Genomic DNA, 56,684 nt, shown 5'->3' on the forward strand with positions numbered 1-56,684 from the left:
ATGCCTGCGTCACACTCGGACGGGGATCCGAGTCGAAGGAGAGACGGCATGAGCATTCTGGACGGTATTCTGAAGAACATCGGCGGCGCGCCGGACGATGTGGTGAACCTTGCCAAGCAGGTCGGGCTGGATCCGGCGATGGTAGAAAAGGCGATCGCGACGCTCGGCCATACGCATCAGCTGGAGGGCGATACAATCGAGCTGGCGGCGGAAAAGACCGGCCTCAGCACTGATGCCCTCGGTCAGATCGTCGCAGCGATCGGCGGCGAAGGCTCGCTCGCCAACTTCGCGAACATCCTTGACCGTGATGGTGACGGCAACCCGATCGACGACATCATGGACATGGCCAAGGGGTTGTTCGGCAAGAGCTGAGCAGTCTCAATTCACTGTGCCGGAAAGCTCGGCGCCCTCGTCCTCTTCGGGCAGGTTGCTGACGTCGACAATCGTGCCATCGGCGACATCGCTGACCATTGCGATCAGTCGTTTGGCGCGGCTGGCCGCAGGGCTGCCGTGGGGATCGGCGGCCAGCGGAGCAAGGAACTGACGCGCGCGGGCGTTCTCGCCCTCCGCGATTATCATCATTCCGGTGTCAATCTGATATTGTTGGTCGAACGGGGCTAGCTGCGCGGCATAGCTAAGCGCGGCGCGGACATCCTTTGGTGGCTTGATGCCACGCTCGGCAAAGCTGCGATAATAGTAATACAGCGGTAACGGATGTTCGGGTTCGATCGCGTTGAGGGCCTCGAATGGCCGCATCGCCGCGGCAAAGGCGGCCTCGCGGTCGTCCGCGTCCTTCGCCTGGCGGAACAACGCAAAGCCCTTCTGCACATAGGCGTTGACCTGACGCGGATCGAGCGCGAGCGCCTTGTCGGCGGCGGCGATCGCTTCGGCATCATTGCCCGCATCATATTCCGCTTCAGCCAGGGCTGCGAGCACCGCGGCGTCATCCGGGAAACGGGCTGCAACAGCGCGGGCGCCAGTCAGGATGTCAGCCGCCTGGGCTTCATCGACGCCGCGCTTGGAGCGGATCCGGAGCGGCATGATTTCGGCTTCACCTTCTGTCAGCCTGCGCAATTGCACCGGGCTTCCGGTCGACAGCTTGTCGGCACCAAGGATGGCGACGTTCAGGCGCTTGTTCTTGTATGAGCGTAGCTCCTTTTCGAGCGCATCGAGATCGCCGAACGCCGTCTCTGCCGCCGCGAGCGGTGCCATGCCCTCGAGCAGATTGCGCTGATACTGGCTCAACTGCCCGGCACGTTCGCTGGAGAAGGTGAGGTAGTGATAGGTCAGCCAGCTCTTGCCGTAGAAGGCATCATAGCCGCTGCCCTTCTGCTTCTCGTAGAGTTCCGGATCGAACAGCTCGCGCAGCGGTACCGGTTCGGCAAAGGCAAGTTCGCTCGACCGGTGCTGCGCCACTTGCCCGACGTAAAGGCTGCCGTCGTCATTGAAGGTCGTTGCCGCGAAAAACTCCGCCGCACCTTCGTTCATCCACCGCGGCATGGGCATGCGCGAGGAAGAGATCAGGAAATGGTGGGCATATTCATGCAGCAGCACGATCGTGGAAAAATGGGGATAGCCCTTCTGGTTCTGGATCTCCTGCACGAAGGCGACGCTGCCACCGGCGCGCGGAATGTAGAAGCCGGCCACGAAGCGGTTGTCGCCGCCCATCAGCTTTTGAATGTCCCGCTCGCTTCCGACGACATAGATGGTGACCCGGTTCGACGGACTGGGCTTTTCGATCTTGCGCTGGGTCAGGAACGCCATCGCGCTGTGATAGCGTTCCAGGCTTTCGGCAAAGCGGATGATATCGCGATCGGAGTCCCTGGCGTAGATCACGAAGTGATCGGTCGAGGCCTCGTACCATTCGGCCTGCGCGGGAAGCGCGGCCAGCAGCAAAGCGCAAACGCCGAAGACGGCGCGAACAAGATTACCCAGCATCATCATGGCCCCTTGCCCTGCCTGCGATTGCAGGATGCAAGCCCCGAGAATAGGACGCATTCTCCCTGATGCAAAAGATTTTTCGGGATGATTCCGGGCATGACCGGGCGGGCCGATTACGCCTCTGCGGCACGCATATCCTCGAGATATTGCCAGATCCGGCTGACCACCACCGATCCTTCCCCCACCGCGCTTGCCACGCGCTTGACCGATCCGGCACGCACATCGCCGACCCCGAAAATGCCCGGCGCGGTGGTTGCAAAATCGTCCGCCTGCCCTGCTGCGGCGCCAGTCAGCACGAAGCCCTTGTCATCGGTCGCCGCCAATCCTGACAGCCAGTCGGTATTGGGCGCGGCACCGATCATGATGAACAGCGCGCGGGTATCGATCCGGCGCTCGGTGTCCTTCGTCTTGAGCGTGATTGCTTCCAGCCACTTGTCGCCGTGCAACGCGGTCACTTCGCTGTGATAGTGGATGGTGATGCGCGGATCGGCCTCCAGCCGCTGCGACAGATAGCTCGACATCGAGGCGGCGAGGCTGCCCGAACGCACCACCAGATGGACGTGGGCTGCGGCGCGGCTGAGGAACATGGCTGCCTGACCTGCCGAATTGCCGCCGCCGATCACCACGGCTTCGGTCTGGTTGCAGAAGCGCGCCTCCATCTCGGTCGCCGAATAGAACACGCCCGCACCTTCCAGCGCCTCCAGATGGTCAAGCGGCAGGCGGCGATACTGCACCCCCGTTGCCACCAGCACCGCGCGGGCGCAGAGTTCATCCCCGTCATCGAGCGTGGCGCAATAGGAGCCGTCCGCGCGCCTCGCCATGGCCTCGACCCGGCGTGGCATCACGAAGCGGGTGCCGAACTTCATCGCCTGCACCTGCCCGCGCCATGTGAGATCGGTGCCGGAAATGCCGGTGGGAAAGCCCATGTAGTTCTCGATCCGGCTCGATGTGCCGGCCTGCCCGCCGACGGCGGTATCCTCGATCACCAGTGCCTCGATCCCCTCGCTGCCCGCATAGACCGCCGCCGCGACCCCTGCCGGGCCGCCGCCGACGATAAGCAGGTCGTAGGTATGCTGCGCGCAGATATCGAGATCGAGTCCGAGATATTGCGCGACCTTGCGCGGGGTGGGATCATCCAGCCGGGTGTCGGTGCCGAGGATCACCGAAGGCTCGTGCCCGATCAGGCTGCACACCTCCACGGTCTCCGGATCGGCCCCGTCCATGTCGAAGCTCTGGAACGGAATGCGGTTCCTCGACAGGAAGCGTTCGACCGCCTGCACCTGCGGATCGCGGTCCGCGCCGACCACCTTGACCGCGCTGTTCTTCAATTCGAACTGCTTGCGCCGCCGCGCGGCGAAGACGGTCAGGACATGATCGGAAAGCTCCGGCACCTGGCTCATCAACGCGAGCATGTCTTCACGCGGGGCCTCGATCACGCGGGTGTCGACCGCTGCGCGCATTTTCAGGTAGTTGGTGCTGCGGTTGAGAAAGCCGATCTCGCCTGCGAACTGCGTGGGGCCGAGGCCGGAAGGCAGCAGCCGCTTGCCGGTATAGGGATCGACCACCTCGATCTCCCCTTCGAGAACGTAGACGAAGCGGTCGAGCGGCTCGCCGATATCCATCACGATGCTGCCCGCCGGGTAGCTGACTTCGCGCCCGATCGCGCAGATGGCATCGACATGCGACGGTGCCAGCGGCACCCGGCGCATGGTTTCAAGGTCTTGTCCCAGTGTTTCCATGCGACCCTCCGGCTGTCGTCCGCACGGAAGCGATGCCCGCCGGAGGTTGCAAGATGGGGTCAGGCCTTCGCCTTGGCAATATAGCGGCTTACGGTGTTGGCCACGACATTGAGCGGCGCATTGCCGCCGAGGATCACCGCGGTGTTGAAGGCCTTGAAGTCATAGGCGCTGCCAAGCTCGGCCTGCGCGCGGGCGCGCTGGCGCACGATTTCCGAGTGGCCGATCTTGTAGCCGCAGGCCTGCCCCGGCCAGCTGCAATAGCGATCGACCTCGGACGCGACTTCCTCGGCCTTGGAGCCGTTGCGCTCGACGAAGAACTGGCGACCTTGCTCGCGCGTCCAGCGCTTGGAGTGGAGGCCCGTGTCGACCACCAACCGGCAGGCGCGGAAGGCGAGGGATTGCAGGTAGCCCAATCGCCCGACCTTGAATTCGTCATAGGCGCCCAGCTCGTCGGCCAGCTGTTCGGCATAGAGCGCCCAGCCTTCGCTGAAAGCGTTGAAGGCCAGGATCGAGCGGATCAGCGGCAGGCGGTTGGAGAATTCGCCCTCCCACACATGGCCCGGAATGCTCTCGTGGAAGGTGAGATCGGCGAGATCATATTTGCGGTGCAGGTCGGTGGTGCGCAAGTTGATCCAGAAGCGCCCGGGGATCGAGCCGTCCTTGCTCCCCGCGCCGCCATAGGCCCCCGGCGCGCCCGGTTCCTCGGCGAGCGGCAGGCGGCGGACTTCCAGCGGCGGATCGACCAGCCGGTTGAAAGCGCGCGGCATCTGCGCCTTGATCCAGTCGACCCGGTCATTGATGAAATCGAAGATCTCCTTGCGACCCGGATCCCCCTCGGCAAACCGGTAGCGCGGGTCGGCGCTGAGCGCCTGCATCCGCTCGCCCACGCTTCCCTTGGTGTAGCCGATGTCTTTCAGGATCGGGTCCATCCGCGCGTGCAGTTCATCCAGTTCGGCAAGGCCCTGACGGTGGATCTCGTCGGGTGTCAGCGTGGTGGTGGTCGAAGCGCCCACCGCCCAGCCGTAATATTCCTCGCCCATCGGCTGGGCCCACATTCCGGCATTGTCCTTTGCCTCGGCACGCTGGCGCCTGAGCTCGGCAAGCTGGCGTTCGAGCGCCGGCAGGATCCCTCCTGCAATGATCCGTTCGGCCTGCGCAGCCGCGCCGGCGGCACCGGAGATCCCGCTCGCGGCGAGCGGGCCGGCATAGCTGTCGCTTGCCTGGGCAAGGCTGGCCTCCATCTGGGCGATCGCCTTGTCGAGCAGGAAGGCGGGCGGCACGAGCCCCATGCCACGCGCGGAGCGGATCCGGTCGCGCTCGCCATCGAGGATCGCGGGCACCTCGGCCAGGCGATCCATGTAGGGGCCGACATCCTCGCTCGTCTTCAGGGGTTGGGTCGAACCGAAGAAGCGCGGCAGATCAAGATAGCCGCCGACATTCTGGATCACCACGTAGGGCGCGTTGCGCCAGCTGCCGACGGCCACATCGCCATAGGGCATGGCCATGCCTTCAAGCGCCTTGGAAAAGGCGGTGTCGACCACTTCAAAGCCGATCTGCTGGTCGCTGGTCAGACCTTCCTTGGGGAAGGCGCGGGCTTCGGCCACGAGATCCTTGAGGGTCGTCGCATAATCGCTGCGCCCTTCCTCGCCCGGCGTGCCGAAGGTTGCGCGCCATGCGGCATATTCGCCGGTATCGACGCCCAGCCCGGTCGCGCGACCCGGTTCATGGGCAAGCATCCGGTAGGCGATCGCATCGAGCGCGGCGTCGGCATCGAGCCCGGCAATCGCGCTGCTGCCGGGCCTGGCCTGGCTGCGCGCGCAGGCTGGCAGGAGGGCGAGGGCGGAGACACCGCCAAGCCCGGCAAGGGCCTGGCGGCGGGTGAAATCGGCAAATCTCTCTCTCATGGCGACTTGGCTTACCGCCAGGTCGATGCGAGTCAATCGCCGGGACTGCAATCAGTCCTTGAGAATGCCCGTCACCTTGCCGCCTTCGAGCGCCAGCAGATTGAGCACGGCATGATGCAGCGCGATGTTCTGCTCGGCGGTGCCTTCGTAATCGGTCATGCCTAGTTCGCCGGCCAGTTCCTTGCGGTTCCCGTAGCTTGGATCAATCCCGACCATCTTCATCAGATCCACGATCGAGGTCTTCCAGTTGTACTTGTCGGCGTCGGGCATGGCGGCGATGCGGGCCATCATCTCTTCTTCGCTGATCGCTGCAGCGGGAACCGTCGGCTCGGCTGCAGCAGGCGCTGGTGCCGCGGCCTTCTTCTCCTCCTTGCCAGAGCCAAAGATCGCATTCTTGATTGAACTGAAAATACCCATCATAGCCTCCCTTGCGCCGTCCCCTTGCTGCCCGGGCCAGCAATAGAGCCGGATTGTTCCGGCCCGATTACAACCCCGCTCGCAAAGGCTAGCTTGCTGGAGCCCCTTTCACAATGACCGATATCGTCCTCTCGATCGTGATGCTCGCCGCCCTTGCTCTGCTGGCAGGGGCCTTTGTCCTGTGGCGACGCACCGGGCAGGTCAAGCAGCCTGCGCTGATGGTGCTGCTGGCCGTAATCGCGGTGATCAACGTGCTGATCTGGACGGTTCCGACCAAGGACGGCGCTGCACCGGTCGAGCAGATCAAGGCCGCCGGCGAGGGCTAGGCCTCACCGGCGGCCGCGGTTCATGTCATTTGGGGATCTGCCAGTTCACCGTGTTGCTGTAGCTGCCCGCGACCGGCTTGCCGGTGCCATCGCGCGCGGCAACGAAACGGGCGCGCTTGCTCACGAGTTCGCAGGTCGCCTCGTCGAGCGCCTTGTGGCCGGTCGAACGGGTGATGGTGCAGCCCGTCACCTTGCCCGCCGCATCGATGGCGAGCGTGAAGCCGGCCTTCCCGCTCAACCCCTCGCGGATCCAGCGGCTGCGATAGTCGCTGTCGGTCACCCAGCGCCCCGGATTGCCGCGAGGGCTGGCCGCCACCGGATCGAAGGGCGATGCTGAGGGTGCCGGGCCGGGGATGCCGAAATCCACCGGGACGCTGATTGGACCGGTCAGCTCGCCTGCGCCGGGCAGGGTCTGGATCGGGGTGTTGCTGCCCAGATCGACGGGGATGGTGTCGGGCCGGGTGATGGTGGTGGTCGTGCTCGTCTGCGGCTGCTGGTTGGTGGTGGTGACCGGTTCGACCGGATCGGGCGGGGGCGGGGGGATCGGGATCGGCTTGACGGTAAAGCCCGTGAGCGGCTTCGGCTTGTCCTCGATCACGACCGTGACCGCGAGGCCGACCACCAGCAGCGCGGCGACGGCGGCGGGGATGCCGATCGCTCCGGCGAGCGCTGCGGGATTGGGACGGCGGCTCTGGGAAGCATAGGTCATAGGGGGGGCTCCTCTCTCCATTGTCATGGGAGCGGTCGCCGGAGCGCCTGTCACAAGCAGAAACCCTCCGGCCCCGCTCGGGAGCGAAGGTACTATGACTTTTGCTAGGGACGAAGAACTATCGCGTTGCGTTTCAGGATGGTTTTGTGTGCTGCCCGCCCGCAGGCGCCCGGAGCGTAGCGGCGGAATAGCGCCGGGGACGCACCCGCGCAGGCGGGTGCGCCAACGAGAATCACTTGATCGGGCAATCCGGCGAGAGGCGGAAGTCGAGGTAATTGTCGACAGAGGCCATCAGCTCTTCAAGTTCGTTCTCGAAGAAGTGGTTGGCGCGCGGAATTTCCTCGTGGTGGATGGTGATGTGCTTCTGCGTGCGCAGCTTGTCGACCAGCTTCTGCACCGCACCCGGCTGCACCACGGTATCGGCCGCGCCCTGCACGAAGATGCCGGAGGCAGGGCAGGGGGCGAGGAATGAAAAGTCGTACATGTTCGCAGGCGGCGCGACCGAGATGAACCCGCGCACCTCTGGGCGGCGCATCAGCAATTGCATCCCGATCAGCGCACCGAAGGAATAGCCCGCAATCCAGGTGCTCTGCGCTTCGGGGTGGATCGACTGCACCCAGTCCAGCGCGCTCGCCGCGTCGGACAATTCGCCCACGCCGGAATCGAAGCTCCCCTGCGAACGCCCCACGCCGCGGAAGTTGAAGCGCAAGGTGGCAAAGCCGCGGTCGGCAAAGGTCTTGTAGAGCCGCTGCACGATCCGGTCGTTCATCGTGCCGCCGCCTTCGGGGTGCGGGTGCAGGATCATCGCCACCGGCGCACGCGGGCGCGGGGGCGGGGAGAAACGGCCTTCAAGACGGCCTTCGGGGCCGGGAAAGATGACTGAGGGCATCGGTAAGCCTTGAAATCGAGGAGTGTAAACGGGAAGCCGCGCCGGGTGGCGCTTGCCATTGCGCGCTCTATATAGGCGCGAACGCGCAAATCGCAATTTTTTGTGAGGATCCCAGCCATTCCCGAACGGGTCTATCTCGATCATGCCGCCACATCGCCGCTGCGCCCCGAAGCCAAGGCTGCGATGGAAGAGGGATTTGCCATCTGGGCGAACCCCTCCAGCCCCCACGCCGAAGGCCGCCGGGCACGCGCCGCGCTGGAGGACGCGCGCGAGCGGATCAGGCGGGCGCTGGGGTGGGAGGGCGAGCTGATCTTCACCTCCGGCGCGAGCGAGGCGCTGTGGATTGCGCTCAACCGGGCGAAGGCGAAGCGGCGGATCGTCAGCGCTGTCGAACATGACGCGGTGTTCCGGGCCGCGCCCGATGCGACCGTGTTCACCGGCGAAGAAGTTCTTGATGCGCAAACGCTGGTCTCCATCCAGCACGTCAATTCGGAAACCGGCACGATCAATCCGGTGAGCGACACCGCGGCGACCCTTGGCGATAGCGGGGCGGTCCTGCTGTCCGATTGCGCGCAATCCGCCGGTAAGCTGGCGCTACCCGATGCCCACATGATCGTGGTCAGCGCCCACAAGCTCGGCGGGCCGATCGGGGTGGGCGCCCTGCTAGTGCGGGACTTCAATCTGCTCGAACCCTCGGGCGGGCATGAACGCGGCTACCGGCAGGGAACGGAGAACCTGCCGGGCGCAATGGGCATGGCAGCGGCATTGGAGGCGGGTGAATGGAGCACCACGTCCGCCCAGCGCGCGCTATTCGCCGAGAGCGTCGCAGCGCACCGCCTGACTATCGGCGAGCAGGTCGATTACATTTTTGCCCTGGCCCACCCTTCGATCAGCGCGCAGGCGCTGCTGATCCGATTGGACGGACAAGGCTTTGCGGTTTCGGCAGGCAGCGCGTGTTCTTCGGGGACCTTGAAGAAAAGCCGGGTGCTCGATGCTTTCGGCGTCCCCGACGATGTCGCCGCACGAACCATCCGGGTGAGCATCGGCTGGAACACCACGCCGCAGGAGCTGGAGCGTTTCAGCGAGGCCTGGAGATCGCTCGCATGATCTACCTCGACTATCAGGCCACAACCCCGCTTGCGCCCGAAGCGCGCGAGGCGATGCTGCGCTGGCTCGGCGGGCCTGACAGCGACACCTTCGGCAATCCCCATTCGCCGCACCGGATGGGCCGGATGGCGGCAGCGGCGGTCGAGGCGGCGCGCGAGCAGGTCGCCGGGCTGATGCCCGCAGGCGGACAGGTGGTGTTCACCTCCGGCGCGACCGAGGCGCTCAACATGGTGCTGCTGGGCACCCCCGGCGATGTCATCACCTTCGCCACCGAACATGCCGCCGTGCTTGATTGCGCCCGCGCCATCGAGGCTCAAGGGCGGCGCTTTACCGTACTTCCCGTTCTGCCCGATGGGCGCGCGGATCTGGACGCGCTCGGGGCCGCGATCACGCCGAATACGGGGCTGGTCGCGATCATGGCGGTCAATAACGAGATCGGGGTCATCCATCCGCTCGCCGAGGCCATTGCTATTGCCCGTGCAGCGGGCGCAAAGGTGCTGGTCGACGCGGTCCAGGCCTTCGGTAGACTGCCCTTGACCCCCTTCAGCCCCGACTTCATCGCCGTCTCGGCCCACAAGATCCACGGTCCCAAGGGCGTTGGCGCCTTGTGGATCGGCCCCGATGCGCCAGCGCCGCGGCCGCTGCTGTGGGGCGGCGGACAGGAGGCCCGCCTGCGCTCTGGCACCCTTTCAGCCGCCCTTTGCGCCGGGTTCGGGGCGGCTTCGCGGCTCGTCACGGGGGGGCTGGAGGAGCAGATGTTTCACGTGAAACATTTGCGGAACATCGCCCGGGGACTGTTCGACGGCTGGACCGTCAACGGCTCCATCGAACACCGCTGGCACGGCAATCTCAACATCCGGCGCGATGGCCTGGACGTTGCCCGGCTGATGAGCGATTGTCGCAATGTCATGTTCTCGGCCGGCTCGGCCTGCGCCAGCGGATCGGGACGGCCCAGCCATGTCCTCAAGGCGATCGGGCTGACCGACCCGCAAGCAAAGTCCTCTATCCGGCTCGGCTTCGGACGCTATACGACCCCCGAGGATATCGAAACCGCCGCCGCCGCGATTCTCGCCGCCGCGAAGGAGCAGGGCCTGTGAGCATCACCATCACCTTCATCGACCCCCACGGCAAGCCGGTGACAGCAAGCGCCGAGGCGGGCGACAGCCTGCTGCGCGTCGGCCAGGCGGCAGGCCTGCCGCTGGAGGGCACATGCGAGGGGCAGATGGCCTGTTCGACCTGCCACGTGATCGTCGCTGCCGACTGGTTCGACCGCCTGCCGCCCGCTTCGGAGGAAGAAGAGGACATGCTCGATTTCGCGGCCGGTGCGCGGCGCACGAGCCGCCTGTCGTGCCAGATCGAACTGACCGGCGAAATAGATGGGCTGACCGTCCGCGTGCCTTCCGAAAGCAATGACCTCAGGCGCATGTAATAGGCTCAACCCTGTGGAAAGCCCTCTCCCTCGCGCGGGCGGTGATTGCTAGACGGGGGGCATGTCCGTTTCCGATACCACCGAGCCTGACGACAGCTTCGATGCCATCGTCGATGCCCCGTTCGATGCCGCTCTGTCCGAGCGTTATCTCGTCTATGCGCTGTCGACCATCACCGCGCGTTCGTTGCCCGATCTGCGCGACGGGCTGAAGCCCGTCCACCGTCGCCTCTTGTGGGCGATGCGGCAATTGAAGCTCGACCCATCCAGCGCCTTCAAGAAGTCGGCCCGCGTGGTCGGTGATGTGATCGGCAAGTATCACCCGCATGGGGATGCGAGCGTTTATGACGCGATGGTGCGCTTGGCGCAGGATTTCGCGCTGCGTTACCCGCTGGTCGAAGGGCAGGGGAACTTCGGCAATGTCGATGGCGATAACGCCGCGGCCTACCGCTATACCGAAGCGCGCCTGACCAAAACCGCCTTGGAACTGATGGCGGGGCTCGATGAAGGCACGGTCGATTTTATCCCGACCTATAATGGCGAGGAGATCGAGCCCGAGATCTTTCCGGGCCTGTTCCCCAACCTGCTGGCCAATGGCGCGAGCGGGATTGCGGTGGGCATGGCGACGAGCATTCCCAGCCACAATGTCGCAGAGATCATCGACGCGACGCTCGAACTGATCGACAATCCCCACGTCACCCACGAACGCCTGATGGAGCTGTTCCACGGCCCCGATTTCGCCACCGGCGGCCAGGTGGTCGATAGCCCTGCGGCCATCGCCGAGGCCTATCGCACCGGGCGCGGCAGCTTCCGGCTGCGCGGGCGCTTCCATGCCCCCGAGGCGAAAGACCCCGCCGATATCGAGGCCGGGGTCGAGCGGCTGGGCGGCGGGCAATGGCAGCTTGTCATCTCGGAAATTCCCTATCAGGTGCCCAAGGGCAAGCTGATCGAGCAGATCGCCCAGGCAATCGTCGACAAGAAGCTCCCCATCCTCGAGGACGTGCGCGACGAAAGCGACGAGGCAATCCGCATCATCCTGGTGCCCAAGAGCCGCAATGTCGATCCGGATCTGCTCAAGGAAAGCCTGTTCAAGCTGACCGATCTGGAGACCCGCTTCGGACTCAATCTGAACGTGCTCGATGCGACCCGCACGCCGATGGTGATGGGGCTGAAGGAGTTGCTCGACCACTGGACGGTGTCGCAGATCGACATCCTCCAGCGCCGCGCGCGGCACCGGCTCGACCAGATCGAAAAGCGGCTGGAGCTGGTCCGCGGCTATATCATTGCCTTCCTCAATCTCGACCGGGTGATCGAGATCATCCGCACCGAGGACGAGCCCAAGCCGGTGATGATGGCCGAATTCGACCTCACCGACCGGCAGGCCGAGGCGATCCTCAACATGCGGCTGCGGTCTTTGCGCAAGCTGGAGGAAATGCAGCTTCGCAAGGAGCAGGACGAACTGCTGGCCGAGCAGGACGAGCTCGAGAAGCTGCTCGAAAGCCCGGCCCGCCAGCGCACGCGGCTCAAGCGCGACCTCAAGGCCCTGCGCAAGGATTATGCCGAGGATACGGCGCTGGGCCGTCGCCGGACGCTGATTGCCGAGGCCGCGCCCACAGTCGAATTCAGCATGGACGCGATGATCGAGAAGGCGCCGGTGACCGTGATCCTCAGCCAGAAGGGCTGGATCCGTGCGGCCAGCGGGCACGTGCCCCTCGATCAGGAATTCAAGTACAAGGAAGGCGACGGGCTCGCCTTCATCGCTCATGCGCAGACCACCGACAAGCTGCTGCTGGCGGCATCGGACGGGCGCTTTTTCACGCTCGGCTGCGACAAGCTGCCCGGCGCGCGCGGTTTCGGCGAGCCGGTGCGCACCATGATCGACCTCGAAAGCGAGGCCACGGTCGTCGCGATGCTGGTGCATCGCCCGGGCGGAAAGCTGCTGCTCGCCTCGAGCCTTGGCAAGGGTTTTGTCGCTGAGACAAACGAACTGCTCGCGGAAACCCGGAAAGGCCGGCAGGTGGTGAACCTGAAGGATGGTGCAAGGCTGACGGTGATCCGTCCGATTGCAGAGGGCCACGATCATGTCGCCTGCGTCGGCGACAACCGTAAGCTGGTGGTGTTCAACCTCGAGGAACTGCCTGTCATGGCGCGCGGGCAGGGGGTGCAATTGCAACGCTATCGTGACGGCGGGCTGTCGGATGCGACCACCTTTGTCCTTGCCGACGGGTTGAGCTGGCAGATGGGCGGTTCGGGCGAACGCACCCGCACCGAAACCGAGATCCGCATGTGGAAGGTTGCCCGCGGCGCGGCCGGACGTATGCCGCCGACCGGCTTTCCCAAGTCGAACCGCTTCGACTGAGGGGCCAGCCTGCCCCTACGAGAAAGGCCGCGGCCGCCCTTGGGGGGTGACCGCGGCCCTGTGCCTCGCGCGATGCGAAACTGAATTACATGCTGGCGCCGCTCGCGCCCTCGCCGTCGCCGGAAGAGGCCATTTCGGCTTGCTTGGCGCGGGCCTGGGCGGGAGTGAGGATTTCCGCGCCTTCGGGAACGGCCACAGTGTTGGCGGTAAGCTGCTGCGCCGAATAGAGCGCCATCAGCGCGCCTTCGGGACTCACGGCAAAGCTTTCACGGGTGAGGGTAACGATGCCCCCGTCGTTCTGCACAATCACCGTGTCTTCGGCATCGATGGTGTAGACCTTGCCTGCGGGCATGCCGTCCGCGCTGACCACGGCGGCACCTTCGACCAGCGCGGCATCGCGCTTGGCATTGGCCTCGGCCACCTGCGCATCCATCATCCCGTCGATCTGTTCCTTGGTGGCGTTGATGCTCGGGCCGGTCTCACCGGTGCCGATCAGGTCGGCGGGGATCGGGGCCTTGTGCTTGCCGGTATCGATCGTGACGATACCATTGGCGACGCTTTCGACCGTGCCGATCGGATTGCCGTCATTACCGTAGACGGTCGCGCCGACATCCTGCGCGTAGGCAACGGCCGGAGCAGCGGCAAGGAGGGTGGCGATCAGCGCCAGCTTCACGGATTTCATCGATGTTTTCTCCATCTTTGCACTTCATCGTGGGCACTGCCGGGAGGTGGCAGCGGCGGCGGGACACGCGGGATGCCGGATGGCCCGGAAGGCCGCGGCGATGACCAGCACAAGGAGGCCGGGTTCAAGAGGAGCGCGCATGCAATAAATGCACGAAACCCGCTTCGGTTTCCTAGCGGGCCAAAACAGCCGATGGCAACCGCGTCGGCGGCGCTATCCCAACCGTTTATCGCCCCTTAGACGCGGTTCACCCCGCTTTGGGCTGCTGCGCAAGGGCTTCGGTCAGCAATTGCTCGACCCGGGCGGCATCGGGAAAACCTTCAGCGACCCAGCGCTGTTCGACCGTCTGCAGGATCCGCGCAACCGCGGGGCCGGCGGTCACCCCGCGCGCGACAATGGCCCCGCCCTTGAGCGGGAAGACCGGGGCTGTCCACTGGGCCAAGGCCCGCGCATCAGCGCCCAGCAGCAGCAGCCGGTCGATCGCCGAAGGCTGGCCGATGCGATAGGCAAGACCATGAAGGCTTTCTGCGTCGCTTGCCGTCCGCTCGGCCGCCATCACCAGACGGGTGCGCTGGGCCTTCGACAGGCGCAGCCGCGCTGCCACCGTTTCAGCCACGTCCGGAGAGGGCGGCAGCAGGGCGGCAAGGCGCCGAACCGGATCAAGTGCGAAGCCCTGAGCCTGTTCTGCCGCGATCAGCCTGCCAAGCGCGGCAAGCTGCGCTGCGCAGGCTTCGGGCAGGATCACGCCGAGCACGCCGTTCACCCGCATCCGCTCCAGCGTCGCATGGGGATCGGGCAGGGCGAGCAGCGCGAGCAATTCGGTCGCAATCCGCTCCCGGCTGAGGCCTTTCAGCGTATGCGCCAGTTCGCTGCACGCTTCTTCGGCTTGCGGGTCGAGCGCTGCCCCGAACCGCGCCTGAAACCGGAAATACCGCAGAATCCGCAAGTGATCCTCGGCAATTCTCTCGCGCGGGTCACCGATGAACCGCACCCGCCGTGCCTCGAGATCGGCCAGTCCGCCGAAGTAGTCGCTGATCTTCAGCGTGACCGGATCGGCATAGAGCGCGTTGATGGTGAAATCCCGACGCGCGGCGTCCTCGCGCCAGTCGCTGGCAAAGGCGATTGTGGCCCGCCTGCCATCGGTAGCGACATCGCGGCGCAAGGTCGTGATTTCCACCGGGCCATCCTTGAGGGTCGCGGTGACGGTACCGTGGTCGATCCCCGTCGGCACGGTGCGGATGCCCGCCGCGCGGCAGCGATGGATCACCTTGTCGGGGGTGAGAAGGGTGGCACAATCCACGTCATGGACCTCGGCGCCCAAGAGGCTGTCACGCACAGCGCCGCCCACCCAACGGATATTCTCGGCCCCGAGCGCCGCCGTCAGTGCGGCCAGCCCTGCGCGGTGGGGCCATTCGGCAAGGGCAAGATCACGCAGCATCGCGAAGCCCTTCGACCGAAATCCGTCGCGACAGGTTGGCGATGATCGCCGCGGTTACCCCCCAGATCCGGAAACCCTGCCAGTCCATTTCGAGATAGCGCCGTGTGGCACCGCGCCAGAATGTCTCGTTGGTCGTCCAGCAGGCCGGATCAAGCAGCACCGAAAGCGGCGCCTCGAACCAGTCGGCAACCTCGACCGGATCGGGTTTCAGGTCGAGATCCGGCGGCACCAGGCCGACGACGGGCGTGACGATGAAGCCGGTGCCGGTGTGATAGAGATCGCTTGTGCCGATCACCCTGACGGCCTCTCGCGGGAGCGCCAGTTCCTCCTCTGCCTCGCGCAGGGCCGCAGTGACCGCGTCCTCGCCGGGATCGATCTTGCCGCCGGGAAAGGCGACCTGCCCGGGATGATCGCGCATCGAGCGGGGGCGCTGGGTGAGGATCACCTGCGGATCGTCGGGCACATCGGTTATCGCGATCAGCACCGCGGCCGGTGTGGCCCGGCCCTCGCGTGCGAATTGCGCGTCGGTCAGCAGGTCGGGGATCGCGCGCGCATGGCCTTCGGCGAACAGGCGCGAAAGCGGCTCGTAGAGGCTGGGGCGGGCGGAAGGTGCGGTCATGGCAACAACGGGAAGGTTGCACCCTTGCTGGCGATCTGCCAGCCGTTTTCATCTGCCCCCTCGGCCAGCGCGATCTCGGCGAGCTGCGCCCAGGTGGAGCGGTTCAGGCGCGCCTCGCAGCCGCGACGGACATGGAGATAGAGCGCCGGTGTCTCGGCATCGCCTGCTGCGCGCAAGGGGTGATCCGGCCCGGCGATCACCAGATCATCGGTGTTGAGGCGGAACACCAGCGCATCATCGGCCCGCGCGCAATCGACCGCGATGAAGGCCGCGTCCTCGACCTCGATGGTCAATTTCTCGAAGGGGGTGACGAGCCAGTATTGCCCGTCCTCGTCGCGTTTCAGCAACCCCGCAAAGGCGCGCACCATCGCCTCGCGCCGGATCGGGTCGCCCTCGTGGTACCAGGTGCCGTCGGCGGCAATCCGCATCTTGCTGTCGCCGGCCTTCTGCGGTGCCCAGCCTTCCACCGCCGGCAATTTGCGCTGCGCGACGAGATCGGCGATTTCCGCCAGCGTCAGTTCGGCGAGATAGGGGGGCGGTTCGTAAGGCATTGATCGCGGGATGGCAGACGGAGCGGCGAAGGTGAAGGGGGTAGCTAATGCTTATCCCTCCCAAGGTCCCAGCATGCCTTCCGCCGGCATCGCCGCCAGCGCCGCGCCGCGGGCCAGCAGGCGGTCTGGCTCATACGGGCCGGGGCAGCGCCAGCCGCCGGTCATCGCAGCGGAAAAGCCCCAGCGCCCATAGTAGTCCGCATCCCCGATCAGCACCTGCGCAAGCGCGCCTCTTGCGCCCGCTGCCAGTCGCGCATCGGCTTCCAGCATGGCGCTCATGAGGCCGACACCGAAGCCTTCGCCCTGACGCTCCGGCACCACCGCCACCGGCCCCACCATCACCAGCGGCACCTGACCCTGCTTCGTCTGCAACGCGATGGGCCAGCACTGGATCGTGCCGACCAGCAATTCATCGGTGTCGAGCACCGCAAAGCTGAGCGCGGGCAACCATGGCATGCCTTCGCGGATGCGATAGGCGGTGCGCGCGTGGCGGTCCGGCCCGAAGGCACGATCAAGCACCGCTTCGAGCATGGCGGGGTCGACCGCCTCGAGCGGGATCAGTGTGGCAGTGTCGGCAGGGGTCATCGCCCCGGTCACTTCGCCGTGAGCTTGAGCACCTGGCCGTCCTTGCCGTCCTGTGCGATCCAGATCGCACCGTCCGGCCCCTGTTCCACCGAGCGCAGGCGCGCATCGAACTCGTAGCGCGTCACCTCGCGAGCCGTCTCGCCATCAATGGCGACACGCACCAAGGCCTGGCTACCGAGGCCGGTGATCAGCGCCTCGCCCTTCCAGGCGCCGAACATGTCGGCCGAATAGAAGATCATGTCGCCCGGCGCGATCACCGGAGTCCAGCTGACGGCAGGCTTCGCAAAGCCGTCATCTGCTGCATGGTCGGGGATCGGATCGCCGTTGTAGTGCTCGCCATTGGAGCGCAGCGGCCAGCCGTAATTGGCACCCGCCTTGACGAGATTGAGTTCGTCTCCGCCCGCAGGGCCATGCTCGACATCCCAAAGCCGTCCGCTTGCGTCCCAGTCGAGGCCAAGGATGTTGCGGTGGCCGTAAGACCAGATCTCCGCCGTGACCCCGCCTTTGTCGGCCATCGGATTGCCCGCAGCCGGTGTGCCGTCGAGATTGAGGCGCACGATGGAGCCGAGGTTGTTGGTCGTGTCCTGCGCCGGCTGCATCTTCTGCCGTTCGCCGCTGGCGATGTAGAGATAATGTCCGTCGGGCGAGATGCTGATGCGGTGCGAATAATGGCCGCGGCCTGTCACCTTGGGGCTCTGCCGCCATATCACGGCAAGGCCTTCGATCGAGCAGCTTTCCGGCTCGCCGCAGACCAGCGTGCCCTTGCCGACCACCGCACCGCGCGTATCGCCATCACCCGCCTTGGCCCAGCTCAGGTAGATCGTGCGACGGTCGAGAACGTCCGAGGCTTCTGAGGCCAGAAAAGCAATGTCGCCCAGCCCGCCCTGTCCGCCATACGCGACATGAGGGAGTCCGCTGACGGTGCCGGTCTTGCCGGTGGTTGTATCGAGGAATTTCATGCTGCCCGATTTCTCGGTCACGAACAGCACCGGTGTTCCCGGCGCGAATTCGATCGCCCAGGGCTCATCGAAGCTCCCCATCTCCTCGACCGTGAAGGGCATTTCGCCATTGTCGCTGGCGGCGGTTTCCCCGGTTTGTGCATTCGCGCAGCTTGCCAGCGCCAGCGCGGAGAAGGACAGTGCGGACATCAGGCGGAAAGAAGGGATCATGCTAGGGGTCACTCCGGGTTTTGCGATCGACGGGGAAACGCTGGTCGTCGGTGTTGACGAGGCGGGCCGCGGACCGCTGGCCGGGCCGGTGGTGGCCGCGGCAGTTGTGCTTGGCCGCGAGATACCTGCGGGGCTCGATGATTCCAAGCGGCTTTCCGCAAAGCGCCGCGCAGTGCTTGACGAAGCGATCCGGGCAGGCTGCTGCTGGTCCGTGGCGGTAGTGCAGCCGGAAGAGATCGACAGGGTCAATATCTTCCAGGCGACGATGCTCGGCATGACCCGGGCAGTTGCCAGCCTGTCCGCTGCGATGGGTGCTCCGTCCTGCGAGGTGCTGATCGATGGCAACATGACACCGGCAGGCCGCTGCGGAGAATGGAACTGGCCCGCGCGCGCCATCGTCGGCGGCGACGGGGTCGAGCCGTGTATTTCTGCCGCCTCGATCATCGCCAAGGAGTGGCGCGACCGGCTGATGCTGGAGGCGGCGCGGGCTTTCCCGCACTACGGCTGGGAGCGCAACAAGGGCTATGGCACGCCTGAACATATGGAGGCGTTGCGCGTCCACGGGCCCAGCCCGCTTCACCGCCGCAGCTTTGCCCCTGTGGCGCAACTCAGTCTCATCTGATCGGATTTTTTCACCGATGATTGCGCGCAGGTGAGTCCTGCGCGCCACACCGCTGCATATCGAGTCTCTTGATGGGAGGGGGACTCAACATCTTGTGCCGGTCCTGCTTCGTTCCGCCGGCGGCACAGCCGATTTACCAAGCGTTAACCATGATTGCCGCAAAATTAGGTGCTTGACGCGGACTCCTCAGGGACTCATGCCTGTGGATAAGTTTCAGGCAGAACAAGCGGGGCAAGTCCGGTGAGTGTGACAGAAAAGGTGAAGTCGCGGGCTAAAAGCGTTGGAAAAACGCAGGAAAGCGCGCGCGCGCCGGATCTTCCGCTGGGTCGCATCCTGCCTGGCGATTGTATCGCCGCGATGCGTTCGCTGCCTTCGGCGAGCGTCGATCTGGTCTTCGCGGATCCTCCGTACAACCTCCAGCTTGGCGGAGATCTCAACCGGCCCGACGGCAGCCATGTCGATGCCGTGACCGATCACTGGGACCAGTTCGATTCCATGGCAGCCTATGACAAGTTCACCCGCGAATGGCTGACCGAGGCGCGCCGGGTGCTCAAGCCCGATGGCGCGCTGTGGGTTATTGGGAGCTATCACAACATCTTTCGTGTCGGCGCGATCCTGCAGGATCTGGGCTTCTGGATCCTCAACGACATCGTCTGGCGCAAGACCAACCCCATGCCCAATTTCAAGGGCACACGTTTTACCAATGCGCATGAAACCCTGATCTGGGCGAGCATGGGCGAGAAGTCGCGGTATCACTTCAATTACCGCGCGATGAAGACCCTCAATGACGAACTCCAGATGCGGTCTGACTGGGTGCTGCCGATCTGCGCCGGAAACGAGCGCCTCAAGGAAAACGGCAAGAAGGCCCATCCCACCCAGAAGCCCGAGGCTCTGCTTTACCGTGTTTTGCTGGCCACGACCGAGAAGGGCGATGTGGTGCTCGATCCCTTTTTCGGCACTGGCACCACCGGTGCGGTCGCCAAGCGTCTGGGCCGCCAGTGGATCGGCTGCGAGCGCGAAGATTTCTATCGCAGCGTCGCGGAAAAGCGCATCGCCAAGGAACTGCCGCTGGATGAAAGCGCGCTGACGACGATGCAGAGCCCGCGCGCCGCGCCCAAGGTGGCATTTGGTGCGGTGGTGGAGAATGGTCTTATCCCGCCGGGCTCCACGCTGTTCGACAGGAAGCGCCGCTGGATCGCCACGGTGCGCGCCGACGGCAGCCTCGAATGCGGCGGCAAGACCGGCTCGATCCATGGCCTCGGCAAGGAACTGCAGGGCGCGCCATCGTGCAACGGCTGGGCGTTCTGGCACTACGAAACCGGCGGTGACATCCAGCCGATCGACGCCGCGCGCCAGCTCTACCTGCTCGCCGCCGAGGATTGACGCTTCGCTGTGGCTGATAGCGTCTATCTCCACCCGCTGACACTCGTTTCCGGACCGCAGGCCGCCGACGGCGATGCGGTGCGGCTGGGCGGGTCGATGGCCTACGCCCGCGAATTTGCGCTGGTGCTGCGGCGCGAGCGTGCGGTGGCCGAGCGGATCGTCACCACCCCGGCCGGGCTGCCCGATACAATCGCCCGCCTGCCCGTTGCCGAAGCGCGCGAGGCCGAACGGCAATTCGCCAATCTGAAGAAGGTCCACGCCCCGCTGCAACTGGGCAGCCGTACCATCCGGCTCGATCAGCCCCAGGTGATGGGTATTCTCAACGTCACGCCCGACAGTTTTTCCGACGGCGGGCAGCATGACGAGGCCGAGGCGGGACGCGCCCATGCTGCCGCGATGCTCGAAGCAGGCGCAGCGATCATCGATATTGGCGGGGAGAGCACCCGCCCGGGTGCCTCGGCGACCTTCGAGGATGAGGAAATCCGCCGGGTCGTGCCTGCGGTCGAATATTGTGCCGCGATGGGCGCCGCGATCAGCGTCGATACCCGGCGCGCGGGCGTGCTGTCCGCCGCGCTTGGCGCCGGGGCGCATATGGCCAATGATGTTTCGGCCCTGCGCTATGACCCGCGCAGTATCGAGGTGGTGGCAGAGCGCGCCTGCCCGGTGGTGCTGATGCACGCGCCGGGGGCGGGCGAGGATCTGCACGCGGGCGCAAAATATGCCGACGTCGTCAGCGAGGTGTTCGACTTCCTCAAATCGGCGCGCGAACGCGCGCTTGCAGGCGGCGTGGCCGAGGACCGCATCATCCTTGATCCCGGCATCGGCTTCGGCAAGTCGCTGGGCGAAAATCTTTCGCTTATCAATGCTCTGCCGCTATTCCACGCGCTCGGCAGCCCGCTGATGCTGGGAGCCAGCCGCAAGCGGATGATCGGTGCGCTGTCGAACGAGGAAGAGGCTGACCGCCGCCTCGCCGGGTCGATCGCGCTGGCGATGAAGGGCATGGAGGCAGGCGTCCACCTGCTGCGGGTCCATGATGTCGCCGAGACGGTGCAGGCGCGAAACGTGTGGCGGGGCTTGCGCGATGCGGCGCTGACCGATTTCAGCCAGTTGCCCCCGCTCTGACGGGTTCTTCCGTCACGGTCGCGGCTGTGTCATGGAGCGCGACCACAAGTCCTATCACCCGAATCCCTCCAAGGAGCCTTTCCATGCGCCCGACGCTGCTTGCCGCCACTGCCCTTGCCGCCCTCGGCCTCGCCGCCGTGCCGCTGATGGCGGAGGATCATGCGCAGCGCGAGGATACGCCGGTCGCGGTAAGCCTTGCGCCCGACCAGCTGCTGGCGCCCTATTATGCCGAGCTGCGCAAGAAGGTCGTCATGCCCGAGGCCGGTCCGACCCCCGCGCTTTCGCCCGCCACCACCTTGACCCGTATCGCCTTCGGCAGCTGCAACCACCAGTCGGCGCCGCAGCACATGTGGGCGCAGATTGCCGCCCAGAACCCGCAGCTGTTCCTGATGATCGGCGACAATGTTTACGGCGACAACGGCTGGGATGCCGACGCCGGGCTTGAATCCCTTCGCCGGTCCTATGCGCTCCAGGCCTCGCATCCCGAATTCTCCGGCTTCCGCGCAAAGTTCCCGATGATGGCGACCTGGGATGACCATGATTTCGGCCTCAATGATGCGGGCGGCAGCTTCCCGATGCGGCGCTGGGGCGAGGAATTGTTCGAGACCTTCTGGGGCTCCTCCGACGCGGTGCGCTCGCGCCCCGGCGTCTATGACAGCACCATCACCGGCCTGGAAGGCAAACGCGTGCAGGTGATCCTGCTCGACACCCGCTTTTTCCGTTCCGATCTCAAGCGCATGGAATGGAGCCGCGAGCGTCCGCCGCTCGGCAGCTACCTTCCCGACAGCGATCCGGCCAAGACCATGCTCGGCTCCGAACAATGGGCGTGGCTCAAGGCTGAACTGGCCAAGCCTGCGGATTTGCGCATTCTCGTCTCCTCGGTGCAGGTCATTACCGACGCACACCAGTTCGAAGGCTGGACCAATATGCCGGCCGAGCGCGCGAAGCTTTATGACCTGCTGGCGGACCGCGAGGACAGCGGCCTCGTTATCCTGTCAGGCGATCGCCACGCGGGCGGGATCTACAAGGCCGAGCATAGGGGTGAGACCCTGTGGGAGCTGACCAGCTCCTCGCTCAATCTCGCCTTCGGCAATGATAATGACCGCAGCACCGCGCGCGAGCCCGATCCGGCGCGCACGACCAAGTTCTTCTCGGTCGAGAATTACGGGCTGGTCGATATCGACTGGAAGACGAAGCAGCTGACCATGACGCTGAAGGGCAATGACAGCGGCACGCTGGCGCAGCAGGCGTTCACGTGGTGATGTTCTTTAAATGTTTCACGTGAAACATTTCAAGCACTTATGTTGGATTGGCTTTGGGCAAATCCTGCAAGCTAGAGCGTAAATCCACCGTCAGAGACCATCACATGGCCGGTGATGTTGGCCGCGGCATCGCTCAGCAGGTAGAGAATGCTGTCGGCCATTTCCTCCGACGAGGCAAACCGGCCCAGTGGCGTGGTCTTGGCCATCGCCTTGAGCGTAGCCTCGCGGCCGATGGCGGCGACCGAGCGCTGGAAGTCTTCGCCCGATTCCCAGATCGCGGTATCCACCCCGCCGGGAGCTATCGCGTTGACGCGTATGCCTTTTCTTGCGTTCTCTACCGCCGCAATGCGGGCCATGTGCGCCACTGCTGCCTTGGAAACACCATAGGGGCCGATGCCGGGGAGCGGCTTTATACCCGTGGTCGAGGCCACCACCACCGCGCTGCCGCCTTTTGCTTCCATTGCCCGCAGCGATGAAGCCAGCGTCATGAATGCGCCATCAAGGTTCACGGCCATCACCCGCCGCCATTCGGCCAGCGAAAGGCCCGCGATAGGGCCACCCGAACCTATGCCTGCGTTGACCACAGCATGGTCTAGACCGGTCAAGCGGGGTTCTAGCGCCTGCCAAAGCGTCTCGTCGGCAACGCTGCCGGTGATGCGGTGAACTTCACCCGGAAGATCGAGTGCATCGAGCCCTGCGCCATCCACATCGACGAGGAACAGCCGCGCCGCTCCGCGCGCCGCCAGCGCCCGGGCACAGGCAGCCCCGATTCCCGATGCTGCCCCGGTGACGAGCGCCGAGCGCCCGGAAAAATCCTGAAGTGTCGTCATGCCCTCAGGCCTAGGCCTGCGCGGCCTGTGGATCAAGCGGACCCGTTACGCCGCGTTGTCGATCCCGAGATCGGAGAGCTTGCGATAGAGGGTCGAGCGTCCGATGCCGAGCCGCCGCGCCACTTCGGTCATGCGGCCGCGGTAATGGCCGATCGCAAGCCGGATGACGTCGGCCTCGATCTCTTCCAGCGGGCGCAAATTGCCGTCTTCGGTATAGAGCATGATGCCCACGCCCTCGTGCGACACTGGCAGCCGGGCCAAGCCCTCTTCGCCCAGCATCTCGGACAATTGCGGAAAGCTCTCGGCGGTCAGCGTGTTGCCTTCGCAATAGACCGCCGCGCGGAACAGCACCGATTGCAGCTGGCGGACATTGCCCGGCCAGTCATAGGCCGCAAGCAGCGCCAGCGCGCTTTCGGAAATCGAGAGGTGATTGAGCCCCGGCTGTTCGCCGATCCGGGCGAGGAAGTGGCGGGTGAGGGCGGAAATGTCGCCGGTGCGTTCGCGCAAGGGGGGCAGGTGGATGCGGGTCGCGCCCAGCCGCGCAGCAAGGGCAGCGTCGAACTGTCCTGCGGCAACCAGTTGATCAATGCCGGCATTGCTGGTCACCAGCAACCGCACATCGACCCGGAAACCGTAGCTGGCTCCCACCGGACGGATAATGCCACTGTCGAGCGCCTCGTTCAGGCGCTGTTGCAGCGCCGGGGTGAGCCGGTCGATCTCGTCCAGTACGAGCGTACCGTTGTCGCAATGCTGGAAAGCACCGATCTGGCGGTCGAAGGCGCCGGGGAATGAGCCGGGTTCATGCCCGAACAGCACCGATTCGATCGACCCGGACGGAATGCTGGCGAGATTGATGATCCGCAAGGCTTCCTTCGCGCGGGGGCTGGCGCCATGCATCGCGCGCATCAGCATTTCCTTGCCGGTGCCGCTTTCGCCTTCGATCAGGACGTGGCCCTGGCCGCGCGCGGCCTTGGCTGCCTGCGCCAGTGCGGCGCGGAATTGCGGGGCAGTGCCGATCATCGCGTCGAAATCGAGGCTGGCCGACATCTTTTCGGTCAGCGGAGCCAGTTCGTCGCGGGCGGTCTCGCGGGTGGTCACGGCACGCAGGGCTTCGAGCAGCCGGTCTGGGGACACCGGCTTGACCAGATAATCGCTTGCGCCTGCGCGCATCGCCTCGACCGCGAGCAGCGGCGAGGCGCTGGTGGTGAGCATCAGGATCGGCAGGGCCGGACGGCGCGACTTCAATTCGGCGATGAGTTCGCAGGCATTGTCGCCCGGTACCCACTGGTCGAGCAGGATGGCGGAGAGCTGCATCCCTTCGCGGGTGCCCAGCATGGCGATGGCTGTTTCGGCATCGGGAGCGACGATCGTGCGCCATCCGTCACGCGCGGCGATCGCGGTGAGCAGGCGCGACTGTGCCGGCTCGTCGTCGATGAGCATCACGATTCGCGCATCGCTTTGTGCCTCGGGGTGGCAATCAATATCCGCCATTGGCCGTGCCGTTCGCCTCTCCTTGGCCCGAACCCAAGCGTCCCGGGCTGATACACTCCCGGTCTTAGGACGCGCAGGTAAAGACGGGATTAAGGCTGTCGTCCGGCAGCGGGGGCAGCCGTCAGGCACAGTGCGCCTGCGCCGCGCAGACTCTCAATAAAGGTGACTTGAGCGCAGCGCCGTGCTTCGATACGGGAGCACGCGCAAAATGCAGGGCGAAGCGATTTTTTCGCAACCAATCGCCGCCTGCGGTGTTGAGATGCCCAAGGGGAAAGACACGGTATGACTGTTCACGACATGGAAAAGGCCCAGGCAACCTACGGCGGGTTCATGGCCACGCTGAAATGGGCCGTGCCCGTGATCGCGGTGATCGTCCTGATCGTCGTTTCGCTGATCGCCAGCTAAGGGCAGGGCCAGAGTGAAGATCGCCATCCTCAAGGAACGCGCCTCTGGCGAGACGCGCGTCGCCGCAACGCCGGAAACGGTCAAGAAGTTCGCAGGGCTCGGCCTTGATGTTGCTGTCGAGAAAGGGGCGGGAGAAACCGCTTCGATTACCGATGAAGCCTTCGCCGAAGCCGGTGCCAGCCTCGGCACCGCTGCCGCCACTGTGAAGGACGCCGATATCGTGCTCGGCATTCAGGCGCCCGAGGTGAAGCAGCTCAAGGGTGCCAAGGCGGGCGCGTGGGTGGCGGCGCTGTTCGATCCCTTTATGAAGCGTGATCTGGTCGATGCCTATGCGGCCGGCGGCTTCGAGGCGCTGTCGATGGAGTTCATGCCGCGCATCACCCGCGCGCAGTCGATGGACGTCTTGTCCTCGCAGTCGAACCTGGCCGGTTACAAGGCGGTGCTGGTCGCCGCCGATGCCTATGGCCGCGCCTTCCCGATGATGATGACGGCGGCGGGCACGGTGCAGGCGGCCAAGTGCTTCGTGATGGGCGTGGGGGTTGCCGGTCTTCAGGCGATCGCGACCGCGCGGCGTCTGGGCGCGCAAGTGTCGGCGACCGACGTGCGCAGCGCTACCAAGGAGCAGATCCAATCGCTGGGTGCCAAGCCGATCTTCGTCGAGAACGTCGCCGGGATCGAGGGCGAAGGCTCGGGCGGCTATGCCACCGAAATGAGCGAGGAATACCAGAAGGCGCAGGCCGAACTGGTCTCCAGCCACATCGCCAAGCAGGATATTGTCATCACCACCGCGCTGATCCCGGGGCGGGCCGCGCCGCGCCTGATCACCGATGCGCAGATCGCGACGATGAAGCCCGGCAGCGTGATCTTCGATCTCGCCGTGGCGCAGGGCGGCAACGTGGAAGGCTCGAAGCCCGACGAGACGGTGGTCAAGCACGGCGTTTCGATCATCGGCTATTCGAACACGCCCGCGCACCTGCCCGCCGATGCCTCGGCGCTGTTTGCGCGCAACCACTACAACTTCCTCAGCGCCTTCTGGGACAAGGAGGCGGGCAAGCCCGTGCTCGACGAGGAAATCGGCAATGCGATCCGGCTCACGCAGGGCGGGAAGGTCGTCAACGAGCGGCTTCAGGGGGCCTGATCCATGGACTTCATTTCAATTCTCAGCATCTTCGTGCTGGCGTGTTTCGTCGGCTATTATGTCGTCTGGTCGGTGACCCCGGCGCTCCACACTCCGCTGATGGCGGTGACCAACGCGATCTCCTCGGTGATCATCGTCGGCGCGCTGATCGCCTCGGCCGAAGCCGGTAGCCCCGCGGCCAAGTATCTCGGCCTGTTCGGGGTGGTGCTGGCCAGCATCAATATCTTCGGCGGGTTCGCCGTGACCGAGCGCATGCTCGCGATGTACAAGAAGAAGGAGAAGTAAGTGATGGACTTCTCGCTTCTTGCCGCCGGGGTTTCCGGCGAGGGCGCAACGCCGGCCTGGGCGATGCTCGCTTACCTGGCCGCGGGCGTGTTCTTCATCCTCGCGCTGCGCGGGCTGTCCAGCCCGGCGACGTCACGCGCGGGCAATCGCAACGGGATGATCGGCATGGCGATTGCGGTCGTCACGACGCTGGTTACTCACGACATTGCCAACATTGCCGAAATCGGGGTCGCGATCTTCCTCGGCGGTATCATCGGGGTCACCATTGCACGCCGCATCGCCATGACTGCGATGCCGGAACTGGTCGCGGGCTTTCACAGCCTCGTGGGCCTCGCCGCCGTGGTGGTCGGCTTCGGTGCATGGCTTGACCCGCAGTCTTTCGGCATTGCAGACGAAGCGACGAAGCAGATTTTCGCCGTAAGCCGGATCGAACTGGGCCTGGGCATTGCCATCGGGGCGATCACCTTCTCGGGGAGCGTCATCGCCTTCCTCAAGCTCTCGGGCCGGATGAGCGGTTCGCCGATCCTGCTGCCTGCGCGCCACATCATCAACCTCGGCACGCTCGCCGCAATCCTCGGCCTGATCGGGCTCTACACCGTTTCACCGCAGGGCGGCGCGGCGGAAGGCTGGATGATCTATGCCATTGCGGTGCTGGCTTTCGCCATCGGCTTCCTGCTGATCATCCCGATCGGCGGGGCGGACATGCCGGTGGTCGTCTCGATGCTGAACTCCTATTCGGGTTGGGCCGCGGCGGCGATGGGCTTCACGCTCGGCAATTCGGCGATGATCATCACCGGCGCGCTGGTCGGCTCGTCAGGCGCGATCCTCAGCTACATCATGTGCCGCGCGATGAACCGCAGCTTCATCTCGGTGATCGCGGGCGGTTTCGGTGCGGACGCAGGCGCGGGCGGCGGCGGCGGAGCGCGCGAACAGCGCCCCTACAAGCAGGGCAGCGCGGAAGATGCCGCCTACATGCTCGAACAGGCCGAAAAGGTCATCATCATCCCGGGTTACGGGATGGCGGTCGCCCAGGCCCAGCACGCGCTGCGCGAGATGGCCGACAAGCTCAAGGAAAAGGGCGTGGAGGTGAAGTATGCCATCCACCCCGTCGCAGGCCGCATGCCGGGGCACATGAACGTGCTGCTGGCCGAAGCCAGCGTGCCCTATGACGAGGTCTTCGAGCTGGAGGACATCAACTCCGAGTTCTCGCAATGCGACGTCGCCTTCATCATCGGCGCCAATGACGTGGTGAACCCGGCGGCGAAGACCGACAAATCCTCGCCCATTTACGGGATGCCGGTGTTCGACGTCGACAAGGCCAAGCAGGTGTTCTTCATCAAGCGCTCGATGGGCGGCGTCGGCTATGCCGGGGTCGACAACGACGTGTTCTACATGAACCAGACCGTCATGCTGCTGGCCGACGCCAAGAAGATGGTCGAGGAAATCGTCAAGTCGCTCGACTAGAGCCTTTAAGGCCATGAAGAAATTGCTGATTGCCATCGCGCTGCTCGTCGTTCTGGCGGGCGGCGCGATCTTTTCGGGGCTGGCCGATCCGCTGATCGAATGGCGCGTCAAAACCGTGCTGGTCGATGCCGGCCTGAGCGAGCCCCAAGCCGCCTGCATGGCCGCGCGGATGACCGGGCGGCTGACCCCGATCCAGCTATGGAAACTGCGGCAGGGCCTCGCCGCGCAAGGCCCCGAGCCGGTGGCGGTCGATGGGCTTGGCGAACTGGTAAAGCGGCTCGACCGGATCGGTGATAGCGAAGTGGTGGCGGTGCTCACCACCAGCGCCGGGCTCTGCGCGATCGGGCTGGGCTAGTTTCCGAAGCGCTTGCTTTTCCTCGCCTGCTTGCGCCAGAGTGCGCGGCGGAGAGGGAGACTATCATGAACCGCATCGCACTGGCCGCCGCGCTGCTCGCAACAGCCGCACCGCTCGCCGCCGAAACCCATGTGATTGCGCCGGGCGAGGGCGCGCAGGAGCGCTTGCAGGAGGCGCTGATCCTGGCTGAGCCGGGCGACGAGATCGTGCTGGAGGCAGGGCGCTTCGTACTGACCGACGGGCTCAGCCTTGATGTTGACGGGGTAACGGTGCGCGGCGCGGGGATGGATGCGAGTGTGCTCGATTTTACCGGTCAGATGGGGGCGGGCGAGGGGCTGCTGGTCACCTCGGACAACGTCACGTTGCGCGATTTCGCGCTCGAGAACACCAAGGGCGACGGCATCAAGTCCAAGGGCGCGGACAACATCGTCTATCATGCGATCCGCGTCGAATGGACCGGTGGCCCCAAGGAGACCAACGGCGCATACGGCATCTACCCGGTCGAGAGCACCGGCGTGCTGGTAACGGGATCGAAGGTCTCGGGTGCTTCGGACGCCGGGATCTATGTCGGTCAGAGCCGCGACATCACCGTGCGCGGCAATCTGGTGCAATTCAACGTCGCCGGGATCGAGATCGAGAACAGCCGCAATGCGCTGGTCACGGGCAATATTGCCACACGCAACACCGGCGGGCTGCTGGTGTTCGATCTGCCCGGCCTGCCGGTGATGAACGGCGGCAATGTGGTCCTGCGCGACAATATCATGAAGGACAATGACACCGCCAATTTCGCCCCGCCGGGCAATATCGTCGCCTCTGTGCGCCGCGGCACCGGCGTGCTGGTGATGGCCAATGACGGCGTGCTGATCGAAGGCAACACGCTCGACAACAACCCGACCGCGCATGTCATGGTGATCGCCTATACCCAGCCGTTCGAGGATGCGCGCTACAATCCCCATGCCCGCAATGTGGTGGTCGGCCCCAACGCTTTCGGGCGCGGCGGGGATGATCCGCAGCTCGATGGCAAGGATATGCTGCTCGCAGCCTTTGGCGGGGCTCTGCCGCCGGTTCTGTGGGACGGACTGTCCGAAAGCCCGGAAAGCGCGCTGAAGATTGCGTCCGGCGTGACCGGGTGGACGCTCAATCTCTCCAAGGTCGGGCAGAGCCTTGCCGAGGCGCAGCCCGGGCCGCTGATGCTGACCCCGACGACAAGCTGGGATGTCCCCGAAGTCGGCGCGCCCGCAGCACTGGAGGCGCGGCTGAAGTGAGGCGTTCGGTTGCCCTGCTGCTGCTTGCCTGCGCCAGTTTCGGCGCGGTGCTCGGCCATGCCTCGGCGACCGGTGTGGCAGCGGTCAGCGATGCGGCGGTTCAGGGTGAATCCTTCCCGCGCAAGCTGTCCGATTTCGGTTTCTTCGCCGAGGCGGCGCGGCAGGTGCCTGCGGCGGGGGTCACGCCCTATGCGCTCAATACGCCGCTGTGGTCGGACGGGGCGGAGAAGCTGCGCTTTATCTACCTGCCCCAAGGCACGCAGCTTGCCGCCGAAGGGGATGGGCTGCTCCGATTTCCGGTGGGTAGCGCGATCATCAAGACCTTCGCTTTTGGCGAGGGCGAGGCGCGGCGCCTGATCGAAACCCGCGTGCTGCTGCACCGCGCGGAGGGCTGGGTGGCGCTGCCCTATCGCTGGAACTCAGAGCAGACCGAGGCCACGCTGGCGCTGGCGGGAGGGCGGCTTGATCTGGTGACCCCGGCGGGCGAGGCGATTTCCTATGCCATTCCCAACAAGAACCAGTGCAAGTCCTGCCATTCCAAGGATGGCGAGGTGATCCCGATCGGGCCCAAGGCGCGCAACCTGTCGCAAGAATGGCTGGGCGGCATGGCGGCGGCGGGGCTGCTCGATGCTGTGCCTGTGGATGCGGACAGCCTGCCTGACTGGGCCACCCATGCCACCGGCCCGGCGCAGCCGCTCGCGCGGGCCTATCTCGATGTGAACTGCGCCCATTGCCACCAGCCGGGCGGTGGCGCATCGAACAGCGGCCTCGATCTGCGCTGGGAACAGGATGATCCCCACGCCATCGGTATCATGAAGCGCCCGGTCGCAGCCGGACGCGGGGCGGGGGGGCACGATTTCTCGATCCTGCCCGGCCAGCCTGACAAGTCGATCCTGCTCTACCGGATGGACAGCGCCGAACCTGGGGTTGCCATGCCCGAACTCGGCAAGGCAAGCGTGGACAGGGATGGCGTCGCGGTGGTGCGGCGCTGGATTTCGGAGTTGAAAGACTGATGAAATGGGTTCTTCACGGCGTGCTGGCGGTGCTGGCGCTGCTGGTGGTCGCTTTCCTGATTTTCCGAACCCCCGATACGGACGCGGCGGAAATGCGCGCCAAATATGGCGGGCTGCCGTCGCAATTCGTCGAGATCGGCAATGGCGTGAGCGTGCACCTGCGCGATGAGGGGCCCAAGGATGCGCCGGCGATCATCCTGCTGCATGGCTCCAATGCAGATCTCCACACCTGGGAGCCGTGGGTCGAAGGGCTCAAGGACCAGTACCGCTTGATCCGCTTCGATCAGGTCGGCCACGGGCTGACCGGGCCCGACCCCAAGGACGATTACAGCCGCGCCAATTATGTCGCCGACATTGCCGAGGTCGCCGATGCGCTGGGGCTTGAACGGTTCATCCTCGGCGGCAATTCGATGGGCGGAAAGCACGCGCTGGCCTTTGCCGTGGCCCATCCCGAACGGGTCGCGGGCCTGGTGCTGGTCGACGGCAGCGGCGGGCCGATGCTCGATCTCGCCAAGGACAAGCCGGAGGTGAAGCAGAAGGAGAGCGGCGGCGGCGGCGGGAATATCGGCTTTGCCATTGCCCGGATGCCGGGGATCAACCGGCTGGTCGAACAGATCACCCCGCGCGCGCTGATCGCCCGCAGCCTTGAACAAAGCGTTTCGGTCAAATCCGTGGCGAGCGAGGCGGCGGTGGACCGTTACTGGGAGCTGCTGCGCTATCCGGGCAATCGCCGCGCGACGCTGAAGCGCTTCTCGCAGCCCTATGATCCCCTGACCGAGGCCGAGATTGCTGCGGTCGCCACGCCTACCCTGATCCTGTGGGGAGAGGAAGACCGGCTGATCCCGGTCGAGGCAGGACGCTGGCTCGACAAGACCATGCCGGCGAGCACGCTGGTGGTCTATCCGAAGATCGGCCACCTGCCGCAGGAAGAGGCGGTCGAGGCGACGCTGGGCGATCTTGTCCCCTGGCTCGAAGCCCTCACCGGCACTCCGACCGACAGGGCGCCCCCGGCGTAAGACGCATTGCCTGGTGCGGTGATGGACGCGAGGAACGCTTCCTCGCTACACCCGTTGGCACTTGCACACGACATCAAGGGGCACGCCTTTGCGCAAACTGGGGATCATCGGCGGCATGAGCTGGGTGTCGACGGCGATGTATTACGAACGCATCAACCGCATCGTCCAGAAGCGTGCCGCTCCGATGGCCAGTGCGCCCCTGCTGATCGAAAGCCTCGATTTCTGCCAGCTCTATGCCCTTGTCGAGGAACGCGACTGGCAGCGCGCGGGCAACGTGCTGATCGAGAGTGCACGCCGGCTGGAGGGCGCAGGGGCCGAGGCGCTGATCATCGGCGCCAATTCGATGCACCGCCTCTATGACGATATCGCCGCAAGCGTGAACATCCCCGTCCTGCACATTGCCGAATATGTCGGCATGGCGATCAAGCGCGCCGGCCACCGCAGCGCTGCGCTGATCGGCACCCGCAACGTGATGACCGAGAGCTTCTACCGCAAGCGGCTGGTTGCCCACGGGATCGACCTGCTGCCGCCGCGGATGGAATTTGTCGAGATGCTCGACAAGATCATCTATGACGAACTGATGGTCGGCAAGGTCACGCGCGAGGCGCAGCGCACCTTGAAGACGATCATCATCAACAAGGCTCAGGAAGGCGCGGAGGCGATCGTGCTGGCCTGCACCGAGCTTGATCTGGTGGTCGATGTCGATGCCAACGTGCTGCCCGTGTTCGACAGCACCCGGATCCATTGCGAGGCGGCGGCCAACTGGATCCTCGAACAGGAAGCGGTGCATTAGTCGTCGGTTCGTCGGCATCCCGCAACGTTTGGTCGATGGTGCGGCTTGCAAGGGATGCAACATCATTCGTCTGGGCCTATGGCCGCCCGCGGAATTTGTCACAACGAAAGTAAGGCGGGTTCCGGGCCTTCGGGTCGCACCGACAGGCCCATGGGGCTGCTCTCCTTCCCCCCAATCACCGGTGAGCGGCCCCATAACAGCGGACCAATCGGCGCGTCAGAGTGCGAATTCACCGCATTTGCCTGATGTTTTGCATCTGTTCCCGTTGAGCCATAGCCCGCGCTGACCTAATCGCTCGTGCCGTGACCAACCGCGCCCCCTATGCTGCCGACCCGCTCGCCCATGGTGGCCGCGAATGGAGCCGCCGGACGCCCGGCGAACAGCGCGGCCCGCGCAGCGCCTTCCAGCGCGACCGAGACCGCATCATCCATTCGATGAGCTTCCGGCGCCTGAAGTCCAAGACGCAGGTTTTCATCGCCCCGCTCGGCGACCATTACCGCACCCGCCTGACCCATAGTCTGGAAGTCGCGCAGATTGGCCGCGTAATCGCCCGCGCGCTGGGGCTTGACGAGGATCTCGCCGAGGCGCTGTGCCTGGCGCATGATCTGGGGCACCCGCCTTTCGGTCATGCCGGAGAAGCTGCGTTGAGCGAGGCAATGGCGCGCCATGGAGGCTTTTGCCACAATGCGCAGGCGCTGCGCACCGTGATGCGGATCGAATGCCCCTATCCCGAACATGACGGACTGAACCTGACCTGGGACCTGCTCGAAGGGCTGGCAAAGCATAATGGCCCGGTCACCGCACCGAATTGGGCCTTGGCCGAACTCGACGCGGCCTTTCCGCTGATGCTTGGCACCTGGCCCTCTCTCGAAGCGCAGGTGGCAGCGGTCGCGGACGATATCGCCTATGACAACCACGATATCGACGATGGCCTGCGCGCAGGCTTCCTTGAACTCGATGAACTTCTGACGCTCGATTTCGTCGCCGACCAGTGGCGGGCGGTAGAACAGCGCTATCCCGGCGCCCCGCGCGAACGTCTGCTGCGCGAACTGGTGCGCGACCAGATCGGTCTGATGGTCAACGACGTGCTCGAACATACGCGCGAACAGGCCAAAGGGCTGGGTTCGGTCGGCGAGGTGCGCGAGGCAGGGCGGCAGATCGCCGGCTTCTCGCCGGCCATGGCTGCGCAGGAGCGGCGTCTCAAGGCGTTCATGTACGAACGGCTCTATTACCATCCCGAACAGGTGGCCGCTGCCGAGCGCGCGCGCGACATCGTCGCCCGCCTCTTTGCCGCCTATTCGCAGGATGCCCGGTTGATGCCCGATGACTGGCAGGCACGCCTGCCCGAGCACGAGCCGCAGCGCGCCCGTGTGATCGCCGATTTCATCGCCGGAATGAGCGATCGTTTCGCGATCCAGGCAGTGGGTGAGATCTACGGGATAAATCCGGCGGGTCTGATCAATGTCTGAGACGCGCGGCCCTGCACGGATCGCGCTCGTCGGCGCGACCGGCCTTGTAGGCAGGCAGGTCATTGCGCTTTCGAGCGCGGGCGACGAGGCGCGGATCGTGGGGATCGCCCGGCGCGAGGCTCCGCTTCCGCCGGGCGCGCGGATGGAGATGTTCGTGGCCGAGCCCGACAAGTGGGGCGAGGTGCTCGAAGCCGTGCGTCCGCGCGCTCTGATCTGTGCGCTCGGCACCACCTGGAAGAAGGCCGGACGCGATGAGGCTGCGTTTCGCGCGGTCGATCATGATCTGGTGCTCGCGACCGCAAGGGCGGCACGCAGCGCCGGTGTGCCGAACATGGTGCTGGTCAGCGCCGCCGGAGCCGATGCGCGCGCCAAGAGCTTCTACATGCGGGTGAAGGGCGAGGCAGAGGAAGCGGTATCGAAAGTGGGTTTCAAACGGCTCGACATTCTGCGCCCGGGCCTGCTGCGCGGCGAGCGGGTCGATGACCTGCGGTTTGCCGAGCGCGCCGCGCTGATCGCCGCGCCGCTTGTCGATCCGCTGCTCTCGGGTTCCTGGGAACGTTACCGCTCGATCAATGCGGCGCTGGTGGCGGAGGCCGCGCTCGGTCTCGCGCTTCGGCGTGCGGGCGGGCGGTTTACCCACGACAACGAGGCGATGCGCCGCGCTGCCAGGGAATGGCGCAGGGCATGCGAGCCGGAGAATGTGGAATGATCGACTGGAATGCCGTGTTCGGCATGGTGAACCTGCTGGCGCTTATCGCCTGGGTCTTGCTCATCTTTCTGCCGCGCTGGCCCGCGCTGCTTTCGGGGGTGATGTACATGGGCGTGGGCCTGCTCTGTCTGATCTATGCCGCGAGCCTCATCGGATTGGTCAGCGGCCTCATCCCCAACCCCGAAGGCGGCGGCGCGGATTTCTCCTCCATCGAAGGCGTGCAGGCGATTTTCGCTACCAAGGCCGGCACCACGATCGGCTGGACGCATTACCTTGCGTTCGACCTGTTCGTGGGCTTGTGGATCGCGCGTGACGGGGATGCCAAGAACATCTCGCGCCTGATCCAGGCGCCGGTACTGCTGGCGACTTTCCTTGCCGGGCCGCTCGGTTTGCTGGTGTGGCTGCTGGTGCGCGAGCCTGCCGCACGCAAACAGGGCCGGTTTCGCTAAAAAGGCGGCTGGACGCTCGCGCGGATTTGCCTAACCATGCCCGCACACGCTTTTGGGAGAGAGCAGGGCCATGGCGCGCGAAGCCTATCACGACTTTTCGAACTTCGATGACATCATGCATTTCTGGGCGAAGGAACGGCCTGACGGACCGGCTTTCGACCAGGACGGCCGGACGACCAGTTACGCCGAGGCGGACCTGCTCACCCGCCAGTTGATTGCGCTGCTCCGGTCGAGGGGCATCGCGGCGGGCGACCGGATCGCGTGGCTCGGCAAGAACCGCGATATCTACTTCATGCTCTATATCGCCGCGGCGCGCATGGGGGCGGTGATGGTGCCGATCGGCTGGCGGCTGGCCCCGCGCGAGATTGCCTATATTCTGACCGATACCGGAGCCAAGCTGCTGTTTGCCGATGCCGACTTCATCGACACAGCTCACAGCGTCGCAGGTGATGTCCCGGCAAATCCTGAAGTGATCGAGGCGGAGGCCGCGCGCACGGCTGCGGCCGGTTTCGAGCCGGTCGATTATACGCCGCCAGGGCCGCATGATCCGGTGCTCCAGCTCTACACTTCGGGCACAACCGGCAACCCCAAGGGCGCGATGCTGACCAATACCAACCTCTTGGGCCTGCGCAATGCGGGCAATGAGGCGGGGCTCGACTGGAACTTCTACGAGCCCGATGATTGCATGCTGGTCGCCATGCCCTGTGCGCATATCGGCGGGACGGGGCTGGTGAACATCGCTATCGCCAACGGCGTGCGCAGCCTTGTACAGGCCGAATTCTCGCCCGTCGGCGTGCTTGAGGCGATCGAGGCCGGGGCCACGCACATGTTCATCGTTCCGGCCGCGCTGCAGATGGTCGTGCAGCACCCGCGCGCTGCCAGCACCGACTTCAGCAACCTCAAATACCTGATGTATGGCGCCGCGCCGATGCCGCTCGAGCTGCTCAAGGAAGCGGTGCGCACCATGCCGACCACGCGGTTCCTGCAGGCCTATGGCATGACCGAGACGGCGGGCACGATCTCGATCCTGCCGCCCGAGGATCACTCGCTTGAGGGCAACCAGCGCATGCGCTCGGCGGGCAAGGCCTGCCCTGCGGTCAGCATCGAGGTGAGAGGGCCGGACAACAGGGAAGTGCCGCGCGGAGAGATCGGCGAGGTCTGCATCCTCTCGCCCACCAACACCCCCGGCTACTGGAAGCTGCCCGAGGCCACCGCCAAGACCATCGACCCCGACGGCTGGCTCCACACCGGCGATGCGGGCGTGATGGACGAGGATGGCTATGTCTACATCCAGGACCGCATCAAGGACATGATCATCTCCGGCGGCGAGAATGTCTATCCTGCAGAGGTCGAAAGCGCGATTTACGGCCATCCCGCCATCGCCGAGGTCGCCGTCATCGGTGTCCCGAGCGCCAAGTGGGGCGAGGAGGTCAAGGCCTGCGTCGTCGCCAAGCCGGGCTGCGAGATCGACGAGGCCGACGTCATTGCCTGGGCGCGTGAACGCATTGCCGCCTTCAAGGCGCCCAAAAGCGTCGATGTCATCCCGGTCATGCCGCGGAACGCCAGCGGCAAGATCCTGCGGCGGGAATTGCGCGCGCCCTATTGGGAAGGGCAGGAACGCCAGGTGTCGTGAGGAGGCTATCGTGAGCGCGAAGCAGCACGCGCCTGCCACCATGCGCAACCGCGAGCCGATTGCCGCGATCCTGTCGCGCGAGCTTCCGGCCAGCGCCCAGGTGCTCGAGATCGCGGCAGGGACGGGCGAGCACGCGGTGTTCTTTGCCGGGGCCTTTCCTGCGCTGGCCTGGCAGCCAACCGATCCTTCCGCCGAGGCGCTCGCCTCGATTGCGGCCTATCGCGACGACTACCCGGGCAGCAATCTTGCCGCGCCGCTGATGCTCGATGCTGCTGCGCCCGATACGTGGCCGGTGGACGAGGCCGATGCCATCGTGTGCATCAACATGGTGCATATCAGCCCTTGGGAGGCGACGCTTGGCCTGTTCGCGGGCGCGGCGCGGGTGCTTGCCGCAAGCAAGGGTCCGCTGGTCCTCTATGGCCCCTATATCGAGCAGGGGGTGGAGACCGTCCCCTCGAACCTCGATTTCGACGCCAGCCTGAAAGCCCGCAACCCGCTCTGGGGACTGCGCGAGACCGAAGCGCTCGACCAACTCGCCGCGCAGCACAACATGGCCCGCAGCGCGCGTTATGCACTGCCGGCCAATAATATAGTCCTCGTCTACAGAGCTGCTTAGTCGATCGCGCGCTTGCCGGCGCGGCCGACCGACTTGATGTCGTCGCCCAGCCCGTCGACGGTGTTGCAGGCGGTTGCGGTAAGTCCCAGCGCGGCGAGCGCGATGGCAAAGATGGTCTTGCGAATCATGAGGCAAATCCTTTCGTCGAATCCTTCAACGCACGAAACTGGATAATTATTCCTGACCAGCACGTGAAGCGGCCGTGCGTTCCCTGGCGAGTTGGCGTTCGCGCCATGCGATCAGCACGCCCGCACCGATGATCAAGGGCGCACCGAGCCAGAGGCTGGCGGGCGCTGCCCGGTCGAAAATGTAGTAGCCATAAAAGCTCGCCCATAGCAGGGCGGTGTAGTCCATCAGCAGGATGACCGCCGCCGAGCCGAAGCGTAGCGAGGTGGTTAGCAGCATCTGCGCCACTGCGCCGATCAGCGCCATGGCGATGATTATGCCCCAGGTCTCGGGATCATGCGCCGTGATGACGAAGGGCAGTGCAAGCGCGGCGACGGGCGCGCTGAGAGCGGCAAACCAGAAGACGATGCTCCAAGGGTTTTCGGTGGTGTTGAGATCCTGGATCTGGAAGCTGATCAGCGCGACCATGAAGGGCGCGACGAGGCCGACGATTACTCCGGTCACTGTCACCCCCTCGTGCAAGGCCCCGAAGGGTTGCATGACAACCAGCACGCCCGCAAAGCCGATGCCGACCGCCGCCCAACGATAGGGACCGATCTTTTCGCTGAACAATGCAAGCGCGATCAGCACTGCAAAGATCGGCGCCGTAAAGGACAGGGTGGTCGCCTCGGCCAGAGGCAGCAGCAGCACCGCGCCATAGGTGAAGATCATGCCCAGAAGGCCCGTCGCCGCGCGCCGCGCATGGGCACCGAGCCGCCGGGTGCGCAGCATGGCAAGACGGCCGGTAAGTGCAAGTCCTGCCGCCAGCAGCATGGCTGTCAGCAATTGCCGCCAGAAGATCAGCTCGACCAGATGGGCGCCGCGTGTTCCCGCCAGCTTGACCAGCATCGCCATGGTTGCCAGCGCCGCTGCCGTAAGCAGGCGAATGCCGAGCGCGAGCAGCGGGCGGGGGCGGGCGATCGAGCCATCCATCGCCGTGTCGCTTGGCCGAGGGCCGAGGATTGCGCAAGCGCACTGAGCGCCTAAATGGACAGCCGATGGACCTTATCGCCCGCTTCGAATTGCTCAGCGACGCCGCGCAGCTTGCCGTGACCGGTATGCTGTTCTGGGTGTTCGCGGGTTTTGCCGGGATGATGGAGCGTCGCCGGATGAAGAGCCGCGATGTCGCCCGGCTCGAAAAGGTCGGCTGGGTGCCGTGGCTGGGCCTGTTCATGGGCGCGGCAATCATCGGCGGCGGCTGCCTCGCGATGAGCCTGCCGGTGGTGCTGGGGAGTTTGTAGGGCGACCGCGCGAGCAATCGAATTCCGGCGACGCCAGGGGCGTCGCAAGGCCGACCGGCCGTCGGCCGGTTAGGCCGCAGCTATCGGGCCGGAGGGCCCGATAGCGCCTGCCTCGTCAGAGGCAGGCCTCAAGATACGCCTGGTCAAACCCGAACTGGCGCGCCTTTTCCAGCGTGTAGGGGCGCAGGCCCGACGAGCGGAATTCGCCGAGGATCTTCCCGTCCTCGCTCTCGTCGAGATATTCGAACTTGAACAGCTCCTGCGTCACGATCACGTCGCCTTCCATCCCGATCACCTCGGTGATGTTGGTGGTGCGGCGCGAGCCGTCGCGCAGACGCTTCACCTGCACGATCAGGTCGACCGACTCGGCGATCTGGCGGCTAATGGCTTCCTTGGGGATCTTGATGTCGCCCATCAGGATCATGTTTTCCATACGACCGAGGCATTCGCGCGGGCTGTTGGCGTGGAGCGTACACATCGAACCATCGTGACCGGTGTTCATCGCCGCGAGGAGGTCGAAACACTCCGCGCCGCGAATTTCGCCCAGGATGATGCGGTCAGGACGCATACGCAGGGCGTTCTTCACAAGGTCGCCGATGGTGATCGCGCCTTGGCCTTCGAGGTTCGGCGGGCGGGTTTCGAGCGGCAGCCAGTGCGGCTGCTGCAGGCGAAGTTCCGCCGCGTCTTCGATGGTCAGCACGCGCTCGCCCGGGTCAATCATCTTCGACAGGGCGTTGAGCATGGTCGTCTTACCCGAACCGGTACCGCCCGAGATGACGATGTTCATGCGGCACGCGCCCGCGATCTTGAGCGCGGTGCACATCTTGTCCGACATCGATCCGAAGTCGCGCAGCATGTCGAGCGTGATCGGCTTCTCGGAAAATTTACGAATCGAGATCGCGGTGCCGCGCAGGCTCAGCGGCGGCACGATCACGTTCACACGGGAGCCGTCCTTGAGACGGGCGTCCGCCAGCGGCGTGGTCTGGTCGACGCGGCGGCCGACCTGGTTCACGATGCGCTGCGCGATCTGGAACAGGTGCTGTTCGTCGCGGAAGCGGATCGGGGCGAGCTGCAGCTTGCCCTTCTTTTCGATGTAGGTCTGGTCCGGCCCGTTGACCATGATATCGGACACGTCGGGATCGTTGAGCAGCTCTTCCAGCGGGCCGAAGCCTAGCAGCTCGTCGATCAGCACCTTTTCCAGCGCGAACTGTTCGCGGCGGTTGAGCGTGACCTTAAGCTCGGCCAGCACTTCCATGATGATCGGGCGGAATTCCTCGGAGAGTTCCTCCTTGGAAAGCGTTGCCGCCGCTTCCGGGTCGACGCGTTCGAGCAGGCGGGGAAGCACCTGTTCCTTGATCTTGTGGACGCTGGCTTCAAAGCCGCCGACTTCGGATTCGCCCGTGTTGACCGAGGTCATCCGCTCGTTGAGACGGTCGATCGCATCAGCGCTGCTGGTGGGACGCGAGGGCGCCGGAGAAGGCACCGCCGCCGGCTTGGTATCTTCGTTCGGGATCGGAGGGAACTGTTCGCCCCCGCGCGCTCCCGGTGCCGGATTTCCGCCAGCGCCCTTCATCGGACGCGCGACCCCGAAAGCCGGCCTTCCGCCCGGTTTCAGTCCACCAGCGTTGCCCTTTTTGCCGAATGCGCTCATTCCCAGCCCCCGAGGCGTGTGATCATGTCCTGCACCTGTCCGCAAATGTTGCGAAGGCTCTCTTCCGAGAAATGGTGAATAGGCAGGAAAGCTTATTTTTTTCCTAAGGCCGGATTGCTGTGTCTGGACAGAGCCCGGCGCCGCAACGGGGCGGCTTTACGCCAGACCTTGCTCCAACGGCACGAGTGGCTAGAGCGGCTGGAACGATAGCGAAGGAACGAACCGGACAATGTGCGGAATTATCGGGATCGTGGGCAGCGCCAGCGTGGCTGATCGGCTGGTCGATGGCCTCAGGCGCATGGAGTATCGCGGCTATGACAGCGCCGGGCTCTGCACCCTTCATGAAGGCACTCTGGTGCGCCGCCGCGCGGAGGGCAAGCTTGCCAATCTGGCCCGTGTGCTCGAGGCCGATCCGGCTCCCGGCCATGTCGGTATCGCCCACACCCGCTGGGCCACGCACGGCGCCCCGACCGCTGCCAATGCCCACCCGCACGCGACCGGCGAGGTGGCGATCGTCCACAACGGCATCATCGAGAACTTCAAGGAACTGCGAGCCGAACTCGCCGCACAAGGACGCCTATTCGAAAGCGAAACCGATAGCGAGGTGGTCGCGCACCTGATCTCGGCCGAAATCGAGCGCGGGGCCGATCCTCTCGAGGCCGTGCGCGACGTGCTGCCTCGCCTGCGCGGCGCCTTCGCGCTGGCGATTGCCTTCCGCCAGCATCCCGATCTCCTCATCGGCGCGCGGCTCGGCTCGCCGCTGGTGCTGGGTTACGGGCCGGAAGGCGAGGAGCCGGAAATGTATCTGGGGTCGGACGCGCTCGCGCTCGCGCCGCTTACCCAGCGCATCACCTATCTCGAAGAGGGCGACTGGGTGGTGGTGCGCCGCGACGGCGCGCAGATCTACGATTCGGAAAACAACCCCGTCACGCGCGAAATCCGCGCCTCGGGCGCTTCGGCAGCGGCGGTGGAGAAGGGCAACTACCGCCACTTCATGCAGAAAGAGATTTACGAGCAGCCGACGGTAGTGGCGCAGACGCTCGCCTCCTATTTGCGCCGCTCGGACAATTCGGTGGCCTTGCCGCAGATGGATGTCGATCTTTCGCAGGTGCGCCGCCTGACGATCGTCGCCTGCGGCACCTCATTCTACGCGGGGATGGTGGCAAAGTACTGGTTCGAGCAGTTTGCCCGCGTGCCGGTCGACATCGATGTCGCCTCGGAATTCCGGTACCGCGAGCCGGTGCTGGAAGAGGGCGGCCTTGCGCTGTTCATTTCCCAGAGCGGCGAAACCGCCGATACGCTGGCCGCGCTCAGGCACTGCAAGGCAAACGGCCAGACCATCGCCGTGGTGGTCAATGTGCCGACCAGCACCATGGCGCGCGAGGCCGATCTGCTGTTGCCGACCCATGCCGGCCCGGAAATCGGCGTCGCCTCGACCAAAGCCTTCACCTGCCAGCTTGCAGTTCTGGCCGCGCTGGCCGCGCACATGGCGGTGAAGAAGGGGCGTCTGACCCGCGACGAGGAGTCGCTCATTGTGCGCCACCTGCTCGAAGCGCCCGCCGCGCTGAACGCCGCGCTTGACCATGATGAAGATATTGCCGCCATGGCGCCCCTTATCGCCCCGGCGCGCGATGTCCTCTATCTCGGGCGTGGGCAGGACTACCCGCTTGCGCTGGAAGGTGCGCTGAAGCTCAAGGAAATCAGCTATATTCATGCCGAGGGCTATGCCGCGGGCGAGATGAAGCACGGTCCGATCGCGCTGATTGACGAGGCCGTGCCCGTCGTTGTGATCGCGCCGTCGGGGCCGCTGTTCGAGAAGACCGTCTCGAACATGGAGGAAGTGCGCGCCCGGGGCGGGCAAGTGGTGCTGATTTCGGATGCAAAGGGGTTGGAGGCGGCAGGCGAGGGCTGCATTGCCACGATCGAGATGCCGGTGGTGCACCCCCTGATCGCGCCGCTGGTCTATGCGGTTCCGGTGCAATTGCTGGCTTACCACGTGGCTCTGGTCAAAGGTACCGACGTCGACCAGCCGCGCAATCTCGCCAAATCGGTGACCGTCGAATAGCAGCGCCGGCGCAAGGATCGGACGCGCGCCCTTGACCAGGCTGGCGAGCGAATTCTGCCAAGGCTTTACAGAGACCTAACCATTCTGCGTTAGGCTTGCATGGTGAGCAAGAACCTCGCCTCTCCTGCCACGGTGCCGGTCTCCGAATTGCCGATCTCCGATGTTCTCGGTTTGACGCGCAATCCGGCGTTCGATCCCATGCGCCTGCGCGGCGATGAATACGCCGAACTCGCCTATGCGAGCCGCAACCGGATGCTTGCCAATGCGATGGTGGCTGTCTGTACCGCTTCGCTCTTCGCGCCGCTGATTGGCTTTGGCGTCGTCGTTACCTGGACCGCTGTGCTCGCCTTCATTCTGTATCGCTCGCGCCGGACTGACCTGCTGCTTGCCAGTCCGGGTGCTGGTGTTGGCCAGGCCAGAATCGAACGGTTGCAGAACATGCATTCGATCGCCGCGGCGATGTGCTGGGTGGCTGCCTTGCTGGGATTTCCGTGGCTGGCGGACGGGGCGCAGGCGCAGACGATGCAACTCATCGTGCTGACGCTGATGATCGCTTCAACCTTCGTCTTTTCGACATCGCCCCTCAGCGTTCTGATTTATATTGGTATTCTGGGGCTTGGTGTCATCATGTCGCTGGCACTGGCGGGGCACTGGCAGGCTGTTGGCGGGGCGGTTCTGTTCACCATCGCCAGTCTGGTCGCGACGATTCAGGTGCGTACCATGTTCGTCAAGGCACGGCTGGCCGAGGCTGCGGTTGCCGAAAAGGAAGCCGTCGTCTCGCTGTTGCTGCGCGAGTTCGAGGAGAACGAGGCCGACTGGCTGTGGGAGATCGATACCGTCCGCCGTCTGCGTTCGGTCAGCCCGCGCTTTGCCTTCGCGCTCGGAAGGCCGCAGGTCGAGGTCGAGGGCATGCCCCTGCTTGAGCTGATCTCGGGTCGCAGCTGGGCAAGCGGACGGTTTCCCCAAAGTCTTCACGACCTGGCCGAGCGGCTGCGCAATCGCGAAAACTTCTCCAACCTGCTGGTGCAGGTCTCGATCCTCGGCGAGGAGCGCTGGTGGGAGCTTTCGGGGACACCGACCCGGGACGAGGATGGACGCTTCAGCGGCTTCCGCGGGGTTGGCTCTGACGTGACAGAGCAGCGCAAATCGTCGGAGAAGATCGCCTATCTGGCGCGCTACGACACGCTCACCCAGCTACCCAATCGCCTGCAACTGACCGAGGCGCTGGGCGATGCGCTGCGCTTTGCCGAACAATGGCGCAGCCGCTGCGCGCTCATGATGGTCGATCTTGATCGCTTCAAGTCGGTCAACGATTCTCTCGGCCACATGACCGGTGACAAGCTCCTTGCCCAGGTATCGGCACGGCTCAAGTCGCTGATGGGTGAAAACCAGCTGTGCGGCCGTCTTGGAGGAGACGAGTTCGCTATCGTGATCCGCGACCTCCAGAGCGCTGATGACGTGGCCGATCTCGCACGTCGCGTGATTGCGCATCTTTCGGAACCCTATCAGGTCGATCAGCATACACTTTATGTCGGAGCCAGCGTCGGTTCGGCCGTGGGGCCGCGTGACGGCAAGAGCGTCGAGGAACTGCTGCGCAATGCGGATCTCGCGCTTTATCGCGCCAAGGATGCAGGCGGTGCCGAGCATCACCGCTTCGAACCTGTGCTGCATGCCTCTGCAGAGGAACGCCGCCAGCTTGAAGTGGCGCTGCGCAAGGCGCTTGGTCGCGACGAGATGGAACTGCACTATCAGCCTGTCGTGGATTCCCGCAGCGAGGCCGTGGTCAGCTTCGAGGCGCTGCTACGCTGGAACAGCATCGATCATGGCTTTGTCAGCCCGGGCAAGTTCATCCCGCTGGCCGAAGACACCCGCCTGATCGTGCCGATCGGGCGATGGGTAATGCGCAAGGCCTGCGAGGAAGCGCGCAACTGGCCCGAACACGTCAAAGTCAACGTCAACGTCTCGCCCGAACAGCTGCTCGAACCCGGTTTCCACGAGGAAGTGGTCGAAGCGCTGGCGGCGAGCGGCTTGCGGCCCGAGCGGCTCGAAGTCGAAGTGACCGAGAGCATTTTCCTGCGCGATGCCAGTGTCGCGCGCAACGCACTGGAACAGGTCATGTCCTTGGGCTGTTCGGTGGCCCTCGACGATTTCGGGACAGGCTATTCCTCGCTCGGCTACATCCGCAAGCTGCGCTTTTCGACCATCAAGGTCGATCGCACCTTCGTGCAGGGCGCGGCGCAGGGTAGCGCGGAAAGTCTGGCGATCATCAATGCGGTGGTGGCGATGGCCAAGAGCCTTGATATGGCGACCACCGCCGAAGGGGTAGAGACTGCCGAGGAGGCCGAGCTGATCCGGAACCTCGGCTGCGACAAGATCCAAGGCTATTACTTCGGGCGCCCGATGGCGAGCCAGGATGCACAGCGGCTGTTCAGCAACCCGAGCAAGCTGCGCGCCTGAGCGTCAGGCGCTGGCCAGCGCCGCCAGAATGTTTTCGAACAGGCGGCGTCCGTCGGCTCCGCCCAGTTCGCTCACCGCCGCCGGTTCGATCGCCCGTTCGGGATGGGGCATCATGCCCAGCACACGGCCATTTGCGCTAAGCACGCCGGCAATGTCGCGCGCCGAGCCGTTGCAGGCTTCCGCATAGCGGAAAGCGATGAGGCCTTCGCCCTCGAGCCGGTCGAGTGTGTCGTTATCAGCGAAGAAGTTGCCGTCATGATGGGCGACCGGGATGCGCAGGCTCTCGCCGGGCGTGAAGCCGGAAGTGAACAGCGAGTTTGTGTTCTCAACGGTTAGCGCGACCGTGCGGCAGATGAAGCGCTGTCCGGCATTGCGCATCAGGGCGCCGGGCAGCAGCCGGGCCTCGGTCAGCACCTGGAACCCGTTACATACGCCGAGCACCGGCACGCCACGTTCCGCCGCCGCGACCACTGCACGCATGATCGGGCTCATCGCCGCCATCGCGCCAGAGCGAAGATAATCGCCGTAGGAAAAGCCGCCAGGCAGGGCAATCAGGTCAAGACCGGCGGGCAAATCGGCATCGCCGTGCCAGATGCGCAATGCCGGTTGCCCCGATACCGCCTCGAGCGCTACCGCCATGTCGCGATCGCAGTTGGATCCCGGAAAGGTGATAACGCCCGCGCGAAAGGCCATTACCTGCCTCCTTCTGCCGAGCCAGGCGTTTCGATCGTGAAGTTCTCGATCACGGTATTGGCAAGCAGTTTCTCGCACATTTCGGTCAGCGTCGCCGGATCGGTATCGTCAGCGACTTCGAGCTCTATCAGCCGCCCGACGCGGACATCACTGACCCCTGCAAAGCCGAGTCCGTCAAGCGCATGGTGGACGGCGCGGCCCTGCGGATCGAGCACGCCGGGCTTCAGTCGGACTAGGACTCGGACTTTCATCAATCGGGACTCCTTGGGCAGGGCGGCCGGGGGTTGGCGTCGCTATAGCGACCGCGCGCGGTGGTGCAACGCCTGCGCGACGGTTTGTTCACCACCCGCCCGCCGATAGCCGGGACGCGCATTTTTGTCACAATGATGTCGTGAGATGGCAACTTTTGTAACCCTGATGCAACAACTGCAAACTTAGTGCAGTCAAACGCCCCATTTCCCGCTCGAATCATGCGCGGCAACCTCGCCCGAATCGCCGGAACCTGTCAGCGCGGGCAGCGCATTCCCGTGATCCATCCGTCCAATCCGAAAGGCCATTGCGCGATGTCCCAAAACCTCTCTTCCGTACGCTCCGCCTGGTTCGCTTCGACCATTCTGGCCGCTGCATCCTTCTCGCTCGCCACTCCTGCCGCCGCACAGGACAGCGAGGTCTCCAGTGACGATGAAGGCCAGCTTGCCGCCATTATCGTCACCGCCAACAGGCGGCAAGAAAACCTGCAGGACGTCGCCGTTTCTGCCGAAATCCTCGATCAGGACCGCATCGACACGATCTTCAGCGCGGGCGGCGATGTGACCGCGCTTGCCGGTTCTGTGCCCGGGCTGAATATCGAAAGCTCAAACGGACGCGTCGCGCCGCGCTTCTACATCCGCGGTCTCGGCAACACCGATTTCGATCTCGCCGCGTCCCAGCCTGTGTCGGTGTTGCTCGACGAGGTGGTGCTCGAGAATGTTACGCTCAAGAGCTTCCCGATCTTCGATGTCGAGCGTATCGAGGTGCTGCGCGGGCCGCAGGGCACGCTGTTCGGACGCAACACGCCGGCCGGCATCGTCAAGGTTGACTCCATCAAGCCGGGTTTCGAGCGCGATATTCGCGCCTCGCTCAGCTACGGCTCGTTCGACACGGTCTCGCTGAACGCTGCGGTCGGCGACGGGCTGATCGAAGACGTGCTCGCCTTTCGTATCGCCATCCAGTCCCAGAGCAGGAGCGACTGGATCGACAATGGCTTCACGGGCGAAAATAATGCGCTGGGCGGCTTCAGCGATTTCGCGATCCGCGGTCAGCTGCTGTTCACCCCGACCGACCGGTTCAGCATGAACGCGGCGTTGAACTACCGCGATCTCGACGGATCTTCGACCTTCTTCCGCGCCAACGTCCTTGGGCCGGGCAACAACAAGCTCAATGCCAATTATGATCGCGATACGGTGTTCTACGATGCAGGCGGCGGCAACCGGGCCGAATATGAGCAGCTCGGCGCGACCCTGACCACGTCCTACGAATTCGATTTCGCCACCCTGACCTCGATCGGCAGCTACTGGACGAGCAAGGGCTTCAGTCGCGGTGATATCGACGGTGGCAATCTTGTGACCGGTCCGGGTTTCATTCCGTTCCCCTCGGACACGCAGGATTCGATTGACCTTGAACAGTACACGCAGGAAATCCGCCTTGCCTCGAACGGCGACGGGCCGCTTTCCTGGCAGGTCGGCGGCTTCTACTTCGAGAGCGATTTCGATGTTACCACCGTCGGTTTCGACTTCCCGCCGCCGGTCACCGTCAACCACACCAACGAGGCGTGGGCGCTGTTCGGCCAGCTGTCCTACGAGCTGACCGATACCGTCAGGGTCACCGGCGGCTTGCGCTACACCGACGATGAAAAGGACTTCTTCGTGCGTTCGGGAGCCGCGCCCCAGCCGGTGAGCGTCGGGGATGACCAGTTCGACTGGGATATCGCGGTATTTGCCGATGTGTCGGATGATGCCAGTGTCTATGCCAAGGTCGCCAATTCCTTCCGCGGACCGACCATCCAGGGCCGCGACGTGGCCTTCTTCAACCCGCCTTCCGTGGCGCAATCGGAAAATATCACTTCGTATGAAGCCGGCTTCAAGGCCGAGCTGGCCGATCGCCGGGTGCGGCTCAACGGTGCCGTGTTCTACTACACGGTCGAGAACCCGCAGTTCACCGCGGTTGGCGGAACGGGCAACCTTGTGCAGCTCATCAACGCCAACAAGGGCGAGGCCTATGGCTTCGAACTCGATTCTGCATTCCAGATTACGCCCAATTTTCTCGTGACGCTCGGCGTTGCCTACAACAACACCGAGATCAAGGACCGGACACTCGAAGTCGGCACCTGTGCGCAGTGCACCGTCACCGATCCCACCCGCACGGTGCAGGGCGCCTTCGGCCCGGTCACCTTCGCTGCGATCGACGGCAATCCCTTCCCCAATGCGCCCGAGTGGAGCGGCGACCTCACCGCACGCTACAGCATCCCGGTGGGCAAGAGCGGCGAGTTCTTCATCTTCACCGACTGGATTTACCTCGGCGAGACCAACTTCCTGCTTTACGAGAGCCGCGAGTTCAACGCGGGCAGTCGCTTTGAAGGCGGCCTGCGCGTCGGCTATGTGGGCAATAATGGCGAGTGGGAAATCGCTGCCTTCGCACGCAACATTACCGGCGAGGACAATGTGCTCGGCGTCGTCGACTTCAACAACAATACCGCGTTCGTCAACGAGCCGCGCGTGATCGGTGTCTCGTTCGGGGTGAATTACTGATCGTTCTTCGCCTCTCTGGCGCAGGGTTTTCTGCAATCGAAGAGGCCGGCCGGGACAATCCGGCCGGCCTTTTTGTCTGGCAAGACAAGCCTATCGAACGCCGCTTTCCTCCGGCACCACGGCAACTTCGACAGCGCCACCCTGTGCCAGCCAGCGCGCGGCGGTTGCCTGCAATTCTTCCGGCGTGATCGCGCGGATCATGTCGGGCGCTGCAAACCAGCGGTCGAGCCGTTCGGGATCGCTCTGCGACCGTGCGGCAAGGTTGATCCAGCCGCCCAGATCCTTGAGCGCATTATCATAGTTTTCCAGCAGCGGACGGCGTGCGCGTTCGATGATGTCCTCGCTCGGCGGCGCGTCCCGCAATTGCGTCAGCACCTCCCCGACCGCCGCTCGGGTCTCGTCGATCTGACTGACATCCACCGAAACCGCGAGGCTGAAGCTGCCGTAATCGCGGTAGATCCTGCTATTCGAAGATCCGGTCGAAGGTGAATAGGCCTGCCCCAACTCCTCGCGCAGCTTTTCGGTGAGCGCGATACGCAAGATGCGGGCCAGCAGATCGAGCCGCAGGGTATTGCCCAGATCGCTATCGTCGGTGGTTGGCCAGGTCCATTGCAGCAGCGCCTGGTCGGCCTCGCCCTTATGGGTCAGCACGCGCGGGCCGCGGGTGGCGGTGAAACTGCGGGTGCGGGCGTCCTCGCGGCGTTTGAACTCGGCCTCCCGGTCAGGCAGCGCGCCGAAAGTGGCGGCAACCGCGGCAATGGCCTCGGCCTCGTCCAAATCGCCAACCAGCGCGATCTCGATCGCGCCGCGGGCCAGTCGGTCGCCGATGGCAGCTTGCAATTGCGCGTATTCGAGCGCGAGGAATGCCTCTTTGGACTGGAGCGTGAAGCGCGGGTCGTTATCGGACAGGATCCCGCCCAGCGCCGTTCCCAGAGCGCGGCCCGGGGTTGCATCAAGCGTGGCGAAGTAGTTCTCGATCCCCTTGCGGAAGCGCTCCTCACCCTCGCGGCGATAGCCCGGGTCCGTCAGCAGCGCGGCGAGCACCTGTAATTGGAGGGCGAGGTCGCGCCGGGTCGTATTGCCCGAACTGGCAAAGGTATCCGCGCCGCTACCGAGGGAAAGGCCGACACTGCGCCCGGCCAGCACGCTCGAAAGGTCATCCTGGCTATGCTTGCCGAGCCCGCCCAGGGCCAGTGCATCGGTGAGCGCGACCTTGAGCGGATCTTCGCGTGTATTCATCAGATCGCCGCCGTCGACCGAAAGGGCGAAGGCAATCCGGTCTTCGCGGATGGTGGTCTGCTTCAGCGTCAGCCGCACCCCGTTGGCGAAGCGAATGAAGCGCAGGCCGAGCCGGGGTTCGACTGTGTCCGAAACGACCTGCCCCGGTGTGCCGAAGTCCTGATAGGCGAATTCCAGCGGGCCATTTTCCTCGGGCGGGGCGATTTCCAGCGCCATGGCCCGATCAAAGACGTCGCGCAGCGCCGTCTCGCCGCCTTCCGGCGCAGAGCGGCCTTCAAACCGGATCAGCGGATCTTCAAGCGGTGCGGCATGGGCCTTGACTGCTTGCCAGACGGCATCGGGCGTAAGGGTCCGGGCAAGCTCCTCGAACCGGGCGAGCTGCCATTCGGGCGTTGCGGGCACGCGCTCGTCGCTCGCCAGCGCAGCGCCCACGAACACAGAATGGCTGCGGGTGTCGGCACCCTTGACCGCGTTCTCGTAGGCCGTGCGCAGATTGGCGAGTTGTTCGTCAAGCTCGGCCTGCGTGAATCCGAAGCTCAGCGCCTGATTGACCTCGCGCACGGCGGCCAGCACGCCCTTTTCCCATTCTCCATCCGCACTGCTTATGGTGAGGCTGGTGATGCGTGCATCCTCGAACACCTCGCCGGTGCCGAAGCTGGCGCCGCGAAAGGGTGCATCCTCGCTCCGGGCGAGGCTGGCGAGGCGCCGGTTGATGATGCCGTAGCCGATCCGGCGCGCCAGGGCCGCATCGCGGTTGGCAACGGTATCGGGCTCGTCGTGCCACGGTGCCAGGCGAGACAATGTGATCTCCTCCGCCAGCGCCGGATCGAGATGGATGTCGGTCAGCCCCTTGCGGGTGATGTCGATCGGACCGGCCTCAGGCTCGCGAGGGACCGGACCGGCGGCCCAGTCGGCAAAGCGGGCGCGGATCGCATCCTCGACCTGTTCGACCGGATAATCGCCGATTACCACCAGCACCGTATTGGCCGGGGTGTAGGTGCGCTCGTAAAGCGCCCGGATCTGTGCGGCGGTGGCGTTCTCGAGCACCTCGAGCGTGCCGATCGGCAAGCGCTCGCCATAGCGCGCGCCGGGTGCGATGAAGGCCACATTGTCCTCGAAATTGCGCTGCTGGAAGCCCGCCCGATCGCGCCGTTCGGCCAGGATCACGCCGCGTTCGCGCGCTACGGCTTCTTCCGCAATTGTAAGTTCGCTGGCGGTCTCGCGCATCAGCATCAGCGCTGTCTCCAGCAGGGCGGCATCATTGCGCGGAAGGTTGAGCATGTAGGTAATGCTCTCGAAGCCGGTCGAGGCATTGGTATCTGCGCCGAACGCCAGACCTTCACGCTCGAGCAATTTCACCATCTCGCCTTCGGGAATGCCCTTCGAGCCGTTGAAGGCCATGTGTTCGAGATAATGGGACAGCCCGCGCTCACTGTCATTTTCCTCGAGCGAACCTGAATCGATCCGCATCCGCACCAGCGCGGTACCCTGCGGCGTGGCATTGCGCCTGATGACATAGCGCATCCCATTGCCGAGCCGCCCGAACACATAGGCGGGATCGACCGGGACATCGCTTTGCTCGAAGGCCCAGACCGGATCGCCTGCTTGGTCGGCCGTCGCTGCGATGGGCGCATCTTGCGCGGTAAGCGCGGTGGCGAGGGCAAGCGGGGAGAGCGCCAGCAGAAGGCCGGCGCCGATAGTGCGGTAAAGCGGGGTCATCAGGGGAAGGGCACCTGTGGCAATCGCAATGGAATGCGCGAGACTAGCGCCAAACCGACGCGTGTCAGCCCCTGGGTCCCCTATTTCTTGAGCGGCGGCGGACCGCGCAGGCGCGAGCGGGCGTGGGAGAGGTCAAACACCTCGCCCGGGCCATTGTCTTCGCCGCCCAGCAGGCCGAGCCGACGCGCGACTTCGCGATAGGCCTCTTCCTCGCCGCCCAGATCGCGGCGGAAGCGGTCCTTGTCGAGCTTTTCACCCGTCGCCATGTCCCACAAGCGGCAGCCGTCAGGGCTGATTTCGTCGGCGAGGATCACGCGGCTGTAATCGCCATCATAGAGCCGTCCGAATTCGAGTTTGAAATCGACCAGCCGGATGTCGATCGCAGCGAACATTCCGCACAGGAAGTCGTTGATGCGGATCGCCATCGAGGAAATGTCGTGCATCTCCTCGTTGCTGCACCAGTTGAAGCAGGCGATGTGTTCCTCGGCCACCAGCGGATCGCCCAGCGCATCGTCCTTGTAGTAATATTCGATAAGCGTGTGCGGCAGCGGCTCGCCTTCCTCGATGCCGAGGCGCTTGCTGATGGAGCCGGCCGCAACATTGCGCACCACAACTTCGAGCGGGATGATCTCGACCTGGCGGATCAGCTGTTCGCGCATGTTGAGTCGGCGGATGAAATGGGTCGGAATGCCGATATGTCCGAGGCGGGTAAACACATGCTCCGAGATGCGATTATTGATCACACCCTTCCCGGCGATCGTGCCTTTCTTCTCGGCGTTGAAGGCGGTCGCGTCATCCTTGAAATACTGGATCAGCGTTCCGGGCTCGGGACCCTCGTAAAGGATCTTCGCCTTGCCTTCGTAAATCTTGGTGCGGCGGGACATGGGAATTCCTGCGGCCTCGCTTCTTTCAAGGGGAGTGTGGTGCCCAAGGGCGGGATCGAACCACCGACACTACGATTTTCAGTCGTATGCTCTACCAACTGAGCTACTTGGGCTTCCCACTTCCGCAGCAGCGCCAAATGCGCCCGCGAGCGAATGAGTGCGGGCCTATGGCGAAGGGCGCGGCGCTTGGCAAGAGGCTTTTACGTTGCTTTTCGTCGACGGGGTCATTCCTGTTCGCGCCAGTTTTCCTGCGCCACTTCTTCGGGATCGGCAGGCGGGCCGGGAACCGCGTAGGAATCGGAGAACCAGCGGGCAAGGTCACGGTCGCGGCAACGCTGGGAACAGAAGGGATGGAATTGCTCGACACGCGGCTTGCGGCAGATCGGGCAGGGCTTGGCAGGCTTGGTCATGCATCCACCAACTGGGCATGGGCGGCCTCGATGGCAAGCCCGGGATCGGTTTCGATGCGTATCTCGCGACCCGTCCGGCGCGCGAGTTCGTCGAGCCAGACCTCCTCGAGTTTCGCCTTGAGAGCGGGATGCACGCTGAGCAGCAGGACGCGCCCTGTGCCCTCGGCGGCGATTTCCGCGCGCCGGAGTGCCATGCGCGCGGCCATGCCAAGCCGGGCTGTGGCAAAACGGTGCAGCATCGAGGGGCCTTCTAGCCGGGCAACCAGTTGGACGAAGCCGAAGCCGTTCATCGCTGTGCGTTCGTGCGGCCAGCCCGCCAGCGCTGCGTCGAGCGCATCGTCAACCGCACGCCGATCAGCCTTGGCGCCGAGTGTGGGAAAATCGATCCCGACATTTCCCCCGAGGTCGAACCACCGCAGCGCCTGTACGATTGCGGATACCGCCGCCAGAGCGATCTCACGCCCGTCTCCGGTGCCGTCCACATCGATCAGTGTCATTGCGGGGGTGACGCTGACAAGGATCTCTCCGCCCGGAAAATCGAGGCTCGCAGATGAGGCCGAGTGCCACACGTCTTCCCATAGACCCGCTGGAAAGCGGTGCACCTTGCGGCCTGATGGAAAGGGTGCCGGGGCGGCGCGTGCTTCTGCCCCCGCTATCCGCGCCTGCGCCCGCTTGAACCGTCCGCGCTCGGTCATCGGCGCGCGGGTGATCAAGAGGTCAAGCGTCTGCCCTTCGGTCGCTGCGGGCGGCAGGTGATCCACCAACGCCTCGGTGCCGTCGTCGAGCATCGCCACCCCGCGGCGCGTGCCCTTGAGCTTGGTGGCAAGTTTGCCGGTGCAGCGGGTTCCCGCCGTCAATTCGCCCGGCCAAATGATCCGCGCGGCAAGGACACGTTCGCCCTCCAGCAATAGGGCTCGGCGCTCGGCTATGCCGTCCTCGATCAGCCACTCAGCCAATCGGAAAGCCCGCCGCTTTCAGGAGCGCCCGCGTTTCGTACAAGGGCAGGCCCATAACGCCGGAATGGCTGCCGTGGATCCATTCAACCAGCCCCTCGGCTGCGCCCTGAATGGCATAGCCGCCCGCCTTCCCGCGCCATTCGCCGCTGGCGAGATAGGCGGCGATTTCTTCCTCGCACAGCCGCTTGAAGCGCACCACGGTCTCGGACAATCGCTCGCGCAAAGTCCCGTCGGGCGCGCGCAGCACCACGCTCGAGAGCACCTGATGGCGCCTGCCGCTCATCAGTTCGAGACAGGCGCGCGCCTCGCTTTCGCTTTCGGTCTTTGGCAGAATGCGCCGCCCGACCGCGACCACCGTATCGCCGGCCAGGACGCAGCCGGGCGCGTCCACCGCGAGCGCCTTTTCGCGCCCCATCCGCAGGGCATAGGCCCGCGGCAACTCGCCCTTCAGCGGGGTTTCGTCGATATCGGCCGGAGTGACGGCATCGGGGGCAAGGCCCAGCCGCGCGAGCAGTTCGCGCCGCCGGGGCGAGGCCGATGCCAATGTGAGATGCGGCGCGCCCATCAGCGGCGCAGGCGCTTATTGCGGGCCGGGGCCGCCGCGACCCGGCATGAAGCGGTAGGTGATGCGTGCCTTGGTGAGGTCGTAGGGCGTCAGTTCGCACAGGACCTCGTCGCCTACCAGCACACGAATGCGGTTCTTGCGCATCTTGCCTGCTGTGTGGCCGAGCACCTCATGGCCGTTTTCAAGCTCCACCCGGAACATCGCATTGGGCAGCAGCTCAACCACGCGCCCGCGCATTTCGAGGAGTTCTTCCTTGGCCATGTATTTCCTTTTGGTCGTTGATGCAGCGTCCATGACGCCGGTCGAAAAGCCTGCGCGCTTTAGCGATGCGGGAACCAAAAGGGAAGGCTCAAGCTTTAAGGCCCGCGCGTACCCGATTCTCGCACGCCGAAAGACAGTCTGACCGGCGCGCGTGCAGCGATACGGGTAACGGCCCGGCACAGGCAATCAAACACCTGGCCGACCAATTTGAACCGAAGGGACAAAATGAACCTCTCCCCGCTTTCCCGCGCGATTTTGCGTGCAGGTACCTGCGCTGCCAGCCTTGTTGCTGCGGTGCCCGCGCTGGCGGCCACAGCGAACGCAACCCAGCCGCAATGGGCACAGGTTCCCCAAACGCCCGATCAGGAAGAACAGGAGACCGAAAGCGGCACTGCCGTTTCCGCGGGAGAGATCGTTGTCAGCGGCAAGCGCATCCGCGGCCAGTTGCTGGTCGAACAGGCGCCGCTGCTCCAGCTTGACGAGACAGCGATCGCGGCAGAAGGCGTGACCTCGATCACCGACCTGATCACCCAGATTACCGCTCAGACCGGTTCGGCCCGCGGCCGCGGCGGTGGCGGGCGCCCGGTCATTCTCGTCAATGGTATCCGCATCGGATCCTTCCGCGAATTCGCGTCTTATCCGCCCGAGGCGCTGGCGCGGGTCGAGGTCTTTCCGGAAGAAGTCGCCCAGCGTTTCGGCTTTCCGCCGGATCGCCGGGTTATCAACCTCATCCTCAAGGAAAACTATTCCAACCGCGAGGTCGAGCTCGAGTTCGAGACGCCCTCGCGCGGGGGTGTCACCCGCACCGAGCAGGACTTCGGCACGCTGCGTATCGCCGATGGCGGACGCTTCAATCTCGATTTCGAGATCAGCGATGCCTCGCTGCTGACCGAGGACGAGCGCAACATCATCCAGACGCCGGGCTCGGTCTCGGAGGTGCCGGGTGATCCTGCCCAGGCCCGCTTCCGCAGCCTGACTGCCGACACCTTCGGCTTCGAGGGCAATCTGAGCTGGGCCAAGGCGCTGATTGAAAGCGGCATGTCGCTCAGCGCCAACCTCAATTACCAGCGCAATGAAAGTCGCAGCCTCGACGGGCTCAACACGGTTACGCTGACCGATGATCCGGCTGTGACAGGCATCGTGCGCACCTTCGGGGAGGATACGCCGCTGGCGCGCCGTTCCTCGACCGACCGGCTATCGACCGCAGGCTCTTTGACGAAGCCGGTGAACAATTTCCGCCTGACCACGACTTTTGATGCCTCGCTCGCCGAGACCGAAACAGAGATCGATCGCCGTTTCGATACAGCGCTACTTCGGCAGGCCGCGCTTGACGGCACGCTGGCGATCGACGGGCCGCTGCCGGTTGATGCCGGGGCCGGTTTCGACGTGGCGCGCAGCCGGAACCTGACCGGGCAATCGCAGACCACACTCGAAGGCCCGCTTGGCGAGCTGCCGGCCGGCGAAGTGCTGACGACCTTCAATTTCACGCTTGACTGGCAACAGATCGAAAGCAGCGACACGCGCAGCAATCAGGATGTGACGCTGACCCGCCGCCAGCTTGCGACCGGTGCCAATGTCGTGGTGCCTCTCACGAGCCGCCGTGCAGGTGTGGCCGATGCGCTGGGCACTTTCACGCTCAACCTTCAGGCCGGGGTCCAGGAGCTTTCCGACTTCGGCGTGCTGGGCGACTGGAATGCCGGGCTGAACTGGTCGCCTGTTGACGGGCTCGACCTGTCGGCGACCTATATCTGGCGCGAAGTGGCGCCGGGCCTTGCTTCGCTCGGCAATCCGATCATCGTCAATCTCAACGTGCCGGTGTTCGATTTCGCTCGCGGCGAGACCGTTCTGGCGGATGTTACCACAGGGGGAAATCCCGATCTGCCCGCCGAAACCCAGCGCGACTGGAAATTCGCCGCCAACTGGTCGCTTCCGTTCTGGGACAATACCCGGCTGACGGTGGAATATATCCGCAACCGTTCCGACAATGTCGTGAGCGGCTTTCCCCAGATCACGCCCGAGATCGAGGCTGCTTTCCCCGGGCGGGTCACGCGCGATACTGACGGGCGTCTTGTCGCGGTTGACCGGCGCGCGGTCAGCTTTGCCGAAACGCGGGCCAACCGGGTACAGTTCATCTTTTCGACCGGGGGCAGCATTGGTGCCGGGGCGCAAGGCAGCGGGCGCGGTGGCCCGGGCGGGCCTCCGTCGGGTGCAAGCTCCGCGCCTGCGCCCGCGCCAGCTTCCGGCGGCGCTCCGGCTCAGGCGGGGGGCGGTACGCGGTTCGGCGGGGGGGCGGCTCCCACCCCCGAACAGCGCGAGCAATTCATGGCTTTCCGCGCGCGACTATGTGCCGATGACGGGCTTGAATTTCTTAAGAAACTGGCCGCCGCGATCGACAGCGGGGCGGACATCTC

54 protein-coding genes and 1 tRNA gene (1 of these 55 only partly in view) are annotated in these 56,684 nt (G+C 64.8%); 29 read left to right on the forward strand and 26 right to left on the reverse strand.

The genetic code is table 11. The features are described 5' to 3' along the window. The first annotated feature begins 48 nt into the window (after positions 1-48). Positions 49-372, forward strand: coding sequence for a hypothetical protein (locus I603_RS04220; RefSeq protein WP_068862601.1), 324 nt, complete (start codon positions 49-51; stop codon positions 370-372). Positions 373-378: 6 nt separating this feature from the next. On the opposite strand, the gene I603_RS04225 is transcribed toward I603_RS04220, so the two are convergent. The 4 genes from I603_RS04225 to I603_RS04240 form a co-directional block, all read right to left on the reverse strand. After that, complete coding sequence (locus I603_RS04225; protein ID WP_232305246.1) at positions 379-1,944, reverse strand: hypothetical protein; 1,566 nt, start codon at positions 1,942-1,944, stop codon at positions 379-381. A gap of 110 nt (positions 1,945-2,054) precedes the next feature. After that, positions 2,055-3,680, reverse strand: a complete 1,626-nt coding sequence (locus tag I603_RS04230; RefSeq protein WP_068862602.1) for an FAD-dependent oxidoreductase — start codon at positions 3,678-3,680, stop codon at positions 2,055-2,057. Between the two features lie 59 nt (positions 3,681-3,739). Beyond that, a complete protein-coding gene (locus I603_RS04235; RefSeq protein ID WP_068863259.1) occupies positions 3,740-5,584 on the reverse strand; it encodes a DUF885 domain-containing protein in 1,845 nt (614 codons plus the stop codon). Between the two features lie 51 nt (positions 5,585-5,635). Continuing rightward, positions 5,636-6,004, reverse strand: coding sequence for a DUF3597 family protein (locus tag I603_RS04240; protein ID WP_084439840.1), 369 nt, complete (start codon positions 6,002-6,004; stop codon positions 5,636-5,638). A gap of 110 nt (positions 6,005-6,114) precedes the next feature. Between I603_RS04240 and I603_RS04245 the strand changes: the two genes are divergently transcribed. Continuing rightward, positions 6,115-6,327 carry a hypothetical protein gene (locus I603_RS04245; protein WP_068862604.1) on the forward strand — a complete coding sequence of 71 codons (213 nt, stop codon included), beginning with the start codon at positions 6,115-6,117 and terminating at the stop codon, positions 6,325-6,327. Between the two features lie 25 nt (positions 6,328-6,352). Here I603_RS04245 and I603_RS04250 read toward each other — a convergent pair whose 3' ends face one another. Together I603_RS04250 and I603_RS04255 are read right to left on the reverse strand one after the other, a co-directional pair. After that, a complete protein-coding gene (locus tag I603_RS04250; protein ID WP_068862605.1) occupies positions 6,353-7,036 on the reverse strand; it encodes an energy transducer TonB in 684 nt (227 codons plus the stop codon). Positions 7,037-7,268: 232 nt separating this feature from the next. After that, entirely contained in the window at positions 7,269-7,925 is a 657-nt protein-coding gene (locus I603_RS04255; protein WP_068862606.1) for an alpha/beta hydrolase, read from the reverse strand. Between the two features lie 183 nt (positions 7,926-8,108). On the opposite strand from I603_RS04255, the gene I603_RS04260 reads away from it, so the two are divergent. The 4 genes from I603_RS04260 to parC all read left to right on the forward strand — a co-directional run bounded on the left by I603_RS04260 (position 8,109) and on the right by parC (position 12,817). Further along, a complete protein-coding gene (locus I603_RS04260) occupies positions 8,109-9,032 on the forward strand; it encodes a cysteine desulfurase family protein (RefSeq protein WP_232305262.1) in 924 nt (307 codons plus the stop codon). Further along, positions 9,029-10,129, forward strand: a complete 1,101-nt coding sequence (locus I603_RS04265; RefSeq protein ID WP_068862608.1) for a cysteine desulfurase family protein — start codon at positions 9,029-9,031, stop codon at positions 10,127-10,129. The genes I603_RS04260 and I603_RS04265 overlap by 4 nt, the downstream gene beginning before the upstream one ends. A gap of 2 nt (positions 10,130-10,131) precedes the next feature. Next, entirely contained in the window at positions 10,132-10,461 is a 330-nt protein-coding gene (locus tag I603_RS04270) for a 2Fe-2S iron-sulfur cluster-binding protein (protein ID WP_407643902.1), read from the forward strand. A 61-nt stretch (positions 10,462-10,522) separates the two neighbouring features. Next, positions 10,523-12,817 carry a DNA topoisomerase IV subunit A gene (gene parC, locus I603_RS04275; RefSeq protein WP_068862610.1) on the forward strand — a complete coding sequence of 765 codons (2,295 nt, stop codon included), beginning with the start codon at positions 10,523-10,525 and terminating at the stop codon, positions 12,815-12,817. Between the two features lie 85 nt (positions 12,818-12,902). Here parC and I603_RS04280 read toward each other — a convergent pair whose 3' ends face one another. The 6 genes from I603_RS04280 to I603_RS04305 all read right to left on the reverse strand — a co-directional run bounded on the left by I603_RS04280 (position 12,903) and on the right by I603_RS04305 (position 17,861). After that, positions 12,903-13,499, reverse strand: a complete 597-nt coding sequence (locus I603_RS04280; protein ID WP_143736751.1) for a hypothetical protein — start codon at positions 13,497-13,499, stop codon at positions 12,903-12,905. Between the two features lie 247 nt (positions 13,500-13,746). Next, positions 13,747-14,937 (reverse strand): CCA tRNA nucleotidyltransferase, encoded by a 1,191-nt coding sequence (locus tag I603_RS04285; RefSeq protein ID WP_068862612.1) that lies wholly within the window; start codon positions 14,935-14,937, stop codon positions 13,747-13,749. Next, entirely contained in the window at positions 14,927-15,556 is a 630-nt protein-coding gene (locus I603_RS04290) for a CoA pyrophosphatase (protein WP_068862613.1), read from the reverse strand. Before I603_RS04290 ends, I603_RS04285 begins: the two co-directional genes overlap by 11 nt. Further along, positions 15,553-16,107 carry a DUF1285 domain-containing protein gene (locus I603_RS04295; protein WP_068862614.1) on the reverse strand — a complete coding sequence of 185 codons (555 nt, stop codon included), beginning with the start codon at positions 16,105-16,107 and terminating at the stop codon, positions 15,553-15,555. The genes I603_RS04290 and I603_RS04295 overlap by 4 nt, the downstream gene beginning before the upstream one ends. Positions 16,108-16,158: 51 nt before the next feature. Beyond that, on the reverse strand, positions 16,159-16,692 hold the full coding sequence (locus I603_RS04300) for a GNAT family N-acetyltransferase (protein ID WP_068863260.1): 534 nt from the start codon (positions 16,690-16,692) through the stop codon (positions 16,159-16,161). Positions 16,693-16,700: 8 nt separating this feature from the next. After that, on the reverse strand, positions 16,701-17,861 hold the full coding sequence (locus I603_RS04305; RefSeq protein WP_068862615.1) for a PQQ-dependent sugar dehydrogenase: 1,161 nt from the start codon (positions 17,859-17,861) through the stop codon (positions 16,701-16,703). Here I603_RS04305 and I603_RS04310 point away from each other — a divergent pair. From I603_RS04310 to I603_RS04325, 4 genes are all read left to right on the forward strand, one after another. After that, positions 17,860-18,483, forward strand: coding sequence for a ribonuclease HII (locus I603_RS04310; protein WP_068862616.1), 624 nt, complete (start codon positions 17,860-17,862; stop codon positions 18,481-18,483). The two genes, I603_RS04305 and I603_RS04310, sit on opposite strands and share 2 nt — an antisense overlap. Before the next feature lie 240 nt (positions 18,484-18,723). Next, complete coding sequence (locus I603_RS04315; protein ID WP_407643894.1) at positions 18,724-19,866, forward strand: site-specific DNA-methyltransferase; 1,143 nt, start codon at positions 18,724-18,726, stop codon at positions 19,864-19,866. Between the two features lie 9 nt (positions 19,867-19,875). After that, positions 19,876-20,988 carry a dihydropteroate synthase gene (gene folP, locus I603_RS04320; RefSeq protein WP_068862617.1) on the forward strand — a complete coding sequence of 371 codons (1,113 nt, stop codon included), beginning with the start codon at positions 19,876-19,878 and terminating at the stop codon, positions 20,986-20,988. Between the two features lie 83 nt (positions 20,989-21,071). Further along, complete coding sequence (locus I603_RS04325; RefSeq protein WP_068862618.1) at positions 21,072-22,250, forward strand: alkaline phosphatase D family protein; 1,179 nt, start codon at positions 21,072-21,074, stop codon at positions 22,248-22,250. Between the two features lie 71 nt (positions 22,251-22,321). On the opposite strand, the gene I603_RS04330 is transcribed toward I603_RS04325, so the two are convergent. Together I603_RS04330 and I603_RS04335 are read right to left on the reverse strand one after the other, a co-directional pair. Beyond that, entirely contained in the window at positions 22,322-23,080 is a 759-nt protein-coding gene (locus tag I603_RS04330) for an SDR family NAD(P)-dependent oxidoreductase (protein ID WP_068862619.1), read from the reverse strand. Positions 23,081-23,125: 45 nt separating this feature from the next. Continuing rightward, positions 23,126-24,520: a sigma-54-dependent transcriptional regulator gene (locus tag I603_RS04335; protein ID WP_198157219.1), complete on the reverse strand. Its 1,395-nt coding sequence runs from the start codon at positions 24,518-24,520 to the stop codon at positions 23,126-23,128. Between the two features lie 333 nt (positions 24,521-24,853). Here I603_RS04335 and I603_RS14440 point away from each other — a divergent pair, with 333 nt between their 5' ends. From I603_RS14440 to I603_RS04400, 14 genes are all read left to right on the forward strand, one after another. After that, positions 24,854-24,976, forward strand: coding sequence for an aa3-type cytochrome c oxidase subunit IV (locus tag I603_RS14440; RefSeq protein ID WP_143736750.1), 123 nt, complete (start codon positions 24,854-24,856; stop codon positions 24,974-24,976). Positions 24,977-24,989: 13 nt separating this feature from the next. After that, on the forward strand, positions 24,990-26,114 hold the full coding sequence (locus I603_RS04340; RefSeq protein ID WP_068862621.1) for an NAD(P) transhydrogenase subunit alpha: 1,125 nt from the start codon (positions 24,990-24,992) through the stop codon (positions 26,112-26,114). Positions 26,115-26,117: 3 nt separating this feature from the next. Beyond that, positions 26,118-26,399, forward strand: coding sequence for an NAD(P) transhydrogenase subunit alpha part 2 (locus I603_RS04345; RefSeq protein ID WP_068862622.1), 282 nt, complete (start codon positions 26,118-26,120; stop codon positions 26,397-26,399). 3 nt (positions 26,400-26,402) lie between these two features. Further along, complete coding sequence (locus tag I603_RS04350; RefSeq protein ID WP_068862623.1) at positions 26,403-27,863, forward strand: NAD(P)(+) transhydrogenase (Re/Si-specific) subunit beta; 1,461 nt, start codon at positions 26,403-26,405, stop codon at positions 27,861-27,863. Positions 27,864-27,876: 13 nt separating this feature from the next. Next, a complete protein-coding gene (locus tag I603_RS04355) occupies positions 27,877-28,218 on the forward strand; it encodes a hypothetical protein (RefSeq protein ID WP_068862624.1) in 342 nt (113 codons plus the stop codon). 65 nt (positions 28,219-28,283) lie between these two features. After that, on the forward strand, positions 28,284-29,483 hold the full coding sequence (locus I603_RS04360; protein WP_068862625.1) for a parallel beta-helix domain-containing protein: 1,200 nt from the start codon (positions 28,284-28,286) through the stop codon (positions 29,481-29,483). Beyond that, a complete protein-coding gene (locus I603_RS04365; RefSeq protein WP_068862626.1) occupies positions 29,480-30,496 on the forward strand; it encodes an SO2930 family diheme c-type cytochrome in 1,017 nt (338 codons plus the stop codon). Before I603_RS04360 ends, I603_RS04365 begins: the two co-directional genes overlap by 4 nt. After that, positions 30,496-31,512, forward strand: a complete 1,017-nt coding sequence (locus tag I603_RS04370; protein WP_068862627.1) for an alpha/beta fold hydrolase — start codon at positions 30,496-30,498, stop codon at positions 31,510-31,512. The genes I603_RS04365 and I603_RS04370 overlap by 1 nt, the downstream gene beginning before the upstream one ends. Before the next feature lie 88 nt (positions 31,513-31,600). Then, positions 31,601-32,305 carry an aspartate/glutamate racemase family protein gene (locus I603_RS04375; RefSeq protein ID WP_068862628.1) on the forward strand — a complete coding sequence of 235 codons (705 nt, stop codon included), beginning with the start codon at positions 31,601-31,603 and terminating at the stop codon, positions 32,303-32,305. A gap of 302 nt (positions 32,306-32,607) precedes the next feature. Beyond that, positions 32,608-33,774, forward strand: a complete 1,167-nt coding sequence (locus tag I603_RS04380) for a deoxyguanosinetriphosphate triphosphohydrolase (protein WP_068862629.1) — start codon at positions 32,608-32,610, stop codon at positions 33,772-33,774. Further along, the gene (locus I603_RS04385) at positions 33,767-34,483 is read left to right on the forward strand and encodes an NAD(P)H-binding protein (protein WP_068862630.1); all 717 of its coding nucleotides are present in this window, start codon (positions 33,767-33,769) and stop codon (positions 34,481-34,483) included. The genes I603_RS04380 and I603_RS04385 overlap by 8 nt, the downstream gene beginning before the upstream one ends. Further along, entirely contained in the window at positions 34,480-34,932 is a 453-nt protein-coding gene (locus I603_RS04390; RefSeq protein ID WP_068862631.1) for an ABA4-like family protein, read from the forward strand. Before I603_RS04385 ends, I603_RS04390 begins: the two co-directional genes overlap by 4 nt. 70 nt (positions 34,933-35,002) lie before the next feature. Then, a complete protein-coding gene (locus I603_RS04395; RefSeq protein ID WP_068862632.1) occupies positions 35,003-36,565 on the forward strand; it encodes a long-chain-fatty-acid--CoA ligase in 1,563 nt (520 codons plus the stop codon). 10 nt (positions 36,566-36,575) lie between these two features. Next, positions 36,576-37,181, forward strand: coding sequence for a DUF938 domain-containing protein (locus tag I603_RS04400; protein ID WP_232305248.1), 606 nt, complete (start codon positions 36,576-36,578; stop codon positions 37,179-37,181). Here the strand turns inward: I603_RS04400 and I603_RS04405 are convergent. Both I603_RS04405 and I603_RS04410 read right to left on the reverse strand, forming a co-directional pair. Beyond that, positions 37,178-37,309, reverse strand: a complete 132-nt coding sequence (locus tag I603_RS04405) for an Entericidin EcnA/B family protein (protein ID WP_068862633.1) — start codon at positions 37,307-37,309, stop codon at positions 37,178-37,180. The genes I603_RS04400 and I603_RS04405 overlap by 4 nt on opposite strands. A 46-nt stretch (positions 37,310-37,355) precedes the next feature. Further along, positions 37,356-38,279 (reverse strand): DMT family transporter, encoded by a 924-nt coding sequence (locus I603_RS04410; RefSeq protein ID WP_068862634.1) that lies wholly within the window; start codon positions 38,277-38,279, stop codon positions 37,356-37,358. Positions 38,280-38,344: 65 nt separating this feature from the next. On the opposite strand from I603_RS04410, the gene I603_RS04415 reads away from it, so the two are divergent. Next, positions 38,345-38,587, forward strand: coding sequence for a hypothetical protein (locus tag I603_RS04415; RefSeq protein WP_068862635.1), 243 nt, complete (start codon positions 38,345-38,347; stop codon positions 38,585-38,587). Between the two features lie 115 nt (positions 38,588-38,702). Here I603_RS04415 and I603_RS04420 read toward each other — a convergent pair whose 3' ends face one another. Beyond that, the gene (locus I603_RS04420) at positions 38,703-40,238 is read right to left on the reverse strand and encodes a CpaF family protein (RefSeq protein ID WP_068862636.1); all 1,536 of its coding nucleotides are present in this window, start codon (positions 40,236-40,238) and stop codon (positions 38,703-38,705) included. Between the two features lie 229 nt (positions 40,239-40,467). On the opposite strand from I603_RS04420, the gene glmS reads away from it, so the two are divergent. Together glmS and I603_RS04430 are read left to right on the forward strand one after the other, a co-directional pair. After that, the gene (gene glmS / locus I603_RS04425; protein WP_068862637.1) at positions 40,468-42,303 is read left to right on the forward strand and encodes a glutamine--fructose-6-phosphate transaminase (isomerizing); all 1,836 of its coding nucleotides are present in this window, start codon (positions 40,468-40,470) and stop codon (positions 42,301-42,303) included. Between the two features lie 99 nt (positions 42,304-42,402). Then, positions 42,403-44,760, forward strand: a complete 2,358-nt coding sequence (locus tag I603_RS04430) for a putative bifunctional diguanylate cyclase/phosphodiesterase (protein WP_068862638.1) — start codon at positions 42,403-42,405, stop codon at positions 44,758-44,760. Between the two features lie 3 nt (positions 44,761-44,763). Here the strand turns inward: I603_RS04430 and purQ are convergent, their stop codons facing one another. Next, a complete protein-coding gene (gene purQ / locus I603_RS04435; protein ID WP_068862639.1) occupies positions 44,764-45,453 on the reverse strand; it encodes a phosphoribosylformylglycinamidine synthase subunit PurQ in 690 nt (229 codons plus the stop codon). Continuing rightward, positions 45,453-45,704, reverse strand: coding sequence for a phosphoribosylformylglycinamidine synthase subunit PurS (purS, locus tag I603_RS04440; protein ID WP_068862640.1), 252 nt, complete (start codon positions 45,702-45,704; stop codon positions 45,453-45,455). Before purS ends, purQ begins: the two co-directional genes overlap by 1 nt. Positions 45,705-46,016: 312 nt before the next feature. Here purS and I603_RS04445 point away from each other — a divergent pair, with 312 nt between their 5' ends. Next, a complete protein-coding gene (locus I603_RS04445; RefSeq protein ID WP_068862641.1) occupies positions 46,017-48,239 on the forward strand; it encodes a TonB-dependent receptor in 2,223 nt (740 codons plus the stop codon). A 90-nt stretch (positions 48,240-48,329) separates the two neighbouring features. Here the strand turns inward: I603_RS04445 and I603_RS04450 are convergent, their stop codons facing one another. The 7 genes from I603_RS04450 to infA form a co-directional block, all read right to left on the reverse strand. After that, positions 48,330-51,197, reverse strand: coding sequence for a M16 family metallopeptidase (locus I603_RS04450; protein WP_068862642.1), 2,868 nt, complete (start codon positions 51,195-51,197; stop codon positions 48,330-48,332). An 80-nt stretch (positions 51,198-51,277) separates the two neighbouring features. Continuing rightward, a complete protein-coding gene (purC, locus tag I603_RS04455; RefSeq protein ID WP_068862643.1) occupies positions 51,278-52,081 on the reverse strand; it encodes a phosphoribosylaminoimidazolesuccinocarboxamide synthase in 804 nt (267 codons plus the stop codon). A gap of 37 nt (positions 52,082-52,118) precedes the next feature. Next, positions 52,119-52,194, reverse strand: a tRNA-Phe gene (locus I603_RS04460). Between the two features lie 111 nt (positions 52,195-52,305). Next, positions 52,306-52,491, reverse strand: a complete 186-nt coding sequence (yacG, locus tag I603_RS04465) for a DNA gyrase inhibitor YacG (protein ID WP_068862644.1) — start codon at positions 52,489-52,491, stop codon at positions 52,306-52,308. Beyond that, a complete protein-coding gene (locus I603_RS04470; RefSeq protein ID WP_068862645.1) occupies positions 52,488-53,447 on the reverse strand; it encodes an Rne/Rng family ribonuclease in 960 nt (319 codons plus the stop codon). Before I603_RS04470 ends, yacG begins: the two co-directional genes overlap by 4 nt. Beyond that, positions 53,440-54,012 carry a Maf family protein gene (locus I603_RS04475; protein WP_068862646.1) on the reverse strand — a complete coding sequence of 191 codons (573 nt, stop codon included), beginning with the start codon at positions 54,010-54,012 and terminating at the stop codon, positions 53,440-53,442. The genes I603_RS04470 and I603_RS04475 overlap by 8 nt, the downstream gene beginning before the upstream one ends. A 15-nt stretch (positions 54,013-54,027) precedes the next feature. Then, positions 54,028-54,273 (reverse strand): translation initiation factor IF-1, encoded by a 246-nt coding sequence (gene infA / locus I603_RS04480; protein WP_007163491.1) that lies wholly within the window; start codon positions 54,271-54,273, stop codon positions 54,028-54,030. 225 nt (positions 54,274-54,498) lie between these two features. Between infA and I603_RS04485 the strand changes: the two genes are divergently transcribed. Further along, positions 54,499-56,684: the 5' portion of a TonB-dependent receptor gene (locus I603_RS04485; RefSeq protein WP_084439845.1), read on the forward strand. It continues 985 nt past the right edge of the window; 2,186 of the gene's 3,171 nt are visible here — the first part of the coding sequence; the start codon lies at positions 54,499-54,501; its stop codon lies off the right edge, out of view.

Origin of the sequence: Erythrobacter dokdonensis DSW-74 (assembly GCF_001677335.1) — a bacterium.
In the GTDB taxonomy this organism is placed as follows: Bacteria; Pseudomonadota; Alphaproteobacteria; order Sphingomonadales; family Sphingomonadaceae; genus Erythrobacter; species Erythrobacter dokdonensis.

Bases quoted from the DNA above. Each gene is read 5' to 3' on its own strand.
- I603_RS04305 (WP_068862615.1), bottom strand. From the start codon at position 17,861: ATGATCCCTTCTTTCCGCCTGATGTCCGCACTGTCCTTCTCCGCGCTG.
- I603_RS04355 (WP_068862624.1), top strand. From the start codon at position 27,877: ATGAAGAAATTGCTGATTGCCATCGCGCTGCTCGTCGTTCTGGCGGGC.
- purS (WP_068862640.1), bottom strand. From the start codon at position 45,704: ATGAAAGTCCGAGTCCTAGTCCGACTGAAGCCCGGCGTGCTCGATCCG.
- I603_RS04390 (WP_068862631.1), top strand. From the start codon at position 34,480: ATGATCGACTGGAATGCCGTGTTCGGCATGGTGAACCTGCTGGCGCTT.
- I603_RS04445 (WP_068862641.1), top strand. From the start codon at position 46,017: ATGTCCCAAAACCTCTCTTCCGTACGCTCCGCCTGGTTCGCTTCGACC.
- I603_RS04255 (WP_068862606.1), bottom strand. From the start codon at position 7,925: ATGCCCTCAGTCATCTTTCCCGGCCCCGAAGGCCGTCTTGAAGGCCGT.
- I603_RS04370 (WP_068862627.1), top strand. From the start codon at position 30,496: ATGAAATGGGTTCTTCACGGCGTGCTGGCGGTGCTGGCGCTGCTGGTG.
- I603_RS04410 (WP_068862634.1), bottom strand. From the start codon at position 38,279: ATGGATGGCTCGATCGCCCGCCCCCGCCCGCTGCTCGCGCTCGGCATT.
- I603_RS04330 (WP_068862619.1), bottom strand. From the start codon at position 23,080: ATGACGACACTTCAGGATTTTTCCGGGCGCTCGGCGCTCGTCACCGGG.
- I603_RS04260 (WP_232305262.1), top strand. From the start codon at position 8,109: ATGGAAGAGGGATTTGCCATCTGGGCGAACCCCTCCAGCCCCCACGCC.
- I603_RS04450 (WP_068862642.1), bottom strand. From the start codon at position 51,197: ATGACCCCGCTTTACCGCACTATCGGCGCCGGCCTTCTGCTGGCGCTC.
- I603_RS04360 (WP_068862625.1), top strand. From the start codon at position 28,284: ATGAACCGCATCGCACTGGCCGCCGCGCTGCTCGCAACAGCCGCACCG.
- I603_RS04220 (WP_068862601.1), top strand. From the start codon at position 49: ATGAGCATTCTGGACGGTATTCTGAAGAACATCGGCGGCGCGCCGGAC.
- I603_RS04385 (WP_068862630.1), top strand. From the start codon at position 33,767: ATGTCTGAGACGCGCGGCCCTGCACGGATCGCGCTCGTCGGCGCGACC.
- I603_RS14440 (WP_143736750.1), top strand. From the start codon at position 24,854: ATGACTGTTCACGACATGGAAAAGGCCCAGGCAACCTACGGCGGGTTC.
- I603_RS04420 (WP_068862636.1), bottom strand. From the start codon at position 40,238: ATGAGCGCATTCGGCAAAAAGGGCAACGCTGGTGGACTGAAACCGGGC.
- I603_RS04265 (WP_068862608.1), top strand. From the start codon at position 9,029: ATGATCTACCTCGACTATCAGGCCACAACCCCGCTTGCGCCCGAAGCG.
- I603_RS04415 (WP_068862635.1), top strand. From the start codon at position 38,345: ATGGACCTTATCGCCCGCTTCGAATTGCTCAGCGACGCCGCGCAGCTT.
- I603_RS04225 (WP_232305246.1), bottom strand. From the start codon at position 1,944: ATGATGATGCTGGGTAATCTTGTTCGCGCCGTCTTCGGCGTTTGCGCT.
- I603_RS04250 (WP_068862605.1), bottom strand. From the start codon at position 7,036: ATGACCTATGCTTCCCAGAGCCGCCGTCCCAATCCCGCAGCGCTCGCC.
- I603_RS04280 (WP_143736751.1), bottom strand. From the start codon at position 13,499: ATGAAATCCGTGAAGCTGGCGCTGATCGCCACCCTCCTTGCCGCTGCT.
- I603_RS04430 (WP_068862638.1), top strand. From the start codon at position 42,403: ATGGTGAGCAAGAACCTCGCCTCTCCTGCCACGGTGCCGGTCTCCGAA.
- I603_RS04395 (WP_068862632.1), top strand. From the start codon at position 35,003: ATGGCGCGCGAAGCCTATCACGACTTTTCGAACTTCGATGACATCATG.
- I603_RS04475 (WP_068862646.1), bottom strand. From the start codon at position 54,012: ATGGGCGCGCCGCATCTCACATTGGCATCGGCCTCGCCCCGGCGGCGC.
- purQ (WP_068862639.1), bottom strand. From the start codon at position 45,453: ATGGCCTTTCGCGCGGGCGTTATCACCTTTCCGGGATCCAACTGCGAT.
- purC (WP_068862643.1), bottom strand. From the start codon at position 52,081: ATGTCCCGCCGCACCAAGATTTACGAAGGCAAGGCGAAGATCCTTTAC.
- parC (WP_068862610.1), top strand. From the start codon at position 10,523: ATGTCCGTTTCCGATACCACCGAGCCTGACGACAGCTTCGATGCCATC.
- I603_RS04325 (WP_068862618.1), top strand. From the start codon at position 21,072: ATGCGCCCGACGCTGCTTGCCGCCACTGCCCTTGCCGCCCTCGGCCTC.
- I603_RS04235 (WP_068863259.1), bottom strand. From the start codon at position 5,584: ATGAGAGAGAGATTTGCCGATTTCACCCGCCGCCAGGCCCTTGCCGGG.
- I603_RS04285 (WP_068862612.1), bottom strand. From the start codon at position 14,937: ATGCTGCGTGATCTTGCCCTTGCCGAATGGCCCCACCGCGCAGGGCTG.
- I603_RS04290 (WP_068862613.1), bottom strand. From the start codon at position 15,556: ATGACCGCACCTTCCGCCCGCCCCAGCCTCTACGAGCCGCTTTCGCGC.
- I603_RS04295 (WP_068862614.1), bottom strand. From the start codon at position 16,107: ATGCCTTACGAACCGCCCCCCTATCTCGCCGAACTGACGCTGGCGGAA.
- I603_RS04240 (WP_084439840.1), bottom strand. From the start codon at position 6,004: ATGATGGGTATTTTCAGTTCAATCAAGAATGCGATCTTTGGCTCTGGC.
- glmS (WP_068862637.1), top strand. From the start codon at position 40,468: ATGTGCGGAATTATCGGGATCGTGGGCAGCGCCAGCGTGGCTGATCGG.
- I603_RS04230 (WP_068862602.1), bottom strand. From the start codon at position 3,680: ATGGAAACACTGGGACAAGACCTTGAAACCATGCGCCGGGTGCCGCTG.
- I603_RS04335 (WP_198157219.1), bottom strand. From the start codon at position 24,520: ATGCTCATCGACGACGAGCCGGCACAGTCGCGCCTGCTCACCGCGATC.
- I603_RS04345 (WP_068862622.1), top strand. From the start codon at position 26,118: ATGGACTTCATTTCAATTCTCAGCATCTTCGTGCTGGCGTGTTTCGTC.
- infA (WP_007163491.1), bottom strand. From the start codon at position 54,273: ATGGCCAAGGAAGAACTCCTCGAAATGCGCGGGCGCGTGGTTGAGCTG.
- I603_RS04405 (WP_068862633.1), bottom strand. From the start codon at position 37,309: ATGATTCGCAAGACCATCTTTGCCATCGCGCTCGCCGCGCTGGGACTT.
- I603_RS04300 (WP_068863260.1), bottom strand. From the start codon at position 16,692: ATGACCCCTGCCGACACTGCCACACTGATCCCGCTCGAGGCGGTCGAC.
- I603_RS04350 (WP_068862623.1), top strand. From the start codon at position 26,403: ATGGACTTCTCGCTTCTTGCCGCCGGGGTTTCCGGCGAGGGCGCAACG.
- I603_RS04310 (WP_068862616.1), top strand. From the start codon at position 17,860: ATGCTAGGGGTCACTCCGGGTTTTGCGATCGACGGGGAAACGCTGGTC.
- I603_RS04245 (WP_068862604.1), top strand. From the start codon at position 6,115: ATGACCGATATCGTCCTCTCGATCGTGATGCTCGCCGCCCTTGCTCTG.
- yacG (WP_068862644.1), bottom strand. From the start codon at position 52,491: ATGACCAAGCCTGCCAAGCCCTGCCCGATCTGCCGCAAGCCGCGTGTC.